Source organism: Aeromicrobium sp. SORGH_AS_0981, from assembly GCF_031453195.1.
Classification (GTDB): Bacteria; Actinomycetota; Actinomycetes; order Propionibacteriales; family Nocardioidaceae; genus Aeromicrobium.
The window spans coordinates 1,176,845-1,233,910 of the sequence record NZ_JAVIZD010000001.1; the positions used below are offsets into that span (position 1 = coordinate 1,176,845).

53 protein-coding genes, 1 tRNA gene, 1 pseudogene and 1 riboswitch (2 of these 56 only partly in view) are annotated in these 57,066 nt (G+C 73.6%); of the genes and pseudogenes, 39 read left to right on the forward strand and 16 right to left on the reverse strand.

Translation table 11 applies throughout. The features are described 5' to 3' along the window. From QE370_RS06020 to QE370_RS06030, 3 genes are all read left to right on the forward strand, one after another. Nucleotides 1-1,109: the 3' portion of an ammonium transporter gene (locus QE370_RS06020; RefSeq protein WP_309633786.1), read on the forward strand. The gene continues 133 nt to the left of window position 1, outside the view; the window shows 1,109 of its 1,242 coding nt (coding positions 134-1,242); its start codon lies beyond the left edge, outside the window; its stop codon occupies nt 1,107-1,109. A gap of 1 nt (nt 1,110) precedes the next feature. Then, on the forward strand, nt 1,111-1,449 hold the full coding sequence (locus QE370_RS06025; RefSeq protein WP_309633787.1) for a P-II family nitrogen regulator: 339 nt from the start codon (nt 1,111-1,113) through the stop codon (nt 1,447-1,449). Between the two features lie 108 nt (nt 1,450-1,557). Continuing rightward, nucleotides 1,558-1,631, forward strand: a tRNA-Gly gene (locus QE370_RS06030). A gap of 215 nt (nt 1,632-1,846) precedes the next feature. Here the strand turns inward: QE370_RS06030 and QE370_RS06035 are convergent. Both QE370_RS06035 and QE370_RS06040 read right to left on the reverse strand, forming a co-directional pair. Then, nucleotides 1,847-2,380 carry an N-acetyltransferase family protein gene (locus QE370_RS06035; protein WP_309633788.1) on the reverse strand — a complete coding sequence of 178 codons (534 nt, stop codon included), beginning with the start codon at nt 2,378-2,380 and terminating at the stop codon, nt 1,847-1,849. A gap of 134 nt (nt 2,381-2,514) precedes the next feature. Then, complete coding sequence (locus QE370_RS06040) at nt 2,515-2,910, reverse strand: MerR family transcriptional regulator (RefSeq protein WP_309633789.1); 396 nt, start codon at nt 2,908-2,910, stop codon at nt 2,515-2,517. A gap of 173 nt (nt 2,911-3,083) precedes the next feature. On the opposite strand from QE370_RS06040, the gene QE370_RS06045 reads away from it, so the two are divergent. Then, entirely contained in the window at nt 3,084-4,589 is a 1,506-nt protein-coding gene (locus QE370_RS06045) for a SulP family inorganic anion transporter (RefSeq protein WP_309633790.1), read from the forward strand. Between the two features lie 3 nt (nt 4,590-4,592). Here the strand turns inward: QE370_RS06045 and QE370_RS06050 are convergent, their stop codons facing one another. Beyond that, entirely contained in the window at nt 4,593-4,958 is a 366-nt protein-coding gene (locus tag QE370_RS06050) for an ArsR/SmtB family transcription factor (RefSeq protein ID WP_396127806.1), read from the reverse strand. 79 nt (nt 4,959-5,037) lie between these two features. Between QE370_RS06050 and arsB the strand changes: the two genes are divergently transcribed. The 4 genes from arsB to QE370_RS06070 are packed head-to-tail and all read left to right on the forward strand — an operon-like array spanning nt 5,038 to nt 8,432. Continuing rightward, entirely contained in the window at nt 5,038-6,126 is a 1,089-nt protein-coding gene (arsB, locus tag QE370_RS06055; RefSeq protein WP_309633791.1) for an ACR3 family arsenite efflux transporter, read from the forward strand. Further along, nucleotides 6,123-6,524, forward strand: a complete 402-nt coding sequence (locus QE370_RS06060; protein ID WP_309633792.1) for an arsenate reductase ArsC — start codon at nt 6,123-6,125, stop codon at nt 6,522-6,524. The genes arsB and QE370_RS06060 overlap by 4 nt, the downstream gene beginning before the upstream one ends. 49 nt (nt 6,525-6,573) lie before the next feature. Continuing rightward, on the forward strand, nt 6,574-7,380 hold the full coding sequence (locus QE370_RS06065; RefSeq protein WP_309633793.1) for an S-methyl-5'-thioadenosine phosphorylase: 807 nt from the start codon (nt 6,574-6,576) through the stop codon (nt 7,378-7,380). Then, a complete protein-coding gene (locus QE370_RS06070) occupies nt 7,377-8,432 on the forward strand; it encodes an NAD-dependent epimerase/dehydratase family protein (protein WP_309633794.1) in 1,056 nt (351 codons plus the stop codon). Before QE370_RS06065 ends, QE370_RS06070 begins: the two co-directional genes overlap by 4 nt. A 7-nt stretch (nt 8,433-8,439) precedes the next feature. Here QE370_RS06070 and QE370_RS06075 read toward each other — a convergent pair whose 3' ends face one another. Further along, nucleotides 8,440-9,783, reverse strand: a complete 1,344-nt coding sequence (locus QE370_RS06075) for a hypothetical protein (RefSeq protein ID WP_309633795.1) — start codon at nt 9,781-9,783, stop codon at nt 8,440-8,442. Nucleotides 9,784-9,867: 84 nt separating this feature from the next. Between QE370_RS06075 and QE370_RS06080 the strand changes: the two genes are divergently transcribed. The 11 genes from QE370_RS06080 (at nt 9,868) to QE370_RS06130 (ending at nt 17,956) form a co-directional block, all read left to right on the forward strand. Beyond that, nucleotides 9,868-10,536, forward strand: a complete 669-nt coding sequence (locus QE370_RS06080; RefSeq protein ID WP_253027038.1) for a glycosyltransferase family 2 protein — start codon at nt 9,868-9,870, stop codon at nt 10,534-10,536. Further along, nucleotides 10,533-11,228 (forward strand): DUF2064 domain-containing protein, encoded by a 696-nt coding sequence (locus tag QE370_RS06085; protein WP_309633796.1) that lies wholly within the window; start codon nt 10,533-10,535, stop codon nt 11,226-11,228. The genes QE370_RS06080 and QE370_RS06085 overlap by 4 nt, the downstream gene beginning before the upstream one ends. Then, entirely contained in the window at nt 11,225-11,860 is a 636-nt protein-coding gene (locus QE370_RS06090) for a class I SAM-dependent methyltransferase (RefSeq protein ID WP_286691153.1), read from the forward strand. The genes QE370_RS06085 and QE370_RS06090 overlap by 4 nt, the downstream gene beginning before the upstream one ends. Before the next feature lie 5 nt (nt 11,861-11,865). Beyond that, on the forward strand, nt 11,866-12,999 hold the full coding sequence (locus tag QE370_RS06095; protein ID WP_309633797.1) for a molybdopterin-dependent oxidoreductase: 1,134 nt from the start codon (nt 11,866-11,868) through the stop codon (nt 12,997-12,999). Then, the gene (locus QE370_RS06100; protein WP_309633798.1) at nt 12,996-13,418 is read left to right on the forward strand and encodes a hypothetical protein; all 423 of its coding nucleotides are present in this window, start codon (nt 12,996-12,998) and stop codon (nt 13,416-13,418) included. Before QE370_RS06095 ends, QE370_RS06100 begins: the two co-directional genes overlap by 4 nt. A gap of 17 nt (nt 13,419-13,435) precedes the next feature. Then, nucleotides 13,436-14,011 carry a dCTP deaminase gene (gene dcd, locus QE370_RS06105; protein WP_253025638.1) on the forward strand — a complete coding sequence of 192 codons (576 nt, stop codon included), beginning with the start codon at nt 13,436-13,438 and terminating at the stop codon, nt 14,009-14,011. A gap of 19 nt (nt 14,012-14,030) precedes the next feature. After that, nucleotides 14,031-14,939, forward strand: coding sequence for a pseudouridine-5'-phosphate glycosidase (locus QE370_RS06110; protein WP_309633799.1), 909 nt, complete (start codon nt 14,031-14,033; stop codon nt 14,937-14,939). Nucleotides 14,940-14,942: 3 nt separating this feature from the next. After that, entirely contained in the window at nt 14,943-15,839 is an 897-nt protein-coding gene (locus QE370_RS06115) for a sugar kinase (RefSeq protein WP_309633800.1), read from the forward strand. Nucleotides 15,840-15,983: 144 nt separating this feature from the next. Next, on the forward strand, nt 15,984-16,316 hold the full coding sequence (locus QE370_RS06120) for a hypothetical protein (protein ID WP_253025632.1): 333 nt from the start codon (nt 15,984-15,986) through the stop codon (nt 16,314-16,316). 31 nt (nt 16,317-16,347) lie between these two features. Beyond that, a complete protein-coding gene (locus QE370_RS06125) occupies nt 16,348-17,100 on the forward strand; it encodes a hypothetical protein (protein ID WP_309633801.1) in 753 nt (250 codons plus the stop codon). Nucleotides 17,101-17,212: 112 nt separating this feature from the next. Continuing rightward, entirely contained in the window at nt 17,213-17,956 is a 744-nt protein-coding gene (locus QE370_RS06130; protein WP_309633802.1) for an MBL fold metallo-hydrolase, read from the forward strand. Nucleotides 17,957-18,019: 63 nt separating this feature from the next. Here the strand turns inward: QE370_RS06130 and QE370_RS06135 are convergent, their stop codons facing one another. From QE370_RS06135 to QE370_RS06150, 4 genes are all read right to left on the reverse strand, one after another. Next, the gene (locus tag QE370_RS06135; RefSeq protein ID WP_309633803.1) at nt 18,020-21,325 is read right to left on the reverse strand and encodes a heterodisulfide reductase-related iron-sulfur binding cluster; all 3,306 of its coding nucleotides are present in this window, start codon (nt 21,323-21,325) and stop codon (nt 18,020-18,022) included. A 705-nt stretch (nt 21,326-22,030) separates the two neighbouring features. Next, entirely contained in the window at nt 22,031-23,236 is a 1,206-nt protein-coding gene (locus tag QE370_RS06140) for an MFS transporter (RefSeq protein WP_309633804.1), read from the reverse strand. Nucleotides 23,237-23,285: 49 nt separating this feature from the next. Next, a complete protein-coding gene (locus QE370_RS06145) occupies nt 23,286-23,831 on the reverse strand; it encodes an NUDIX hydrolase family protein (protein WP_253025624.1) in 546 nt (181 codons plus the stop codon). Between the two features lie 70 nt (nt 23,832-23,901). Beyond that, nucleotides 23,902-24,555 (reverse strand): GPP34 family phosphoprotein, encoded by a 654-nt coding sequence (locus QE370_RS06150; RefSeq protein ID WP_309633805.1) that lies wholly within the window; start codon nt 24,553-24,555, stop codon nt 23,902-23,904. A 123-nt stretch (nt 24,556-24,678) separates the two neighbouring features. On the opposite strand from QE370_RS06150, the gene QE370_RS06155 reads away from it, so the two are divergent. The 10 genes from QE370_RS06155 (at nt 24,679) to QE370_RS06200 (ending at nt 35,886) form a co-directional block, all read left to right on the forward strand. Then, nucleotides 24,679-25,332: a GAF and ANTAR domain-containing protein gene (locus tag QE370_RS06155; protein ID WP_309633806.1), complete on the forward strand. Its 654-nt coding sequence runs from the start codon at nt 24,679-24,681 to the stop codon at nt 25,330-25,332. A gap of 124 nt (nt 25,333-25,456) precedes the next feature. Beyond that, nucleotides 25,457-25,855 (forward strand): ankyrin repeat domain-containing protein, encoded by a 399-nt coding sequence (locus QE370_RS06160; RefSeq protein ID WP_309633807.1) that lies wholly within the window; start codon nt 25,457-25,459, stop codon nt 25,853-25,855. A gap of 232 nt (nt 25,856-26,087) precedes the next feature. After that, a complete protein-coding gene (locus QE370_RS06165) occupies nt 26,088-29,759 on the forward strand; it encodes an Ig-like domain repeat protein (RefSeq protein WP_309633808.1) in 3,672 nt (1,223 codons plus the stop codon). A 137-nt stretch (nt 29,760-29,896) separates the two neighbouring features. Beyond that, nucleotides 29,897-30,008, forward strand: a riboswitch (TPP riboswitch). Beyond that, nucleotides 29,998-30,636 carry an ECF transporter S component gene (locus QE370_RS06170; protein WP_253025617.1) on the forward strand — a complete coding sequence of 213 codons (639 nt, stop codon included), beginning with the start codon at nt 29,998-30,000 and terminating at the stop codon, nt 30,634-30,636. (Overlaps the previous riboswitch by 11 nt.) 86 nt (nt 30,637-30,722) lie before the next feature. Further along, a complete protein-coding gene (locus tag QE370_RS06175) occupies nt 30,723-32,045 on the forward strand; it encodes an ATP-binding cassette domain-containing protein (RefSeq protein WP_253025615.1) in 1,323 nt (440 codons plus the stop codon). Further along, complete coding sequence (locus tag QE370_RS06180; RefSeq protein WP_309633809.1) at nt 32,042-32,731, forward strand: energy-coupling factor transporter transmembrane component T; 690 nt, start codon at nt 32,042-32,044, stop codon at nt 32,729-32,731. The genes QE370_RS06175 and QE370_RS06180 overlap by 4 nt, the downstream gene beginning before the upstream one ends. Before the next feature lie 97 nt (nt 32,732-32,828). After that, on the forward strand, nt 32,829-33,287 hold the full coding sequence (locus tag QE370_RS06185) for a MaoC family dehydratase (protein WP_067853399.1): 459 nt from the start codon (nt 32,829-32,831) through the stop codon (nt 33,285-33,287). Nucleotide 33,288: 1 nt separating this feature from the next. Beyond that, the gene (locus tag QE370_RS06190) at nt 33,289-34,515 is read left to right on the forward strand and encodes an acyl-CoA dehydrogenase family protein (RefSeq protein ID WP_286690601.1); all 1,227 of its coding nucleotides are present in this window, start codon (nt 33,289-33,291) and stop codon (nt 34,513-34,515) included. Between the two features lie 13 nt (nt 34,516-34,528). Next, entirely contained in the window at nt 34,529-35,350 is an 822-nt protein-coding gene (locus QE370_RS06195) for an SDR family oxidoreductase (protein WP_309633810.1), read from the forward strand. Nucleotides 35,351-35,502: 152 nt separating this feature from the next. Continuing rightward, a complete protein-coding gene (locus QE370_RS06200; protein ID WP_253027212.1) occupies nt 35,503-35,886 on the forward strand; it encodes a hypothetical protein in 384 nt (127 codons plus the stop codon). A gap of 91 nt (nt 35,887-35,977) precedes the next feature. Here QE370_RS06200 and QE370_RS06205 read toward each other — a convergent pair whose 3' ends face one another. Continuing rightward, on the reverse strand, nt 35,978-38,095 hold the full coding sequence (locus QE370_RS06205; RefSeq protein WP_309633811.1) for a PhoX family phosphatase: 2,118 nt from the start codon (nt 38,093-38,095) through the stop codon (nt 35,978-35,980). 154 nt (nt 38,096-38,249) lie between these two features. On the opposite strand from QE370_RS06205, the gene map reads away from it, so the two are divergent. Continuing rightward, nucleotides 38,250-39,020 (forward strand): type I methionyl aminopeptidase, encoded by a 771-nt coding sequence (gene map, locus QE370_RS06210; protein ID WP_067853414.1) that lies wholly within the window; start codon nt 38,250-38,252, stop codon nt 39,018-39,020. 129 nt (nt 39,021-39,149) lie between these two features. Next, on the forward strand, nt 39,150-42,158 hold the full coding sequence (locus QE370_RS06215; RefSeq protein ID WP_309633812.1) for a zinc-dependent metalloprotease family protein: 3,009 nt from the start codon (nt 39,150-39,152) through the stop codon (nt 42,156-42,158). Between the two features lie 110 nt (nt 42,159-42,268). On the opposite strand, the gene QE370_RS06220 is transcribed toward QE370_RS06215, so the two are convergent. Beyond that, nucleotides 42,269-43,684 (reverse strand): amidase, encoded by a 1,416-nt coding sequence (locus tag QE370_RS06220; protein WP_309633813.1) that lies wholly within the window; start codon nt 43,682-43,684, stop codon nt 42,269-42,271. Nucleotides 43,685-43,709: 25 nt separating this feature from the next. Here QE370_RS06220 and QE370_RS06225 point away from each other — a divergent pair, with 25 nt between their 5' ends. Together QE370_RS06225 and QE370_RS06230 are read left to right on the forward strand one after the other, a co-directional pair. Then, on the forward strand, nt 43,710-44,231 hold the full coding sequence (locus tag QE370_RS06225; RefSeq protein WP_309633814.1) for a 2'-5' RNA ligase family protein: 522 nt from the start codon (nt 43,710-43,712) through the stop codon (nt 44,229-44,231). A 31-nt stretch (nt 44,232-44,262) separates the two neighbouring features. Next, nucleotides 44,263-45,144: a rhodanese-related sulfurtransferase gene (locus QE370_RS06230; protein ID WP_309633815.1), complete on the forward strand. Its 882-nt coding sequence runs from the start codon at nt 44,263-44,265 to the stop codon at nt 45,142-45,144. 3 nt (nt 45,145-45,147) lie between these two features. On the opposite strand, the gene QE370_RS06235 is transcribed toward QE370_RS06230, so the two are convergent. Both QE370_RS06235 and QE370_RS06240 read right to left on the reverse strand, forming a co-directional pair. After that, nucleotides 45,148-45,774 (reverse strand): hypothetical protein, encoded by a 627-nt coding sequence (locus QE370_RS06235; protein WP_253026912.1) that lies wholly within the window; start codon nt 45,772-45,774, stop codon nt 45,148-45,150. A 46-nt stretch (nt 45,775-45,820) separates the two neighbouring features. Continuing rightward, complete coding sequence (locus QE370_RS06240) at nt 45,821-46,351, reverse strand: hypothetical protein (RefSeq protein WP_253026910.1); 531 nt, start codon at nt 46,349-46,351, stop codon at nt 45,821-45,823. 393 nt (nt 46,352-46,744) lie between these two features. On the opposite strand from QE370_RS06240, the gene QE370_RS06245 reads away from it, so the two are divergent. From QE370_RS06245 to QE370_RS06265, 5 genes are read left to right on the forward strand one after another with little or no spacing between them, the layout of a single operon-like run. Further along, nucleotides 46,745-46,960: a hypothetical protein gene (locus tag QE370_RS06245; RefSeq protein WP_309633816.1), complete on the forward strand. Its 216-nt coding sequence runs from the start codon at nt 46,745-46,747 to the stop codon at nt 46,958-46,960. 31 nt (nt 46,961-46,991) lie between these two features. Then, nucleotides 46,992-47,408: a DUF6157 family protein gene (locus tag QE370_RS06250; protein ID WP_309633817.1), complete on the forward strand. Its 417-nt coding sequence runs from the start codon at nt 46,992-46,994 to the stop codon at nt 47,406-47,408. Nucleotides 47,409-47,468: 60 nt separating this feature from the next. Further along, nucleotides 47,469-48,485: an aldo/keto reductase gene (locus QE370_RS06255; RefSeq protein ID WP_067853436.1), complete on the forward strand. Its 1,017-nt coding sequence runs from the start codon at nt 47,469-47,471 to the stop codon at nt 48,483-48,485. Beyond that, nucleotides 48,478-49,905, forward strand: coding sequence for a sigma 54-interacting transcriptional regulator (locus tag QE370_RS06260; protein WP_309633818.1), 1,428 nt, complete (start codon nt 48,478-48,480; stop codon nt 49,903-49,905). Before QE370_RS06255 ends, QE370_RS06260 begins: the two co-directional genes overlap by 8 nt. A 4-nt stretch (nt 49,906-49,909) precedes the next feature. Beyond that, complete coding sequence (locus QE370_RS06265; RefSeq protein ID WP_309633819.1) at nt 49,910-51,964, forward strand: VWA domain-containing protein; 2,055 nt, start codon at nt 49,910-49,912, stop codon at nt 51,962-51,964. Nucleotides 51,965-52,264: 300 nt separating this feature from the next. On the opposite strand, the pseudogene QE370_RS18170 reads toward QE370_RS06265, so the two are convergent. After that, nucleotides 52,265-53,809: pseudogene (locus QE370_RS18170) on the reverse strand (FtsX-like permease family protein); the annotation flags it as partial. On the opposite strand from QE370_RS18170, the gene QE370_RS06275 reads away from it, so the two are divergent. Further along, nucleotides 53,721-53,981, forward strand: a complete 261-nt coding sequence (locus QE370_RS06275) for a hypothetical protein (RefSeq protein WP_309633821.1) — start codon at nt 53,721-53,723, stop codon at nt 53,979-53,981. The pseudogene QE370_RS18170 and the gene QE370_RS06275 overlap by 89 nt on opposite strands. A 511-nt stretch (nt 53,982-54,492) precedes the next feature. Here QE370_RS06275 and QE370_RS06280 read toward each other — a convergent pair. From QE370_RS06280 to QE370_RS06290, 3 genes are all read right to left on the reverse strand, one after another. After that, nucleotides 54,493-55,263, reverse strand: a complete 771-nt coding sequence (locus tag QE370_RS06280; protein ID WP_253026465.1) for an ABC transporter ATP-binding protein — start codon at nt 55,261-55,263, stop codon at nt 54,493-54,495. A gap of 103 nt (nt 55,264-55,366) precedes the next feature. Continuing rightward, nucleotides 55,367-56,032, reverse strand: a complete 666-nt coding sequence (locus QE370_RS06285) for a response regulator transcription factor (protein ID WP_309633822.1) — start codon at nt 56,030-56,032, stop codon at nt 55,367-55,369. Further along, nucleotides 56,029-57,066 carry the 3' portion of a sensor histidine kinase gene (locus tag QE370_RS06290; RefSeq protein WP_309633823.1) on the reverse strand. It continues 156 nt past the right edge of the window, so only the last 1,038 of its 1,194 coding nucleotides appear in the window; the start codon falls outside the window, past its right edge; the stop codon is at nt 56,029-56,031. The genes QE370_RS06285 and QE370_RS06290 overlap by 4 nt, the downstream gene beginning before the upstream one ends.

Sequence of the window (57,066 nt, forward strand, 5' to 3'; positions counted from 1 at the left end):
GCACGCTCGCCGTCGTGTCCGTCCTGTACGTGCTCTACGGCCACGGCGTGGTCGTCGGCGACAGCCTCGGTGGCTGGCGCGTGATCGGCGACCCGCTGCAGCACCTGGGCTGGACGGGCATCTACGACGACCCCGGTGACGGGTCGATCGTCGACCCCTACTGGTTCTCCTTCTACGTGCTGTTCGCCGCGATCACGGTCGCGATCGTCGCGTCGGCGGCGGTCGGGCGCATGAAGTTCTCCGCGTGGCTCGTGTTCTCGGGCGTGTGGCTCACGCTCGTCTACCTGCCGCTCGGCCACCAGGTGTTCGCGTTCGACGGCGACGACACGAAGGGCGGCTGGCTGCGCAACGTCGTGCAGCTGCACGACTACGCGGGTGGCACGGCCGTGCACATGTCGGCCGGGTTCGGGGCGCTCGCGCTGGCGCTCGTGCTCGGCAAGCGTCGCACCGTGCAGATGCGGCCCCACAACCTGCCGATCGTCCTCGTCGGCGTCGGCATGCTGTGGATGGGCTGGATCGGCTTCAACGGCGGCACGGCCGGCGGCGCGAACTTCCTCGCCCAGTTCGCGATCATGTCGACGTTGCTCGCCGGCTGCACCGGCATGATCGGGTTCTGCCTCGTCGAGCGGGTGCGCGACGGGCACGCCACCACCCTCGGCATGTGCTCCGGCGTGATCGCCGGGCTCGTCGGCATCACCCCGTCGGCGGACGCCGTCGACGCGCTCGGTGCGCTGTTCGTCGGGTTCGCGTCGGGCGCGGTCGTCGCGTGGGCGGTCACGTGGAAGTCGCGGCTGGGGATCGACGAGTCGCTCGACGCGTTCGCGGTGCACGGGATCGGCGGCATCGTCGGCTCGCTGTGCGTGGTGCTCATCGGCTTCGAGGGCTCACCGGCCGGCATCCGCGGCATCCTCCTCGGCGGCAGCTGGGACATCGTCTGGCGCGAGGTCGTGGGGATCGTCGTCGTGTCGGGCTACGCGTTCGTCGCGACCTACGTCATCGCGCGGGTGCTCGACCGGGTGATGGGCCTGCGGGCGCCGGAGGAGCACGAGCTGGAGGGCATGGACCTCACGCAGCACGCCGAGTCGGCCTACGACCTCGAGAGGACCTGACGTGAAGCTCGTGACCGCCGTCGTCCAGCCGCACCGGCTCGACGACGTCAAGGAGGCGCTGACCGGTCTCGGCATGGCGGGGCTGACCGTCACGGAGGTGTCGGGCCACGGTGCGCAGAAGGGCCACGCAGAGGTGTACCGGGGTGCGGAGTACCGCGTGGAGTTCCGTCCGAAGGTGCGCGTCGACGTGGTGGTCTCCGACGCCGACCTGGAGACGGTGCTCGACGCGGTGACCGAGGCCGCCCGCACCGGGCGGATCGGCGACGGGAAGATCTGGGCGACCGACCTGGTGGAGGTCGTCCGGGTGCGGACGGGGGAGCGGGGCGAGTCGGCCGTCTGACGGTCGCCCCACCCGTCGGGGGTGAGGAGCGCGGCGTCGCCCGGGGGTCGACGCCGCGCTCCCCTCGTCGCCCGCAGCGCTCAGGGTCGGGTACCTTGGGCGTCACCGGCCGATGTAGCTCAATGGCAGAGCGCTTGCTTCCCAAGCAAGACACGCGGGTTCGATTCCCGTCATCGGCTCCACGTCGCGGAGCGACCGTTCGCCGATGCGTCATCGAGTCGGGCCCCCAGTGCGGCGGAGCCGCCGGGCTTGGGATCCCGTCATCGGCTCCATCGCGCCGAAGGCGCTCTACTGCCGATGCGTCATCGAGTCGGGCCGCCAGTGCGGCGGAGCCGCCGGGCTTGGGATCCCGTCATCGGCTCCGAGCGCAGCTGTCCCGGACCGACGGCGTCGCGGTCTAGGTGCCGACGACGTCGCTGCGCCGCTCGACGAGGAGGGTGTCGCGCCACCGCCCTGCGGCGGGGCCGGCGGCGGCGCGGCCGATCCGCTCGCGGTGGCCGACGACGCGGAACCCGTGGCGCAGGTGGAGCCGCAGGCTGGCCTCGTTCTCGGGGAAGACGCTCGACTGCACGGTCCAGATGCCAGCGGCCTCGGTCGACGCGACCAGCGCGTCGAGGAGCAGACTGCCGACCCCGCGTCCCTGCGCGTCGGGCGCGACGTAGACCGAGTGCTCGACCACCCCGGCGTACACGGCGCGGCTCGACGTGGGCGAGCACGCCACCCAGCCGAGCGCCGTGCCGCCGCCGACCGCGACGTGCCGGTGGCCCGGCGGACGGCCGGCCGCGAACTCGTCCCACGTCGACGTCGCCGACTCGAAGGTCGCGTCGCCGGTGGCGATCCCCGCCGCCCAGATGCGTTCGACGTCGGGCCAGTCCGCCTCGACCATCGGCCGGACGCCGATGTCGGACGAGCTGTCGGTCCGCGTGGTCATGGGCCGAGTATGCGCCCGCGGCGGCAGGGCTCGTCGTCATCACCCCCACCGAAACCGGCTCTCCCCCACGGAACATCGCGTGGGGGAGAGCCGGTTCGCGTGGGCCCCACGCAAACGCGCGTCGGGGGGCGGGGTCAGCCGGCGGACTCGCGCTCGAGGAGGGCGAGGAACTCGTCGGCCATCGCGAGCTGGCGCTCGAGCGTCTCCCGTCGCGCCACGGCGTCGGCCCGGACCTCGGCCAGGTGGGCGCGCGCGTCGTCGGGTGATCCCGTGCCCCGCAGGGCCTCGAGGTCGGCCATCACGGCCTTCATCTCCTCGATCGAGAACCCGAGGGGCTTCATCCGGCGGATCACCAGGATCTTCTCCACGTCGGCCTCGGTGTACAGCCGGAAGCCGCCCTCCGAGCGACCGGAGGGGCGCAGCAGGCCGACCTCCTCCCAGTGGCGCAGGCTGCGCAGCGACAGCTCGGTCCGTGCGGCGACCTCGCCGATCTGCATGAACGCCGACCCGTCGACGTCGTCGTCCGTCATCCGTGACCATCCTCACCTGCTCGGTGCGTCGAACTCTACCCTCACGTAAGGGTAGAGTCGGGCGCAGACCCTCGACGGCGCGAGCCGTCGCGCCCATGGTGCCGCACGCCGCGCCCGGGCCCCGTCCACCACCTCCAAGACCAGGCGCCGACCGTGGCGCGCCCAGGAGCCCCATGTCGTCCACCGCCGTCCCGGTCCACGAGCCGACCACCGTCCGCGCCGCCCTGCGCAGCCCCCGGATCCTGCGCACCGAGGTGCTGGCCGGTCTCGTGGTCGCGCTGGCGCTCATCCCCGAGGCGATCTCGTTCTCGATCATCGCCGGCGTCGACCCCCGCGTCGGCCTGTTCGCGTCGTTCACGATGGCCGTCGCGATCTCCTTCCTCGGCGGCCGTCCCGCGATGATCTCCGCCGCCACCGGCGCGATCGCCCTCGTGATCGCACCGGTGATGCGGGAGCACGGCTACGACTACCTGATCGCCACCGTGCTCCTGGGCGGCGCGATCCAGGTGGTGCTGGCGCTCGTCGGCGTCGCCCGACTGATGCGGTTCGTCCCGCGATCGGTCATGGTCGGGTTCGTCAACGCCCTCGCCATCCTCATCTTCCAGGCCCAGATCACGCATCTCGTCGACGTCCCCTGGCAGGTCTACCCGATGGTGGCCGTGGGCATCGCCGTGATCGTCGCCTTCCCCCGGGTGAATGCCGTGGTCCCGGCGCCGCTGGTCGCGATCGTCGCGCTGACCGCCTTCACGCTGGCGGCGTCGCTCACCGTGCCCGACGTCGGTGACCAGGGGACCCTGCCCGACAGCCTGCCGTCGTGGTTCGTCCCCGACGTCCCCCTCACGCTCGACACGCTGAGGATCATCGCGCCCTACGCCCTCGCGATGGCCGTCGTCGGACTGCTCGAGTCGCTGCTCACCGCCAAGCTCGTCGACGACATCACCGACACACCCTCGGACAAGACGCGCGAGGCGGCCGGCCAGGGAGCCGCCAACGTCATCACCGGGTTCTTCGGCGGCATGGGCGGCTGCGCCATGATCGGCCAGACGATGATCAACGTGAAGGTCTCGGGTGCGCGCACCCGGATCTCGACCTTCCTCGCGGGCGTGTTCCTGCTGGTGCTGGTCGTCGGGTTCGGTGACGTCGTCGCCCTCATCCCCATGGCCGCGCTCGTCGCCGTCATGGTGATGGTGTCGGTCGGCACCTTCGACTGGCACTCCGTGCGCCCGGCCACGCTGCGACGCATGCCGCGCAGCGAGACGGCGGTCATGGTCGTCACCGTGCTCGGCACCGTGCTCACCCACAACCTGGCGATCGGCGTCGTCGTGGGCGTCCTGACGGCCATGACGCTCTTCGCGCGCCGCGTCGCGCACCTGACCGACGTCGAGCGCACCGTCGCCCGTGACGCCGACGGCGCCGCGACCGCCACCTACCGTGTCACCGGGCAGCTGTTCTTCGCCTCCAGCAACGAGCTGTACACGCGGTTCGACTACGCCGACGACCCGGAGCGCGTCGTCGTCGACCTCTCGGACGCGCGGGTCTGGGACGCCTCGACGGTGGCCGCGCTCGACGCGATCACGACGAAGTACGCCCGGCGTGGCACGTGCGTCGACATCGTCGGGCTCGACGCGGCGAGCGCGGAGCGGCACCAGCGACTCACCGGTCGGCTCGGTGGCCACTGAGCATCAGGGCCGTACGTCAGGCCCCTCGACCCCGTCGAGCAGCCGCGCGACGCGCCCCAGCGCGCCGGGGACGACGGAGTAGAACGCCCACGTCCCGCGCTGCTCGCGGGACAGCAGCCCCGCCTCGACGAGGACCTTCAGGTGGTGGGAGACGGTCGCCTGGCTGAGGCCGACCGGGCCGGTGATGTCGCAGACGCAGGCCTCGCCGCCCTCGTGCGCCGCCACCAGCGACAGCAGCCGGACGCGGCTGGGGTCGGCGAGCGCCTTGAAGGTGCGGGCCAGGTCGACCGCCTCCTCGCGCTCGAGCGGCGTCGAGGCCAGCGTCCCGCCACAGGCCGAGGCCGTCGTCGGGAGCGGCGAGGAGGTCACCCGGCGAGTATGCCCCAGGACCCGCTACGCTCCCTCCATCGACATCCGTCGATCTATCCGTCCCGACGAAGGAGCGGCCGTGCAGCAGCGCCTCGGCACCACGTCGTCCAACCCGGCACCCCCGGTGGAGCGGCTGTCGCGGCTCGACCGGCTGCTGCCCGTCTGGATCCTGCTGGCGATGGCGCTCGGGCTGCTCCTCGGCCGCACCGTCGAGGGGCTCGACTCCGCGCTCGAGGCGGTGTCGGTGGGCTCGGTCTCGCTGCCGATCGCGGTCGGGCTGCTCGTGATGATGTACCCGGTGCTCGCGAAGGTCCGCTACGACGAGACGTCGCGGGTCACCGGCGACCGCCGGCTCCTCGCCGCCTCCCTCGTCCTGAACTGGGTCGTCGGCCCGGCCCTCATGTTCGCGCTCGCGTGGCTGTTCCTGCCCGACCTGCCGGAGCTGCGCACCGGGCTCGTGATCGTCGGCCTCGCGCGCTGCATCGCGATGGTCCTCATCTGGAACGACCTCGCCTGCGGCGACCGCGAGGCGGCCGCCGTGCTCGTCGCCGTCAACTCCGTCTTCCAGGTCGTCGCGTTCGGGGCGCTCGGCTGGTTCTACCTGCAGGTGCTGCCGGGCTGGCTCGGGCTCGAGACCACGTCGGCGGAGTTCTCGTTCGCGGCGATCACCCTCAGCGTCGTGGTGTTCCTCGGCGTCCCGCTCCTCGCGGGCTGGGCCACCCGGACGCTCGGCGAGCGGGCGCGGGGCCGCGACTGGTACGAGGAGACGTTCCTCCCGCGGCTCGGCCCCTGGGCGCTCTACGGACTGCTGTTCACGATCGTCGTGCTGTTCGCGCTCCAGGGCGACGCCATCGCGAGCCGGCCGCTCGACGTCGCACGCGTCGCGCTGCCCCTGCTCGTCTACTTCGCCCTGACGTTCGCGCTCGGGATGCTGCTCGGCCGCGCGCTGCGCCTCGGCTACGCCAAGAGCACGACGGTGGCCTTCACCGCCGCGGGCAACAACTTCGAGCTCGCCATCGCGGTCGCCGTGGGCACCTTCGGGGTGACCTCCGGCCAGGCGCTCGCCGGCGTCGTCGGCCCGCTCGTCGAGGTCCCCGTCCTGGTGGGTCTCGTCCACGTCGCGCTCTGGGCGCGTCGCTTCTACCCCCTCGAGGAGTCCCCCCGATGAGCCGTTCCCGTCCCACCGTCCTGTTCGTCTGCGTGCACAACGCCGGACGCTCCCAGATGGCCGCCGGCTTCCTGCGCGAGCTGGGCGGCGACGAGGTGGAGGTGCTCTCGGCCGGCTCCACGCCCGCCGACCAGGTGAACCCGGTGGCCGTCGAGGCCATGGCCGAGCTCGGCGTCGACATCGCCGGCCAGCAGCCGAAGGTCCTCACCGACGACGCCGTCGTCGCGGCCGACGTCGTCGTGACCATGGGGTGCGGCGACGAGTGCCCCTTCTACGTCGGCAAGCGGTACGAGGACTGGGTGCTCGACGATCCCGCGGGACAGGGTCTCGACACCGTGCGCCCGATCCGCGACGAGATCCGCACCCGCGTCGAGCAGCTCCTCGCCTCGCTGCGCTGAGCGGGGCCGCAGGGATGCGCCCGACCCCCGGCGCTGCCAGGGTGAGGGGATGAGCACCCCCGACGTCGCCGTGATCGGCGGATCCGGCTTCTACACGTTCCTGGAGGACCCCGAGCAGGTCGACGTGGACACGCCCTACGGCCCGCCGTCGGCGCCCGTCTCGGTCGGCCAGGTCGGGGACCGCACGGTCGCGTTCCTGCCGCGGCACGGCGCCGACCACCGCTACCCCGCGCACCGGGTGCCGTACCGCGCCAACCTGTGGGCACTGCGCTCGCTCGGCGTCCGTCAGGTCCTCGCCCCGTGCGCCGTCGGCGGCCTGCGACCCGAGCTCGGTCCCGGCAGCTTCGTCGTCCCCGACCAGCTCGTCGACCGCACGAGCGGGCGCATGCAGACCTACTACGACACCGGCGCCGTGCACGTCTCGTTCGCCGACCCCTACTGCGAGCGTCTGCGCGGCCACCTCCTCGACGGCCTCGCCGACCAGCAGCCCACCGACGGCGGCGCCATGGTCGTCATCGAGGGTCCGCGCTTCTCCACGCGCGCCGAGTCGCGCTGGTACGCCGACCAGGGCTGGGCCGTCGTCAACATGACCGGCCACCCCGAGGCGGTCCTGGCCCGGGAGCTGGCGCTCTGCTACGCCACCGTCGCGCTCGTCACCGACCACGACGCCGGCGTCGACGACGGCGCTGGGGGTCACGGCGAGGCCGTCAGCATGGACGCGGTCTTCCAGGTGTTCCGCGAGCACACCGACACCCTCAAGTCGACCCTCGCGACGGTCGTCGGCACCCTCGGCGAGCGCGACTGCGCCTGCGGCTCGGCCGTCGACGGCATGACGCTGCCGTTCGAGCTGCCGTGAGGGTCCTGCTCACCGGCGCGGCCGGGTTCATCGGCTCGCGCATCGACCTGCGGCTCACCGAGCGGGGACACGACGTGGTCCGTCTCGACGCCTACCTGCCGATGGCGCACGGGCCGGGTGCCCGCGACACGGCACCGGACGACGTGCACCTGCTCGACCTGCGCGACGCCACCGAGGCGCAGCTCGACGCCGTGCTCGACGGGATCGACGTCGTGTGCCACCAGGCCGCGATGGTCGGCAACGGCGTCGACGCGCAGGACCTGCCCGACTACGCGGCGCACAACGACCTCGGCACCGCCCGCCTCCTCGCGGCGATGGCCCGCGTGGGGGTCGATCGGATGGTGCTCGCGTCGTCGATGGTCGTCTACGGCGACGGCCGCTACGACTGTCCCCAGCACGGTGACGTGCCGCCCGCGGTACGCCGTGAGGACGACCTGGCGGCCGGCCGCTTCGACCCGCGGTGCCCCGTCTGCGGTGGCGACGTCACCTGGCGCCGGGTCACCGAGGACGCGCCGATCCGTCCGCGCACGTCGTACGCCGCCTCGAAGATCGCGCAGGAGTACTTCGCCGACGCCTGGTGCACGCTGCAGTCGGGCCGGGCCGTCGCCTTGAGGTACCACAACGTGTACGGCCCGGGCATGCCCGCGGACACGCCCTACTCGGGCGTGGCGGCGATCTTCCGGTCCGCCCTGGAGCGCGGCGAGGCGCCACGCGTCTTCGAGGACGGGCAGCAGGTGCGCGACTTCGTGCACGTCGACGACGTGGCGCTCGCGAACGCGCTTGCCGTCGAGACGGTGGCCGAGCACCCCGTGGGCGTGACGCCCTACAACGTCGCGTCGGGACGACCGTTCACGATCGGCGACATGGCGCGGGTGCTGTCGCGTGCGGTCGACGGCCCGGAGCCCGTGGTCACCGGCGACGCGCGCGTGTTCGACGTGCGGCACGTCCTCGCCTCGCCCGACAGGGCGGCCGAGGGGCTCGGGTTCCGCGCCGAGATCGCGCCCGAGGACGGGATCGCCCGCCTGGCCACCGACCCGCTGCGCCGACGCTGACCCGTCGTCACCAGCGGGTGACGAGCAGCGTCTGGGCGAGGAGCGCGAGCACGACCTGCGACGCCAGCAGGGGACGCTGCCAGCGATCGGGCAGCAGCGCCGGCACCGCGACGACCCAGATCGTGAACGGCAGCCAGATCCGCTCGACCTCCGCCTTGCTCATGCCCGACAACGTCGCGAGCGCGATGGTGGTGAGGCCGCCGGCGGCGAGCACCGCGAGCGGCACGCGCCGTCGCGCGGCGTCGGCGGTGGCGGGGAACGCGGCCCACACGGCCACGCCCGCCGTGAACGTCCACGCCGCGAGGTTGGCCCACACCCAGTAGCCGTAGGAGCGCTCCGACGCGATGCCGTCGTAGTAGCGCTCGCGCAGCACCGGGTAGGCCTCCCACCAGTGGAAGCCGAAGGCCGAGAAGGCCGCCGTCACCACGAGCGCGCCGCCCAGTGCCCACGGCAGGGCCCGCCAGCCGAGCGCCCGAGGCGATGCGACCTGCCCGCCCGCGCGGGACGTCCTCGTGGCCAGCCACAGCACCGTGAGCGCGAGGACGCCGAGCAGCACGAGGCCGTAGGAGAGGTAGACGCACCAGCCCAGCAGCAGACCGGCCGCGACGCCCTGCGCCCAGGCCCGCGGACCACGCGACGTCGCCGCACGGGCCAGCAGGTACAGGCCCCAGGCGGCCACGGCGGCGAAGTACCAGTCGGCGCTGACCCCCGCCCACACCACGAGGGGCGCGAGGGCGAGCCACGGCGCCGCCCGTCGCGCGAGGTCGCGACTGCCGAGCAGGTCGAGCGTCAGCAGCACGGCGGCCACGGAGGTCGCGCCCACGGTCACCACGACCATCGCGATCCAGAACGGGTCCTGGACGCCCAGCCGGTCGAGCAGCACGAACGAGAGCAGCGCGCCCGGCGGGTGCCCGGCCACGTGCGTGTGCCAGTTGTCGGGCGCCGACGACGGGATCCGCTCGACGAACTCCCGCAGCATGGCGGGCACGTCGCGCACGGTCTGCGCGTCGTGCGGGTACTCGCTCGTGCGGCCGTACACGCGGGCGAACCCGTAGCGGCCGTCGCTCAGCCCGAGCGCGCAGGTCCAGAGCCATCCCGCGAAGGTCGTCAGCACGACTACCACCCGCCAGGGCAGCTCGAGGCACAGACGCGGCAGCGCCGACCACAGCAGCACCCCGGCCGCGACCGCCACGAGCACGAGCGGGTCGAGGCGCGGACCCCACCACGCGTGCAGCGGCGGGAAGTGCACGCGCACGTCCTCATCGAGCAGCAGCGGCACGACCATGGCCGCGACGACGAGCACGAGTCCGACGAGCGCCGACACGACGGCCGGGCGGGGGCGGGCCTGCATGCCGCCACGCTAGCCGGGACCGGTGCGTCCCGCACCGCCGTAAGTTGACGTGCGGGGAGGGGCCGGTACCCGTAGTTTCGGGGGATGGTCGATGCCGGTGTGACGTGCGACGTGGTGGTGCCGTGTCGCGACGAGGCGGCGGCCCTGCCGCTCGTCCTCGCCGACGTCCCCGCCGGCCTCCGCATCGTCGTGGTCGACAACGGCTCCACCGACGGCACCGCCGACGTCGCCCGCTCGCTCGGCGCGGTCGTCGTGCACGAGTCCCGTCCCGGGTACGGCGCAGCGGTCCACGCCGGCGTGGAGGCGGCCGAGGCCGAGTACGTGGCCGTGATCGACGGCGACGACTCGATGCGGCTCGCCGACCTCCTGCCGATGCTCGACGCCGTGCGCACCGAGGGCGTCACCATGGCCGTGGGTCGACGCCGGCCGGTCGCCCGCGGCGTCTGGCCCTGGCACGCCCGCGCCGGCACGCTCGCCCTCGCCACCTGGATCCGCCGTTCGAGCGGCTTCGGCATCCACGACCTCGCGCCCATGCGGGTCTGTCGTCGCCAGGACCTCCTCGACCTCGACGTGCGCGACCGTCGCTTCGGCTACCCGCTGGAGCTCATGGTCAAGGCGTCCCGCGCGGGCTGGACGGTCCGTGAGGTCGACGTCGACTACCGACCGCGCGCGGCCGGCACGCGGTCGAAGGTGTCGGGGTCGGTCAAGGGCACCGCCCGGGTCGTCCAGGACTTCGCGAAGGTGCTCCGATGACGCCCGCGCCGCTCGAGCCGCCGTCGACCGGCCCGGTGCTGCTCGTCGTCGCCAAGGCCCCCGTGCCCGGACTCGCCAAGACGCGCCTCGGCCGGGTCGTCGGGCCCGACGCCGCCGCCGACGTGGCCGCCGCCGCCCTGCTCGACACCCTCGACGCCGTGCAGGCCGCCCGCGCGGTCACGGGCTGGCCGGTGGTGGTCGCGATGACCGGCGAGGTCGCCAGCGCCGCCCGCGCGGACGACGTCCGGGCCGCCCTCGAGCGCACCATCGTCGTGCCCCAGCGCGGCGACGACTTCGGCGAGCGCCTCGCCCACGCGCACGCCGACGCCGGCGTGCACGGTCGCGGCACGGTGCAGATCGGCATGGACACCCCCCAGGTGGCCCCGGACGACCTCGTGACCGCGGGGAACGCCGTCGTCGAGGGACGGCAGGTGCTCGGACCGGCCGACGACGGAGGCTGGTGGCTGCTCGGTCTGCCCGACCCGCGCCGCGCCGACGCCCTGCGCGACGTGCCGATGTCGCGCGACGACACCGGCGAGCTGACCCGCGCCGCGCTCGGCGACGTCGAGCTGCTGCGCGCGCTGTGCGACGTCGACGAGTGGCCCGACGCGCAAACGGTCGCCAGCGGCCTCCCGGGGTCGCGGTTCGCCGGAGCGGTGGACCGGTCCACGACGGCAGGAGCAGGGGCATGAGCCTGGACGACGCCACGTTCGACGCGGTCTTCACCTCCGACGACTCGCGGTTCGTCGACGACGCCGGGGTGGAGGAGCACCTCGCGGTGCACCGCTGGGCGGCCGACGCGGACGACGCCGACCACGCCCTGTTCGTCGACCCCTGCTCGGGACCGACGCTCGACCTCGGCTGCGGACCCGGCCGTCTCGTGCACGCCCTCCTGCTGCGCGGGGTCGACGCGCTGGGCGTCGACACGTCTCGTGCGGCGCTCGGCCTGGCGAAGGCGCGTGGTTCCGTCGTGCTCCGGCGCGACGTGTTCGACCGGCTGCCCGGCGAGGGCCGCTGGCAGCACGCGCTGCTCGCCGACGGCAACATCGGCATCGGCGGACGGCCGGCGCGGCTGCTGCGCCGGGTCGGCGAGCTCGTCGCGCCCGGCGGCTCGGTGCTCGTCGAGGTGCGCGAGAACGGCGGCATCCTGCAGGAGAGCCGACGACTGCTGGTCGACGGTCGCCTCGGTGCGCCGTTCGAGTGGGCCGTCGTCGGCCTCGACGCCGTCAGCTACCTGGCCGACCGCGCCCATCTCGTCCACACCCGCACGCTGCAGGCCGACGGCCGCTGGGTGGCCGAGCTGCACCGACCGGTCCGGGGCTGAGGACCGTGCGGCTGCCCCGGGTCGAGGACTTCGAGGCCCGTGCGCGGGGACCACGGCTCACGGCCCGCGTCGGTACCTGGCTCGGCGTGGCGTTCGGCGTCTGCTTCCTCACCGGGATGTGGAGCCACCTGCAGTACGACCCGCCGTCCTGGGCCCCGATCGGACCCCGGCCCGCGTCGCTCTACCGGTGGACGCAGGGCCTGCACGTCGCCACGGGGATCGCCTGCGTGCCGCTGCTGCTGGTGAAGCTGTGGTCGGTGTTCCCGCGGCTGTTCGCTCGACCGCCGGCCGGCGTCCGCCGCCTCGCGCTGCACGCCCTCGAGCGCGGCTCGATCGCCGTCCTCGTGGCCTCGGCGCTGTTCCAGCTGGTCAGCGGGCTGCTCAACGTCGTGCAGTGGTACCCGTGGTCGTTCTCGTTCCGCCCGGCGCACGAGGCCGTGGCCTGGATCGCGATCGGCAGCATCCTCGTGCACGTGGCGGTCAAGCTGCCGGTCGTCCGCCAGGCGTTCGGGCCTGAGGAGGAGGACGACATCGAGCGCTCCGGTGCCCCCGGACGTCGCGCCGTGCTGGCGACCGCCCTCGGCGCGTCGGCGGTGGCGACCGTGCTCACCCTCGGGCAGAGCGTGCCGTGGCTGCGCCGCGTGTCGGTGCTCGCCGTGCGCGACGGGACCGGCCCGCAGGGGCTGCCGATCAACCGCACGGCCCGCGCAGCCGGCGCCGTCGAGGCCGCCACCGACGCCGACTTCCGGCTCGAGGTCGTGCACGGCGACCGCAGCGTCACGCTGACCCGGTCCGAGCTCGCCGCCCTGCCGCAGCGCACGCACCGCCTGCCCATCGCCTGCGTCGAGGGCTGGAGCCGCAGCGCCACCTGGACGGGCGTGGCCGTGCGTGACCTGCTCGAGCTGGTCGGGGCGCCGGCGGCGTCCACGGTCCTCGTCACCTCGATGCAGACCCGTGGCGCGTTCGCGCGCAGCGAGCTGCCCGCCGTGTTCGTCGAGGACCACCGCACGCTGCTCGCGCTCGAGCTCGAGGGCGAGCCGCTCGACCTCGACCACGGCTTCCCGTGCCGCATCATCGCGCCCAACCGGCCCGGCGTGCTGCAGACCAAGTGGGTACGGACGCTGGAGGTCCGCGCATGAGGGCCGCTCGTCTGCTCCTCGCGCTCCCCGGGGTCGCCGCGATCGTGTGGGGCGTCCTCCTGCTGCTCGACCGGCCCGACGGCCTGGTCTCGGTGCTCGTCTGGGCCGCGGGTGCCGTGCTCGTGCACGACCTCGTCGTGGCGCCGCTGACCGTCGTCGCGGGCCTGGTGCTCGGCCGCCTCCTTCCGCCGGCCACCCGCACCCCGGCCCTGCTGCTGCTCGCCGGCTGGGCCCTCGTGACCGTGGCGGTCGCCAACGTGCTGTCGGGGCGGGGCGGCAAGCCCGACAACCCCACCCTGCTGACCGGCGACTACGGGCTCGCGTGGGGCGTCGCGACCCTCGTCGTCGCGCTCGCCGTCGGCGCCCTCGTGGTCGTCGGCGTCCGGCGGGAGCGTCGCCGTACGTCCGCGCCCTCCTGATGGGTTAGGTTGCTGCCGTGCTGCTGAGCGACCGCGACATCCTGGCCGAGATCGACGCCGGACGGGTGAGCCTGGACCCGTTCGAGCGCACCATGATCCAGCCGTCGAGCATCGACGTGCGGCTCGACAAGTTCTTCCGCGTCTTCGACAACCACAAGTACCCGCACATCGACCCCGCGGCCGACCAGTCCGACCTGACGCGCCCGGTCGAGGTGGCCGGCGACGAGACCTTCGTGCTGCACCCCGGCGAGTTCGTCCTGGGGTCCACGTTCGAGCTCGTCACCCTGCCCGACGACGTCGCGGCGCGCCTGGAGGGCAAGTCGTCCCTCGGTCGCCTCGGACTCCTCACGCACTCGACGGCCGGCTTCATCGACCCCGGCTTCTCCGGGCACGTGACGCTGGAGCTGGCCAACGTCGCCACGCTGCCGATCAAGCTCTACCCGGGCATGAAGATCGGCCAGCTCTGCTTCTTCCGGCTGACGTCCGCCGCCGAGCACCCCTACGGGTCCGCCGCGTACGGCTCCCGGTACCAGGGCCAGCGCGGCCCGACGGCGTCGCGGTCGCACGCCAACTTCCACCAGACGAGCATCTAGACCCGAAGCACGAGCCAGCATGTCGCTACCCCTGTCCATCAGTCCCGAGGTCTCCGACGCCCTCGCCGCCGGCCGGCCGGTCGTGGCGCTGGAGTCGACGATCATCTCGCACGGCCTGCCCCGGCCGGACAACCTCGCCGCCGCGCGGCGCTTCGAGCAGCAGCTGCGCGACGCGGGCGTCGTGCCGGCGACGATCGCCGTGCTCGACGGTCAGCTCAAGGCCGGCCTCACCGACGCCGAGCTCGAGCGGATCGCCGCCGAGGACGTGCCGAAGCTGAGCATGCGCGACCTCCCGGTGGTGCTCGCGCGGGGCGGCAGCGGTGCGACGACGGTCGCGGCCACGTCGTTCATCGCCGACCACGCGGGGGTCCGCGTCTTCGCGACCGGCGGCCTCGGCGGGGTGCACCGCGGTGCAGACACCTCCTTCGACGAGTCCAACGACCTCAAGGCCCTGTCGGAGGTGCCGATCACGGTCGTGTCCGCGGGCGTCAAGTCGGTGCTCGACATCGGCGCCACGCTGGAGCGGCTCGAGACCCTCGGCGTCACGGTGCTCGGCTACGGCACCGACGAGTTCCCGAGCTTCTGGCTGCGCTCGTCGGGCGAGCCGCTCGACTGGACGGTGCCCGACGGTCAGGCCGTCGCCGGGGTCATGGAGGCACGCGAGCAGCTCGAGCTGTGCTCGGCGATCGTCGTGGCGAACCCGCTGCCGTTCGACCAGCAGCTCGACCCCGACCTGCACGACCGCGCCCTCGCCGAGGCCCTCCGCCGCTGCGAGGAGAAGGGCATCGAGGGCAAGGAGGTGACGCCGTTCCTGCTCTCGACGATCGTCGAGCTCACCGAGGGCGACAGCCTCGCCGTCAACCTGCGCATCGTCGAGAACAACATCCGCGTCGCGGCCGAGATCGCCACCGCCTGGGCGGAGCTCTAGCCCGTGACGGTCCTCGTCGTCGGCGACGTGGTCGACGACATCAGCGTGCGACCGCTGACGGAGGTCACCCCCGCGAGCGACACCCCCGCCACCATCCGCATGGCGCCCGGCGGCTCGGCGGCCAACGTCGCGGCCTGGCTGGGCGAGCTGGGCGTGCCCACCCGCTTCGTCGGCCGGGTGGGGGCCGACGCCGTCGATCGGCACACGGCGGCCCTCGCGGCGCACGGCGTCGACGCCCGCCTGGTGGGCGACCCGGACCTGCCGACGGCGACCATCCTGCTGCAGCTCGACGACGTCGGCGAGCGGACCATGTTCGTCGACCGTGGCGCGAACGGGCGGCTCTCGCCCGACGACGTCGGAGCCGACGTCTGGGACGGCGTCACCTGGCTGCACCTGACCGGCTACTCGTTCTTCGACGAGGGCACCCGGTCGACGGCGCTCGGGCTCGTCGCGCAGGCCCGGGCGCGCGGTGCCGGGGTCAGCGTCGACCCGAGCACCGTCTCCTTCCTGCGGGCGTGCGGCGGCCCGACCTTCCTCGACTGGGTCGACGGGGCCGACCTCGCGTTCCCGAACCTCGACGAGGCGCGGGTGCTCGTCGACGCGCGCGGGCCCCAGATCGACCTCGACCACCTCGCCACCCGCTTCGGCGGCGTCGTGGTGACGCTCGGGTCGATGGGCGCGGCCTTCCTCGGCGACGTCGACGGGGTGGAGCGTCGGGAGCAGGTGACGGCGCCGCGGACCTCCGTGGTCGACACGACCGGCGCGGGGGACGCCTTCGCGGCCGGCTTCCTCGCGTGCTGGCTGCGTCCTGGCCCCCGCGACGTGCGGGGTGCGCTCGAGTCGGGCCGCGCGGTGGCCGAGCGGTGCATCGCGGTGCGCGGCGCGCGTCCCCGCGTCTAGCACCTGGCGACTGATTCCGTAGCCCGATCGAGTCATTTCGGGACCTTCCGCGATGTTTTATCGGCGACCGGCTTCGGTTCCCGTGATTGGTGCGGTTGTATCGACGTGGGGCCGTCCAGGGGTGGGCCCCAGAGGGAGGACACCGTGTCGATCGTGCCGACGCCACGACGTGGCGACCGTGCCACCCGTCGTGAGCGCCACGCTCGCCCGGCCGGTGTCCTCGACGGCAGTGTCCACGTCGCCGCCGCGGAGCACCGGGTCTACGTCCTGGCCTACTACCGCTCGCCCGAGGCTGCGCGGGACGCCCGCGGCGGCGTCGTGACCACGTGGGCCGACCACGAGAGCGCACCCGACCGGGTCACGCTCACGGCGCCGGGTCCCGGCACCTGGTACGTCAGCGTCCTCGAGCGTCACGAGGGTCCCGACGGCTTCACCTTCTCGGCGGGGGCCGAGGCGCTCCCGCTGCTGCCCGCCTGAACGGCGGGCCCGCGGCTGCCATGCTGGGCCCGTGAGCGGATCGGTGGGGTGGCGGCACGACCCGCGTCGACGGGCCGTCCTCGCCGTCGGCGTGCTCGTCGCGCTCCTGGCTGGGCTGATGGGCTGGATCGTGGTGGCCCCGGAGAGCACCGGGGTGACGTTCCCGGACGGTCGGGTGGCGTCGGAGGGCGAGACCCGCACCGTGCCGGGCGGTGGGTCGTACGCCTTCCTGCAGACGCAGGCGGACGGCGAGACCCCGGTCGCCTACGACCCGTGCACGCCCGTGCGGCTGGTGGTCAACGAGCGGCTCGCGCCCGACGACGCCGACGCGGTGCTCGAGCGGGCCGTCGCCGAGGTGCGCGAGGCCTCGGGGCTCGACGTCAGGGTCGTGGGCCGGACCGACGACCCGCCGCAGTCGCACCTGGACGACCCCGAGGACGGCGACGGCTGGCGTCCGGTGCAGGTCAGCTGGACCGACGCCGACGAGGTCGAGGAGCTGGAGGGTCGGGTGGCCGGCCTCGGCGGCAGCACCTGGATCGAGCGCGACGGGGTGCGCCGGTACGTGACCGGCGAGGTCATGCTCGACGCGCCCGACCTCGTCGACGGCGGCAGCGGCGGCGAGGTCGCCACCGGGGTGCTGATGCACGAGCTCGCCCACGTGCTCGGGCTCGACCACGTCGACGACCTCGGGGAGCTCATGCACCCCAGCAGCCCCCGCTCCTCCTGGGGCCCGGGCGACCGCGCCGGCCTCGCCGCCCTCGGCGACGTCGCCTGCGCCACCTGACCCCGCCTCCTCGCGCCCCTTCCCCGCCCCCTTCCCCGCTGAGCGTGACGTTCGCGGGGGCGGACCGGCGTTTCTGGCCCGCGAACGTCACACTCAGCGGGAGCATCGATCCATGACGAGTCCGACCCAGATCGCCGACGGCGTGCACCTCGCCACCGGAACCGACGTGAACTGGCTGCTCCTGCAGGACGGCGACGCGCTGACGGTGATCGACACCGGCTACCCCGGCGACGCCGACCGGCTCGACGCGTCGGTGCGGGCGCTCGGCCGCGAGCCCGGCGACGTCGCCGCCGTGCTCGTGACCCACGCCCACGTCGACCACGTGGGCAGCATCGAGCGGTGGTGGCGGGACCACGGCGTGCCCGTGCTGGTCCACGAGGAGGAGCTGGCGAACGTGCGCGGGGAGCGGCACGAGTCGGCCACCCCGCTCGACGTCGCCCGCCGGGCGTGGCGACCCCGCACGGCGCTGTGGGCCGCGCGCATCACACGGGCCGGCGGCACGGCGCACGTGACTGCCCCGCACGCGCGGACGTGGACGGGCGACGGTCCGCTCGACCTGCCCGGCCGCCCCGTCCCCGTCCACACCCCGGGGCACACGAGCGGGCACACGGCGTTCCTGCTGGCCGACGCGGGCGTGCTCGTGACGGGCGACGCGATCGTGACCGCCCACGCCACCACGTCGCGTCGTGGTCCGCAGCAGCTGCCCGGCTTCTTCGCCGCCGACCCCACGCTCGCCGCCCGCTCCCTCGAGCGGTTCCGCGACCTCGACGCCGACACGATCGCCCCCGGTCACGGACCGGTCTGGCAGGGCTGCCCCACCGACGCCGTCGACCACGCCCTCGCCCCCCGGCGGTAGCCGAGACGACGAGAGGGCGCCCGCAGCGTGCGGGCGCCCTCTCGGCTCAGGTGGCTCCGGCCGTCAGGCCTTCGGCTCCTCGTCGTCCTTCGCCACCTCGGTCGCCGCCTCGGTGACGCCGGGGCCCGACGGGTTCGCGTCGCTCAGCGGCGCCACGTCGTCGGACTCCGGGTCGGGGTTCGGCGCATCCTCCACCGCCACGACCTCCGACGGAGCGGCCGACGGTGCCGTCTCCTCGGGCGTCGACGCCTGCGCGGTCGGCTCGGTGGCGTCGTCGACGCCGGCCGCCTCGGCCTCCTCCTCGCGGGCGTCGCCGTCGACGGGCTCGTCCTCGGCGGGCGCGGGGGTGTCGGCCTCGGCGGGCGACTCCTCGCCGCCCTCGGGCACCGACTCGACCTCGGGGTCGACCGCGTCGCCCGGCTCGGGCTCCGGGTCCGGCGCCGGGGCGCCGGCCTCGTCCGTCGCAGGCTTGGCGGGCTCGGGGCTCGCCTCGACGGCCGCCGGCTCGTCAGCGGGCTCCTCGGGCGCCGATGCCTGAGCCGTCGGCTCGGTGGCGGCGTCGACGGCACCGGCCGCCTCGGCCTCCTCCTCGCGGGCGTCGCCGTCGACGGGCTCGTCCTCGGCGGGCGCGGGGGTGTCGGCCTCGGCGGGCGACTCCTCGCCGCCCTCGGGCACCGACTCGACCTCCGGGTCGACCGCGTCGCCCGGCTCGGGCTCGGCGTCCGGGGTCGGCTCGTCGTCGGACGCGCTGGCGGTGGAGGCCTCGACCTCGCCCGCACTCTGTGCATCGACGTGCTCCGCACTCTGTGCATCGACGTGCTCCGCACTCTGTGCATCGACATGCTCCGCACTCTGCGCATCGACGTGCTCCGCACCGGGCGCCTCGCCGGCGTCGCCACCGGAGCCGGCGGCGTCGCCCTTCTCGTCGACCTCGATGTTGTGCTGCGCGGCCACCTCGACGTCCGCCTCGGCGGAGGCCGGGGCAGGGTCGTCCTTCGGCGCCTCGGCCGACTCGTCGGTGCCCTGCGGGTCCTCGTGGGCGTCGGCAGCGGGCGCGGCGTCCTCGGTCGCGCTGATCGACGCCGGGTCGGCCTCGTCCGTCGCGTCGGGCTCGGCCTCGGTGGCAGCGGCCGCAGCCGTCGCCTTCTCGGCCTCCTCGACCACCGCGGCGTCGTCCTCGGCCGTCGGCTCCTCCGGACGCTTGACGGCTGCGAGCAGCATCTGCGCCACGTCGAGGACCTCGACCTCCTCACGCGCCTCGCCGGCCGCCTGCTGGGCCGTCAGGCCGTCGGACAGCATGACCCGGCAGAACGGGCAGCCCACGGCGATCTGGTCGGCGCCGGTGGCCACGGCCTCCTGGGTGCGGTTCACGTTGATCCGCGAGCCGAGGTTCTCCTCCATCCACATGCGCGCGCCGCCGGCGCCGCAGCAGAAGGAGCGCTCGGAGTTGCGCGGCATCTCGGCGAACTTCGCACCGGGGATGACGCTCAGCAGCTCGCGCGGCGCCTCGTACACCTGGTTGTGGCGGCCGAGGAAGCACGGGTCGTGGTAGGTGATCGTCTTCTCCGGCTCGGCCGAGGCCGCAGCGCCCGCCTTCGGCGCGACCGGCTTCAGCCTGCCCTCGCGCACGAGACGGTTGAGCAGCTGCGTGTGGTGCACGACCTCCAGCTCGACGCCGAACTCGGCGTACTCGTTCTTGAGGGAGTTGAAGCAGTGCGCGCAGGTCGAGACGACCTTCTTGGCCTTCGTCTCCTTCAGCACCTCGGAGTTCTCCATGGCCAGCTGCATGAAGACGATCTCGTTGCCGGCGCGACGGGCCGGGTCGCCGGTGCAGGTCTCGCCGTCACCGAGGATCGCGAACTCGACGCCCGCGGTGTGCAGCAGCTCGGCCACGGCCTGCGTGGTCTTCTTCGCACGGTCCTCGAAGGCACCGGCACAGCCCACCCAGAACAGCCACTCGACCTCGTCGAGGCTCTCGACGTCGACGCCGACCTGCTTGACCTCGAAGTCGAGGCCCTTGGTCCAGTCGAGGCGGTTCTTGGGGTTCATGCCCCACGGGTTCCCCTTGCGCTCCAGGCCCTTGAAGATGTTGTTCAGCTCGGCCGGGAAGTTGCTCTCGACGAGCACCTGGAAGCGGCGCATGTCGTCGATGTGGTCGACGTGCTCGATGTCGACGGGGCACTGCTGGACGCAGGCGCCGCAGTTCGTGCACGACCACAGGACGTCGGGGTCGATGACGCCGTACATCTCCTCGTCGCCGATGAGCGGACGCTCGACCTCCTTCTGCTGCTCCTCGGTGCGCTCGTCCTCCGGCACCGACAGCGCGGGGATCTTCGCGTAGGCGTGCTCACGCAGGCCCATCATCAGCAGCTTGGGGCTGAGCGGCTTCTCGGTGTTCCAGGCGGGGCACTGGCTCTGGCAGCGGCCGCACTCGGTGCAGGTGGTGAAGTCGAGCAGACCCTTCCACGAGAAGTCCTCGACCTTGCCGACGCCGAGCTTCTCGAAGTCCTCCTCCTCGAGGTCCTCCATCTTCTCCAGGTCGAGCGGCTGACCGTTGACGAGGATCGGCTTGAGGCCACCGAGGGCCGTGCCGCCGTCGGACTCGCGCTTGAACCAGATGTTCGGCCACGCGAGGAAGCGGTGCCAGGCGACGCCCATCGTCAGGTTGGTGGAGATGACGAGCAGCCAGATCATGGCCGAGACGACCTTGATCATCGCGATGGTGACGATGATCGTCTCCAGCGTCTCGATGTTCTCCTCGCCCGTCGGGTAGAGGTTGCCGAAGAACTGGGCGATCGGGAAGTGGAACCCGCTCGCGTACTTGCTGCCCTGGGCCTCGAGCAGGTTGTACTCGGCGCCGCGGATGAACAGGATCGCGATGCTCTCCAGGAACACCATGAACTCGACGAAGTAGGCCTGGCCCTGACGGGAGCCGAAGAAGCGGCTCTGCCGGCCGAGCTTGCGCGGGTGCTTGACCTGGCGGTAGATCGCGAGCGGGATGATCGCCAGCGCGCCGAGCAGGCCGATGAACTCGCTGATCCACTCGTAGAGGAAGAAGTGGCCGATGAGCGGCCACACGAACTCGGGGTCGAACAGCTGGACGAAGCCCTGGGCGACGGCCGAGCTGAGCACCAGGAAGGCCGCGTAGGCGAACCAGTGGAGGATGCCGACCCAGGTCCACTGGAGCATCCGGGTGTGGACGAACGTCTCCTTCAGCATGTTCACCGTGCGCGCCGCCGGGTCGTTGGTGCGACCGGGCGCGGGTCCACCGGCGCGCACGACCGCGGTCATGCGGCGCACGGCGATGACCGTGACGGGGATCGTGATGGCCGTGACGGCCAGCGAGACGATGATCGCGACGAGCTGCATGGAGCCTCAATCCTTGGTGCGACGACCGTGACAGTGGGGGTGACACTAGCCCCTCGCGTTCTCGTCCGCGGGGTAAGGCCACCCTGATCCTGCAGGTCAGCGGTCGGTTACCGGTGGGTAGGTACAGCCTAACCCCCGAGGCGGACCTCTGTCCGCCGGTGTGAGCCGTTCGAGTAGCGCTGGCGGTGAGGGACAAGCGTGCTCCGGGCGTATCGAGACCCCACCTCGGGCGTCCGCTGGGGCTCGGCCCGCGCTGGGCCGTTGCCGGATGGTCTCGATACGCACCGACGAGCTCGCTGGCGCTCGCCGTCGCCGCTACTCGACCGGCGGAACGTCTCGCTGGTCGAGTAGGCCGAGCGGCGACGAAGGAGCCCGGTCGGACGTATCGAGACCACTCCACGCTCACGCTGAGGGCTGGCTCGCGCTGAGCCGTGCCGGGTGGTCTCGATACGCAGGGACCTCGCAAGCTCGTCCCTGCTACTCGACCAGCGGAACGTTCCACTGGTCGAGTAGTCGACGTCGCGACGAAGGAGCAGACGGAGACGTATCGAGACCATTCCAAGCGGTCGCTGGGGGCTGGCCCGCGCTGGGCCGTTGCCGGGTGGTCTCGATACGTCGCGGCTACGCCCCTCGTGCGACGGCTCCATCGCATCCACGGCGCTCGTTCCGCCCCCGCAAGCGGGAGGTGCCCCCAGCGCGTGGCCGCTACTCGACCAACGGAGGGGGGCGGACCTCGGACGCCCGGTCCGGCTGGCGGCGCTCGGTGGGGACGAGGGGGAGGGCCAGCAGGGGGAGGACGGCGACGAGTCCGAACGCCCACCCGTAGCCGGCACCGGCGATGAGCACGCCGACCACCGGCGGCACCGCGGCGCTGACGAGGTACTGGCCGGTGTTCTGCACGCCCAGCGCCTTGCCCGACCACCACGGACCGGCTCGTTCCGCGACGGCCGTGAACGCGAGCCCGTTGTCGGCGACGGTGACGACGCTGGCGACGACGACGAGCACCACGGCGAGCGGTGTCGGCTCCAGCAGGCCGAGCGCCAGCATCGCCAGGGCGGCGCCGAGCGCGACGACGCGCATCGGGCCCATGCGGCTGCCGACCCGGTCGGACCACCACCCCACGCCGACGCGTCCCGCCGACCCGAGCAGCTGCGTGACGGCCACGAGCGCGCCCGCGGCCGGCGCGGACCAGCCGCGTTCGGCGATCAGCCAGGTCAGCATGAACGTCCACACGGTGAACTGGGGCACGACGAGCAGGGCTGACGCTGCGTGGATGCGCAGGAGCGACGCGTCGCCGGCGTACGGGCTGGCGGTCTCGCCGTCGCGCAGGGCCTCGGCGCGGGCCCGGCGGGGCGGGTCGACGACCAGCACCGCGCAGGCCACGAGGGTGGCGGCGTTGATCGCGGCGATGGTGAGCAGCGTGATGCGCAGGTCGGTGGCCTCGACGAGGGTCGGCACGAGGACGGCGGCGAGCCCGACCCCGAGGGGCAGCGCGGCCTGCCGGATGCCCATGGCCGTCCCGCGACGTTCCGGCGGGAACCAACCCACGACGAGCCGACCACTGGCGGCGTTGGAGCTGGCGACGCCCACGCCCGCGACGAACCAGCACGCGGCGAGCGGGAGGTAGCCGTCCGCGAACGCCGCCGCGGCGCTGCCCACGGTGGTGACGACGAGACCGAGGGTGAGGGTGAGCCGTTCACCCCACCGGTCGACGACGACGCCCCACCCGACGAGCGAGACGGTGGTGCCGAGCAGCGACGCCGACGCGAGCGCGCCGGCGTGCCCGAGGGTCAGGCCGCGGTCGCGGGTGAGGAACGGGATGAGGGCGACGGCCGCGTTGGCGGCGACCGTGCCGGAGACCTGCGCCAGCATGCCGATCGCGAGCATCAGCCATCGGTTCGGGGACGCCACCGCTCCATGGTGGGCCCCGACCGACGAGGCCGCGCGACCGGGTCGGGTGTCAGTCGAGCGCGCCGAGGTACGCCAGCGCCTGGCGCACGAGGGTGCCGCGGCCGCCCTCCATCTCGTCGAGCACGAGGGGGCTGAGCACCTCCTGCGGCGTCATCCAGGTGAGCTCGAGGGCGTCCTGGCGCGGGTTGCACTCGCCGGTGACGGGCACGACGTAGACCAGCGCGACGGCGTGCTGACGCGCGTCGTGCAAGGGGGCGACGCCCGGCAGCGGGAAGTACTCGGCGACCGTGAAGGGGACGATGGAGGCCGGCAGCTGCGGGAAGGCGGTGGGTCCGAGGTCCTTCTCGAGGTTGCGCAGCAGCGCGTCACGCACGGACTCGCCGTGCGTCACGCGGCCCGAGACGAACGTGCGGCTCATCGCGCCCGTGGTGGCGGAGCCGCGGAGCAGCAGCCCGACGTGCTCGACGCGACCGTGGGAGTCGACCCGGACGGGGATGCCCTCCACGTAGAGGATCGGCACCCGGGAGCGGGTCTCCTCGAGGGCGATCTCGGAGAGCCAGCCGGGGTTCGGGTCGGGGGTGCGGACGGACGCCATGGCCACATCCTCCCTCATGGACCCGACCGCCCTGGCGGGTGCGGGCCGACGACGGGTCGCGCGGTCGCGGTCAGGGGTTGATCGCGCTGAGCACGGCCCCGGTCGTCAGCACGGCGGTCATCGCGTTCTGCGCGTCCTGGAGGACCCCGCGGACGCCCTCGCTCGCCCAGTCGCCCTCGGCGACGACCTTGGCCCGCTCCTTCGCGACCTTCAGCTCGCGCCGGTCGGTCACGGCGATGCCGAGGTGGCCGGTGGCCAGGAGCAGTCCCACCAGCGGTCCGGTGGTCTCGTCGGCCGGCTGCTCCTGCAGCAGCACGGCGCGCAACCGGCCCACGAGGTCGTCGCGCTGCACCACGTCGGCGACGTCGTACCGCTCGAGGACCAGGCGTCGCTGCCGCCGGACCGTCCCCGCGGCCTCCATGTCGCGCAGCACGACGGCGCGCTGGCGTCGCCCCAGGCGGGCGATCGTCGACTTCGGCGTCTGGCGTCCCTGCTCGCGCACCCGCTCGAAGGCCGTCTGCAGGGCCGGGTCGGAGACGGGGGTGCGGTCGACGACCTCGACGCGAGCCTTGCGCCCGCTGCCCTCCAGCCGGAGCCGGCCGAGGAGGACGAGGTCGATGAGGGCCGCGCCCCCGAGCGCCGCCTCGACCGTCCGCGTCACGACGCGGACCCGGCCGGTGCGGGGATCGATCGCCACCAGGAACAGGTTCTTCGCGACGGTCATGCCGCCAGCCTAGGCGCGTTCGTCCCCCGCGGGGAGCGGCGCTTGTCAGACCGTGTCCTGGCTGGAAGAGTCCCCAGGATGGCCGTCGAGGACTGGGAACAATTCGCTGACCTCGCTCGCTCGATGAGCGCGAAGTCAGGGTTCAGGGACACCGTCCTCACCGCGGTCCGGTCAGCACCGCGGCTCGTGGGCGGGTGCGACGAGGCCGGAATCTCGGTCGTCCACGCGGGGGGTCGGGTGACGACGGAGGCGTCCACGGGGGAGCGGGTCGAGCAGGCCGACGCGCTGCAGGTCGAGCTGCAGGACGGTCCGTGCGTGCAGTCCATCCAGGAGTCCGAGACGGTCCGCAGCGCCGACCTGCGCGACGAGCCCCGTTGGCCGCGGTGGTCGCCCAGCGCGGCCGAGCGGCTGGGCTTCCGCTCGATGCTGTGCGTCCAGCTGTTCACCTCGGGGCGCACGTTCGGGTGCCTCAACATGTACTCCGACACCGTCGACGGGTTCGACCACGACGACGTCCAGGCAGGTCTCGCCCTGGCGGCGCACGTCGCGGTCGCGCTACGGGGTGCCGACCTGGTCGACAACCTCGAGTCCGCCCTCGCGAGCCGCGACGTCATCGGCCAGGCCAAGGGGCGGCTGGTCGAGCGGTTCGGGCTGAGCTCCGAGCAGGCCTTCGACGTGCTCGTCCGCTACTCCCAGGACCGCAACGTCAAGCTGCGCGAGGTGGCCGAGCAGGTCGCGCGGGAGGGGTTCGGGGCGCTCGACGACGGCCGGTCATGAACCTGCGGCAGACGGGTATCCCCTGGACGGACGACCCCGGCGGTTTGGCCAGAAGCCGCCGGGGCCGTCCCCGAGACGACGCGAGCGGGATGCGCGGACGTCGCGTCCGTCCTACGGTCGCGCCATGAGCGCCACCTCCGACGAGTCCCCCCTCGACCCTCGTGCGGTCGAGCTCGCGCAGTCCCTGCTCGACGACGCACGGGAGGGCCGCACGGAGCGGCTCGCGGCGCACGTGGACGCCGGCGTCCCCGTCGACCTGACCGACGCGTCGGGCAACACCGCGCTCATGCTCGCCGCCTACCACGGCCACGCCGGCACCGTCGCCGCGCTGGTGGAGCGCGGCGCGAGCGTCGACGCCCTGAACGACCGGGGGCAGAGCCCGCTGGCCGGTGCCGTGTTCAAGGGCGAGGACGACGTCGTGCGGACGCTCCTCGACGCGGGCGCCGACCCCGACGCTGGGCACCCCACGGCTCGCCAGACCGCCGAGATGTTCGGCCGCACCGACCTGGTCGGGCCCGCCTGAGGCCACCGACCCGGCCACGCCCGCTCCTCACGGGTAGCAGCCGATCGGCGGGTCCGGGGCGTTTTCCTCACATCGTCACGAAATTGTTCGCTCCGGCAACAAACGTAACGTCGAGGGGTCGCCGGACGCTTCGTGCGCGAAACGCGACCCCCGGAGGCTGGGCGCGCGAGCCGTGCCACCCCCCTGCGCACGGTCGCCGACCACGAGGGAGACACCACCTGTGCACGCATCCATGCGACGGGTCGCCGGCGGTCTGCTGACCGCCACCTTGACCGCGACCTTCCTGGGAGCCCTGGGCACCACGAGCGCCATCGGCGCCACCGTGGCGTCGGGCTCCGACTTCAGCGTCGAACGCGCTCCGGGCGGCTACGCCGTCACGCTCGAGCTCGACAGCCCCCTGCCCGTCAAGGACGACGCCCCGACGCTCGTCGTCGACGGCAAGGACATCGGCATCGCCACCGAGTCGCCGAAGGGCGACACGCTCACGGTGCTGACCAGCGACCCCGCCGTCGCCGACGCGTCCAGCGTCGAGGCCGGCTGGGCGAGCCGCGGCGCCTCCGCGAAGTCCGAGCGCACCGGCGAGGTGGCGCAGCCCGAGGACCTCGCCGACCCGGCGACCCTGGAGACGCTCGACGCGAACCCCGCGTCGACGGGCACCTACGAGTACACGCAGGCCGACTACGACTTCGGCACCCAGTCGGTCGCGCTCGCCAACATCGGCGGCGTGCGCGGTGAGATGCAGGGGCGTCTCTACCTGCCCAAGACGGGCGGGAAGCGTCCGGTCGTCCTGCTGCTGCACGGGCGCCACGTCACCTGCTACGCCGAGGGCAGCTCCGGCGCGTCGCTCGCGTGGCCGTGCTCCGGCACGCGTCCGCTGTCGATCCCGAGCTACGCCGGGTACGACGGCACGGGCCAGGCGCTCGCGAGCCACGGCTACGCCGTCATCTCGATCTCGGCGAACGCCGTGAACGCCAACGACAACCCGCGCTCGCCCGACCAGGGTGCACAGGCGCGCGGCCAGCTCGTCCTCGACACGCTGTCGATGCTGCGCAAGGCCGACGCCGGCCAGCCGGTCACGCTGCACGACGACGCCCGCGACCTCGACGTCACCCTCGACGACGCGCTGCAGGACCCGCTCACCGCGGCCGACCTGCAGGGCCGGTTCGACCTGTCCGACGTGGGTCTCATGGGTCACTCGCGCGGTGGTGAGGGCATCACCTCGGCGGCCACGCTGAACGCGGCGCTCGACGAGCCGTTCGGCATCAAGAGCCTCCTGCCGCTCGCACCTGTCGACTTCGGCCGCATGACGGTGCCGAACGTGCCGCTCAACGTCGTCCTGCCGTACTGCGACGGCGACGTGTCGAACCAGCAGGGTCAGCACATGCTCGACGACTCGCGCTACGCGTTCGACGACGACGCGTTGCGGGCCGCCACGTGGGTCATGGGAGCGAACCACAACTTCTTCAACACCGTCTGGACGCCCGGGAAGTTCCCGGCCGGCGTCAGCGACGACTGGGGCGCCACGTCGACCAACCAGACCTGTGGTCCGGTCCCGGCCGTCGCCGCCACGTCGATCCGCCTGTCGGCCGACGCCCAGTACGACCTGGGCACGGCGTACATGGCCGGCTGGTTCCGGCTGACGCTCGGTGGCGAGAAGCAGTTCCTGCCGATGTTCGACGGCTCGGGCACGCGCCCGGAGGTCGTCGGCAACGCCGACGTCCGCACCGTCACGACCGCGCCCTCGTCGGCGCGCTCGACGCTGACGTCGTTCGAGTCGACCAGCTCCCTCGTGCGCACGTCGGGCCTGGCCACGGCGCAGCCGTGCGCGAGCCTGACCGGTCGCACGATCCCGGCCGCGGCCCCCGCCTGCTCGACGCTCGCGTCGTCGCAGGTGCCGCACTGGACGCCCGCCAGCAACGGCGGCAACGTGCCCGCGACGCCCGTCACCCGGTTCACCTGGACCGGTGACACGGGAGCCGTGCTGGTGACGGTGCCGAAGGCCAAGCGCGACGCGTCGGGCTTCGACCGGCTGTCGCTCAAGGTGGCCGCCGACGAGACCGTCGTGACCGGCACCGACCTGACCCTCGCGGTCAAGGACGGCTCGGGTGCCACGTGGTCGTCGAAGGTCTCGGCGCTCAACCCGTACGCGCTCGTGCGCCTGCCGGCGCCGTCGGACTCGACGACGACGGTGCTCAAGAAGATCGTGCTGCAGCAGGTGAACGTGCCGACCTCGACGCTGAAGGACGCCGGGCTCGACGTGTCCGACGTGCGCGAGGTGCGGCTGACCGCGGCCACGGGCGCCGATGCGACGACCACGGGGGCGGCGTACCTGTCCGACCTCGCGTGGGAGTCGTCCTCGCTCGGGACGCCGACGGTGAAGAAGGAGAACACCGTCAACGTGTTCGCGACCGCGGTCGAGGAGGGCGCCTCGGCCGGTACCGCCGACGTCGGCGTCTACCTCGCCCAGCCGGCGACCAAGCCGGTCGTCGCGTACGTCAGCGTCCTGGGCTCCGCCTCGGGCCGTGCCGGCATCGCGATGGAGAAGGTCACCTTCGCGCCCGGCGAGACGTGCAAGGTCGTCACCGGGTCGATCCTCGGCGACAGCCTGGCGTCGACGTCGGCGAGCACCGCGGTGAAGGTCTCGGCGATCAACACCTCCGGTGCGGTCATGGGCGCCAAGGCGTTCGGCTACCTCACGGTCCGTGAGGACGACGGCGTCACGGGCTCGGCCACGGCGCTGCCGCCGGTCGGCGCGCAGGGCGACCCGTGCGAGGAGCTGGCTCGCTCGACCGAGGTCGGCGCCGTCACGGTCGACGACCCCACGCCCGCCCCGGGTGGTGCGGTCACGCTGACCGCGTCGGGCTACCGGTCCGGCGAGGGCGTCACGTTCTCGCTCGGCTCGAGCACGCTCGGCACCGCGATCGCCGACCCCTCCGGCACGGCCGTGCTCAGCGCGACCGTCCCGGCCGACGCCGCCATCGGCGAGGCGACCGTCAAGGCGGTCGGCGCGGGCTACGCCCTCACGTCGACCGGCTCGCTCGAGGTGCTGACCGAGACGTCCACGGAGCTGTCGATCGACCCGGAGCTCCCGGCGATCAACCAGCCCGTGACGCTCACGGCCACGGTCACGGGCGGCGACGGCGGCACCGTCACCTTCGCCGACGGCGACACGGTGCTCGGCACGTCGGTGGTCGAGGCCGGTACGGCCAGCCTCGCGGTGCCCGGCTTCAAGGCCGGCTCGCACGAGCTGGTCGCGTCGCTCGCGAAGACGGCGACCGCGCAGGCGTCGCAGTCGGGTGCGGTGTCGTTCACCCTCACCAAGGGTGCCTCGACGATCGCGCTGGTCATGGCGTCGGCCGAGAGCACCTTCGGTGATCCGCTGAAGGGTGCCGTGGCGGTCGCCGGGGCCGACGAGGGCACGGTGACGGTCACCGTCGCCGGGACGCCCGTGACGGTCGCGCTCGACGCCCAGGGCACGGGACGCTTCGAGCTCCCGGCCACCCTGAAGGTCGGCTCGCACACGGTGAGCGCGGTCTTCGACGGCACCGACGAGGTCGAGGCGAGCGGCACGGCCACGGCCGACGTCACCGTCGTGAAGCGCGCGACGACGACGGCCACGAATGCGACGTCGTCGGTCAGGCGGAGCGCGACGTACCGGGTGCGCGCGACGGTCTCGCCGACCGTGGCGGGCGTCGCCCCGTCGGGCTCGGTGCGGGTGTACGTCAAGGCGCCCGGCGCCAAGTCGTTCACCTGGGCCAAGACGGTGCGGCTGTCCGGCGGCACGGTCGTGACCACGCTCAAGGCGCCGAGGACGAAGGGCACGCTGTCGGTCCGCACGGTCTACGTGGGCGACGGCTCCTTCACCGGAAGCACCAGCGCGACCAAGGGGGTGCGCATCCGCTGACGCGCTGAGCACGCCGACGGGCGTCCGGTCCACCACGGACCGGGCGCCCGTCGTCCGTCCGGCGGCTCCGCCGGACGGGACCGTCCACCCCCTGGCGCGGCGCGCCGCCCGAGACGCGAGGACGCTAGGGTGGACCTCACCAACGACAGGGGAGCGCCACCCGCAGAGGGCGCTGAGAGTGCGGAACAGCCGCAGACCCTTGAACCTGCTCCGGTTAGCACCGGCGAAGGGAGTCACGATGAGTAGTTCTGCATCCACGCGTCCGTCCACCGACCTGGGGTCGTCGTTCCGGTACCGCACCGTCGACCTCGTCACGATCGCGACGCTCGCCGTCGCCCTCGGCGTCACCTTCTGGATCTGGGGGAAGGCCTACGGCGGCATCAGTGCCCTGGCGGTCTTCTCCTTCCCGCCGTCCGTCGGCGCGCTGGCCGGGCCCTGGCTCCTCGCCGGCGTCGTCGGGGGCCTGATCGTCCGCCGCCCGGGTGCGGCGCTCGTGACCGAGCTCGCCGCCGCCGCGGTGTCGGCGCTCGTCCCCGGCGGCACCGAGTGGGGTCTGGGCGTCCTCGCCTCGGGCCTGGTGCAGGGCCTGGGCGCCGAGCTCGTGCTCGCGCTGTTCCTGTACCGACGGTTCTCCCTCGGCGTCGCCGTCCTGGCCGGGGCTGGAGCCGGTGCCTTCGGCTCGGTCTACGAGTGGTTCGCCTACTGGGAGGGCGTGTTCTCCGGGACGGACCGCCTGATCCACCTCGGCCTCTTCGCCCTCTCCGGCGCGGTCGTCGCCGGTGCCGGAGGGTGGCTGCTGGTGCGCGCGCTGGCCCGCGCCGGGGTGCTCGACGCCTTCGGACCCGGTCGCGAGCTGCACGAGCGGACCGCGGTCTGAGCGACCTCCAGCCAGGTCAGGTCCGCGTCGAGGGCCTGACCTGGCGCCCGCTCGGGCGTCGCGAGCCGGTGGTCACCGGCCTCGACGTGCGCGTCGAGCCCGGGGAGCGGGTGATGCTCCTCGGGCCGAGCGGCGCGGGGAAGTCCACGCTGCTCCACGCGCTGGTCGGCGCCCTCGGCACCACGCTGTCGGGCGACCTTGGCGGCACGGTGCAGGTCGGTGGGGTCGTCGGCTTCGTGCCCCAGGCGCCCGGCGACGCGGTGGTGGCCGAGCGGATCGGTCGCGACGTCGCGTTCGGCCCGGAGAACCGCGCCCTGCCCCGCCCGGAGATCTGGAGCCGTGTCGACCGTGCGCTGGCCGACGTCGGGCTGACCTACGGCCGGGACCACCCGACGGCGGCGCTCTCCGGCGGTGAGCTGCAACGCCTGGCGCTCGCCGGCGCGCTGGCCGTCGCGCCCGACGTGCTGCTGCTCGACGAGCCGACGTCGATGCTCGACCCCGACCACGCCGCCTCCGTGCGCGAGGCGGTGCGCGCGACCGTCGGTGCCCGCGGCGCCACGCTGCTCGTCGTCGAGCACCGCATGGGTCCGTGGCTCGACCTCGTCGACCGGGTGCTGGTGCTCGGGCGCGACGGCACGCTGCTGGCCGACGTCGCTCCCGACGTGCTCGTGCGCGACCACGTCGAGGCCATGGGTCGGCTCGGGCTCTGGATGCCCGGCCTGCCCGCCCCCACGCCCCTGGAGGTCGACCCGCGTCTGGTGACCCCCGCGAACCCGGCGACCCCCGTCGTGGCCCAGGACCTCGTGGTCGACCTGACCAGTCGGTCGATGCGCGGCGTCACGCGGACCCGTGCGCTCGACGGCGTGCACGCCCGGCTGGACCCGGGTCGGCTCACGGCCGTCACCGGGCCGAGCGGTGCCGGCAAGTCGACGTTGCTCGCCGCCCTCGGCGGGCTCCTCGAGCCGACGTCGGGGCGGGTGTCCCCGTCGCGTCACCGGCTCCGTAGCCGCGAGCTCGCCGCGCAGGTCGGCTGGTCGTCCCAGGTCCCCGAGCACGGGTTCGTCGCCGCGACCGTGCGCGAGGAGGTCGCGCTGACCGCCGGGCGGACCGGGCGGACCGTCGACGTCGACGCCCTGCTCGACGTCGTCGGGCTGGGTGCGCTGGCCTCGACCCACCCCTTCCGGCTCTCCGGCGGCGAGCAGCGACGGGTCTCGATGCTGACGGCCGTCGCGCACCGGCCCGAGGTCGTGCTGCTCGACGAGCCGACCGTGGGCCAGGACCGCGACACCTGGGCGGCCGTGGTGGGGCTCGCGCTCGCCGCGGCGGGGGAGGGTGCCGTCGTCGCGACGGCCACCCACGACACCGACGTCGTCGACCTGGCGCCCGACCGGGTGGAGGTGGCCCGATGAGACGCACCCTGGCGCAGACGAACCCGCTGGCGCTGCTGTGGATCGGGCTGGCCGCGCTGCTCGGCTCCTTCGCCGTCCGCGACCTGCCCTCCGCCGTCGCCGCGGCCAGCGCCTGGGCGCTGGCGGGTCTGCTCGTCCTGCCGTCGTGGCGCTACCCGCTGGCCTGCCTCGCGCTGTGCGGCGTGTCGGCCGGGCTGGTGGCGTACTCCGCCTGGCGGCTCGGCAACCCCGACCACGCCCCGGTGGCGGCGCTGCGGATCCTGGTGCTCGCGTGGCCGGGGGCCGTGGTCGTCGCGTTCGTCGACCTCTCGGACCTCGGCGACGAGCTCGCGCAGCGGCTCCACCTGCCCAACCGGCCCGTGGCCGCCTTCGTCGCCTCGCTGCAGCGGGTGTCGGACTTCGGCGCGACCCTGCAGCAGGTGCTCCGCGCCCGCCGCGTGCGCGGCACGGGTCCGCACGGCCCGGCGTCGGCGGTGCGGCACGCCGGGTCGGTCACCTTCGCCATGCTGGCCGCCGCGCTGCGCGACGCCGGACGGACGTCCATCGCGATGGACGCCCGTGGCTTCGCGACCGCGACCCGGCGCACCTGGGCGCAGGGCGTGCCGTGGACCCCGCGCGACACGACGGTCGTGGTGGTCGCGTCCCTGCTGGCGCTCGTGCCCGTCGTCGCCCGCGTCCTGACGTAGGTCGCAGGGGTGCACAAAGCGGACGAGGTCGTCTAGGCTGCGAACTAAGCAAGCGCTTAGTCGTCGCCCGAGGGCGACCTGTCCCGGAGGTAGTCCCATGGCCCGCGTGTTCGACAGTCTCGACGACTTCAAGGCAGCTGCCGGGCAGGAGCTCGGCACCAGCGACTGGGTGACCGTGACCCAGGAGCAGATCAACACCTTCGCCGACGCCACCGGCGACCACCAGTGGATCCACGTCGACCCCGAGCGCGCCGCGTCGGGGCCGTTCGGCGGCACGATCGCGCACGGCTACCTGACGCTGTCGCTCCTGCCGGTCTTCTCCGAGAACATCTACGCGGTCAACGGCCTGGCGATGGGCGTGAACTACGGCGCCAACAAGGTGCGCTTCCCGAACCCGGTCCCGGTCGACTCGCGGCTGCGCGCGACGGCGACGCTCAAGGAGACCAGCGACATCCCGATCGGCACCCAGGCCGTCATCACGTTCGTCGTCGAGCGCGAGGGCGCCGAGAAGCCGGTCTGCATCGCCGAGGTCGTCTACGTGATGGCGGCGGCCTGACATGCACTTCGCCTTCGACGAGACCACCACGGAGCTGATCGCCAAGCTCGAGGCCTTCATGGACGAGGCCGTCTACCCGGCCGAGGCCGAGGCCGCCGAGCAGATCGAGGCCCTCTACGCCGAGGACCGCTGGGACCCGCCGGCCGTGCTCGACGGCCTCAAGGAGCAGGCGCGCGAGCGCGGCCTGTGGAACTTCTTCCTGGCCGGCCACCCGGAGGAGGGCGGCCTGACGAACCTGCAGTACGCGCCGCTCGCCGAGATCACCGGCCGCTCCATCCAGCTCGCGCCCGCCGCGCTCAACTGCGCCGCGCCCGACACGGGCAACATGGAGGTGCTGACCATGTTCGGCACCCCCGAGCAGAAGGAGCAGTGGCTGCGTCCGCTGCTCGACGGCCAGATCCGCTCGGCGTTCGCGATGACCGAGCCCGACGTCGCCTCCTCCGACGCGACCAACATCGGGCTCTCGATCGTCCGCGACGGCGACGAGTACGTCATCAACGGTCGCAAGTGGTGGATCACCGGCGCGATGAACCCCAACTGCCGGGTCTTCATCGTCATGGGCAAGACCGACCCGTCGGCCGAGCGGCACCGCCAGCAGTCGATGATCCTCGTGCCGCGCGACACCCCGGGCCTCGAGGTCGTGCGCGGCATGCACGTCTTCGGCTACCACGACCGCGACCACGGCGGGCACGCCGAGCTGCGCTTCACCGACGTCCGCGTGCCTGCGTCGAACCTCATCGGAGGCGAGGGCGAGGGCTTCGCGATCGCCCAGGCGCGCCTCGGACCCGGCCGCATCCACCACTGCATGCGCTCCATCGGCATCGCCGAGCGCGCGGTCGAGTACATGTGCGAGCGGGCGCTGAGCCGCACCACGTTCGGCAAGCCGATCGCCCAGCAGGGCGTCGTGCAGGACTGGATCGCCGAGTCGCGCGTGCGGCTCGAGCAGCTGCGCCTGCTGACGCTGAAGACCGCCTGGCTCATGGACACCGTCGGCAACCGTGGCGCCCACAAGGAGATCCAGGCGATCAAGATCGCCACGCCCCAGACGGTCGAGTGGATCCTCGACAAGGCCATCCAGGTGCACGGTGCCGGCGGCCTGAGCCAGGACTTCCCGCTCGCGGAGATGTTCGCCGGCATCCGCACCCTGCGCTTCGCCGACGGGCCGGACGAGGTGCACAAGGCCTCCCTCGCCCGTGCCGAGCTGAAGAAGTACGCGGCTCGCGGATGAGGGTGGTACGACGATGAAGGTGCAGGGCGCGGCTGCCGTCGTCACGGGTGCGGCCGGCGGCATCGGCCTCGCGGTGGCGCGGGCGCTGCTCGAGCGCGGTGCCGCCTCGGTCGTGCTGGCCGACCTCGACGGCGACCGGCTCTCCGACGCGGCCTCCGCGCTGGGCGAGGAGTTCGGCGAGCGGGTGCTGCACCGGGCGGCCGACGTGACGGCGGAGATCGGCGTCGACGCCGTGCTGCAGACGTCGCCGATTCCCGTCGACCTCTACGTCGCGAACGCCGGCGTGTTCCAGGGGTTCGGGCTCGACGCGTCGCCGCAGGACTGGGCGGCGTCGTGGGAGGTCAACGTGATGGCGCACGTGGCGGCGGCGCGGGCGCTCGTGCCGCAGTGGCTGGAGCGAGGCGCGACGGACGGCCCGGCGGGCTGCTTCGTGAGCGTGGCGTCGGCGGCGGGACTGCTGACCCAGCTGGGCTCGCCCACCTACTCGGTGACCAAGCACGCCGCCGTCGGGTTCGCGGAGTGGCTGGCGGCCACCTACGGCGACCGCGGCGTCCAGGTGACGACGGCCTGCCCGATGGGCGTGCGCACGGCGATGCTCGAGGAGGGCGAGACCTCGACCGACGCCGACGCGCGCCTCGGCATGCGGGCGGTCACGTCGGCGGGCGAGGCGCTCGACGCGTCCGAGGTCGCCGCCACGATCCTCGACGCGGTCGAGGCCGGCCGCTTCCAGGCCCTGCCCCACCCCGAGGTCGCCACGATGTGGGCCCAGAAGGCGTCCGACCCCGACCGCTGGGTCGCCGGCATGCAGCGCTACCGCCGCACCCTCGAGTCCTGAACCCCACCCCGCCCCCGCCCCCACCATCCCCGATCCCCGCGTTTTGCGGACTTGGTGACGGTTTGTCCGGCGGAAACCGTCACCAAGTCCGCACAACGCGGGGAGGGGCCGAGGGTGTGGGGTGGGCGGGCGGGGTCGGTAGGGTCGCGGCCATGAAGATCGGACCCGGCCTCGTGGTGCCCGCCCTCGCCGAGCTCGTCGTGCTGGCGCTCTACGTCACCGACGTGCTGGGCGACGTCCCGTGGCCCGACGGCTTCGTCCTGCCGGGGCGTGTCCTGCTCGTCGTGGCGGCCCTCGTCGTCGCCGGCATCTGCTACCAGGCGTGGGCGACGGTCACCTCCGAGCAGCGCACCCCGCTGGTGCACGCCGCGGCCGCTGCGTCGCTGGTCGGCGGGGCCGCGCTGACGTCGGCCGTCTTCTCCGCGCCCGAGGGCGCGCTGCTCGGCGCGCACGCCCTCGCGACGCTCGGCACGGCCGCGCTCGTCGCCGCCGTCGTCTGCCACCAGATGACGACCGCCCGCCGCAGCCTCGGCTGAGTCGCCGCCGCACGACGCAGACCTCGCCTCTGACGCGACGACGCCCCGCCCGTGACCCGGGCGGGGCGTCGTGCTCGGCGCCGGTGGGAGATCAGGCGCCGATGTCGCCGCCGTCCTTGCGTCGCACGAGGGCGATCGCCGGACGGGGCAGGGAGGTGCCGCCGTCGGGCCAGTGGGACGCCGGCGCGTCGGCGGTGGCGCCGTCCTTCTCGCCCGGGTGCTGGACGCAGACCAGGACGCGCTTGCGCTGCACGACGGGACCGCAGGTCTCCGCACCGAACGGCACCGTGAGGAACTGACGGGTCAGGCCGCGGTCACGACCCTCCACCGCCACGCCGAACAGGCCGTCGTTCGAGCCGAGCGCGTTGCCGTCCGTGGAGATCCACAGGTTCCCGTGCCGGTCGAACGCGACGTTGTCGGGGCAGGAGATCGGCGAGACCTGCGACGTGTCGTAGCCGCCGAAGTACGTCGACGCGTCGTTCGGGTCGCCGCACACGAGCAGCAGGTTCCACTCGAAGCGGGTCGACGCGCTGTCGTTGCGACGCTCCGTCAGCTCCAGCACGTGGCCGTTCTTGTTGGCCTTGCGCGGGTTGGCCTCGTCGGGGCCGGCCTTGCCGGACGCGCCGCGGTTGGAGTTGTTCGTGAGGGCGACGTAGACCTTGCCGCTCACGGGGCTCGGCTCGACGTCCTCCGGACGGTCCATCTTGGTGGCGCCGACCTGGTCCGCGGCCAGGCGCGTGAACAGGAGCACCTCCTCGGCGGTGAAGCCCTGCACGAACGAGCGGTCGCCGCTCACGAGCGGGATCCAGGCGCCCGAGCCGTCGAACTCGCCGTCCTTCGGCAGCGTGCCCGAGCCGTCGATCTGCGCCGACGGGGAGTCACCGGTCAGCCGGGCGACGTAGAGCGTGCCGTGGTCGAGCAGGGTGTCGTTGTGACGCTTCGCCGCACGCGAGGTGCCCTTCTTGACCTTGTCGCGCGACACGAACTTGTAGAGGTAGTCGAAGCGCTCGTCGTCGCCCATGTACACCGCGACGCGACCGTCCTTCGTGATGCGCGGCTGCGCCGCCTCGTGCTTGAAGCGGCCGAGGGCGGTGCGCTTGCGCGGCGTCGACGTCGGGTCGTAGGGGTCGATCTCGACGATCCAGCCGAAGCGGTTGACCTCGTTCGGCTCGACGGTCAGGTCGAAGCGCTCGTCGAACTTCTCCCACTGACGGGTCGTGGCGTTGCCGGACACGCCGTAGCGGGCGAGGCGCTGCGCCGTCGTCGGGTCGCTGACCTGCGCGGCGTTGGCGAAGTACTGGTTGAAGTTCTCCTCCGCCGTCAGCCAGGTGCCCCACGGGGTGGTGCCGCCGGAGCAGTTGTTCAGCGTGCCCAGCACCGTGCGGCCCTTCGGGTCGGCCTTCGTGCGCACGAGCGCGTGACCGGCGACGGGGCCGGTCAGCACGAACCGCGACTGCGTGTGGAAGCGACGGTTGAGGCGGTGCCCGACGACCGGCTTCAGCGAGCCCGAGCGGGTCTCCTGCACGGTGACGACGGTCAGGCCGTGCGCGGCCCACGACGTCTCGACCTGCTCCTTGGTCGGGTTGGCCGGGTCGTAGCCGGGGTACATCATCTCCTCGGTGGTGTACTCGTGGTTGGCCACGAGCAGCTGCGTGCCGCGCGCGAGCGGCAGCAGTGCGAGGAAGTCGTTGTTGAAGCCGAACTGACGACGCTGCGCGGCACCGCTCTGCGTGGTCGGCGACCAGCGCGGCGAGTCCTTGAACAGCGGGTCGCCCCAGCGGATCACGACGTCCTGCGTGTAGCCCTCGGGCACGGTGACGGCGTCGGCGGTGTTGGGGGCGACGGGCCGGAAGCGCAGGCCGAACGGGCCCTTCTTCACGGTCGTCGACGCGGGGCCGCCCTGGGCGGTGGGCAGGCTGACCGGGGCGGCGGCCACCGGGCCGGCGAACGCGGCGGTCGCGGCGGTCGCAGCGCCGATGACGGCACCGGCGCGCAGCACGCCGCGGCGGCTGGCGACCTGCGCCATGACGTCGGCGAAGGTCTCGTTCGACGACGTGTTGGGCGCGTCGTGCGAGCAGGCGTCGCCGCAGCGGTAGAGGCACGTCATGGCCGCGCGGCCGGACGCACAGGGGGCGGTGGGGGAGCAGCCCTCGACGTCGCCGGTGAGCGGGACGACGGGGAGCAGCGGGCGTTCGGGCGAGATCGTCACGAGAAGAGTTCCTCCAGAGCCGGGGGACATCGGGCCGTCCCCCTCGACGTGCTGACGCTAGGGAAGACGGCCCACGCCGACGTGGACCTGCGGTGAACACGAGGTGACGGCCTGCTCGGCGGGCGGGTGGGCCCGGCGGACTACCCTCGGCGACATGGCCATCGAGCTCCGCACCCCCGCCCAGGTCGACGAGATGCGTGCCGCCGGACAGTTCGTCGGCGAGGTCCTGACCGCCCTCGTCGACGCCGCCGACGTCGGGGTCGACCTGCTCGACCTCGACGCGCTCGCGCACCGCATGATCCGCGAGCGCGGTGCCGAGTCCTGCTACATCGACTACGCTCCCTCCTTCGGGCGCGGGCCGTTCGGCAAGGTGCTGTGCACGTCGGTCAACGACGCCGTCCTGCACGGTCTGCCGCACCGGTACCGGCTGAAGGACGGCGACCTCGTCAGCTTCGACTTCGCCTGCTCGGTCGACGGCTGGGTCGGTGACTCCGCCGTCAGCATCGTGGTGGGCACGCCGCGCGAGGAGGACCTCGCCCTCATCGCGGCCACCGAGGAGGCGCTCGCGGCCGGGATCGACGCGGCGCGCGCCGGCAACCGGCTCGGCGACATCAGCGCCGCGATCGGCGGCGTCGCGCGGTCGCACGGCCTGCTCGTCAACACCCAGTTCGGCGGCCACAGCGTCGGGCGCACGATGCACGGCGACCTGCACCTGCCGAACGACGGCCGGCCCGGCCGCGGCGTCCGGCTCGACCCGGGCCTCGTCGTGGCCATCGAGCCGTGGTTCCTGCAGTCGACCGACGAGATCGTCATGGATCCCGACGGCTGGACGATCCGCAGCGCCGACGGCTCGCGCGGCGCGCACAGCGAGCACACCATCGCCGTCACCGACGGCGACCCCGTGATCCTCACCGCTCGCGCCTGACCCGCGCGCGCCTCCCAGGGCGAGGCCCGGCCACCCTGACCAAAACCCCCTCGGTCCCGGGACTTTCGGCCTACGGTGGGTCCCGGGAGCGCCGACCGGTGGCGGTCGGTGAGGGAGTGGAGGTCGGCGATGCGTCGTCGTGCATCGGTGGTCGTCGGCGCGCTCGTGGGCGCGGTCCTCGTGACGGTGCCGACGTCGGCGCGGGCGGCCGAGCCGACGGTGCGCACGTCGGGGGACGACGTCACCTACACCGACCCGACGCTCGCGGGCGCCGAGACCACCCGGGTCCGCGGCGTGCTGCGCGAGGTCGTCAGCGAGCCCGCGGCTCCGGTCGCGCCCGGCGGCGACCCGCACGCCGGCCACGACCACACCGGCGGTCAGCCGCTCATCGTCCTCGCCGACGGCACGCACGTGCCGGTCGACCTCGACCTCGACGCCCCCGACGTCGTCGGGGCGACCGTGGTGGCCGAGCTCGTCGACGGACCGGTGCTCGACGCCGCCCTCGACGGCACCCCGACCGAGCCCGTGCCGGTGCGTACCGCGCAGGTGGACACCGCCGAGGCAGCGGTCGCGCTGGCACCGCACCGGGTCTACGTGGCCGTGGTCGGCAACAGCGGCGCCTCCGTCGACTCCGACGCGACCATCCAGGCCCGCGTCGACGGCGGCACGCGCTGGTGGAGCGAGGAGTCCGGCACCAGCTTCGGCACGGCCTCGACGGTCCGCTACGACAGCGCGCTCGACGCGACGCAGCGTTGCGGCTTCGCCAACCCGTGGACGCTCTGGAGCGAGGCCGGGCGCCAGTTCCCCGACGGCACGTTCGACCAGCCCGGCAACCACCTTCTGGTCGTCGTCGACGACACGTGCAACGGCGTCGGCGTCGGCACGGTGGGGCGCGGCATGGACGACGGCGGGTCGTCGACGCAGAAGGAGTCGGCGTCGATCTTCACGGCCACGTTCGCGCACGAGGTCGGGCACAACCTCGGCCTCAACCACGCGAACCTCGACAGCCAGGACGGCCAGGGCGGCGAGTACTGGGACCTCTACAGCCCGATGGGCCTCGCGATCAGCTCCAGCCAGAGCCTCGACCCACCGGCGCTCGACACCGAGTACCGCGCGCAGCTCGGCATCCTCGACACCGGCGAGGTCGAGGTCGTCGGGTCCGGGACGTCCGTCACCCGCACCCTGGCGGCGCGCGGCAGCAGCACGGGCTTGCGGGGCGTGGAGGTGCGGTCCCCTGACGGCACGAGCCACTGGGTCGAGTACCGGTCGGGGGGCGGCCGCGACGCCCGCAGCTACTACCGGCTCGAGCCGAACGCGTCCGTGAGCGGCACCCGCAAGTACCCCCGGGGCGTCACGGTGAGCACCCGCGCGACGGGCTCGACGGGCAGCACCCTGCTGCGTCCGCTCGCCGACGGCTCCGTGGCGCACGGGTCGCGGCAGGCGGGCCAGACCTACACCGCAGGCGACGTGTCGGTGCGCGTCGACTCCGTGGGCGCCGACAGCGCCACCGTCACCGTCACCAACGGCCCCGTGCTCGCCGACCTCGCGACGTCGACGCCGGTGGTCGAGGGCACCCCGCGGGTGGGCGCCACGCTCACCGCGCAGCCCGGCTCGTGGACGACGGGCACGACGTTCGCCTACCAGTGGCTGGCGGGCGGGACCGTGGTCCAGGGCGCGACCGCGTCGACGTTCGTGCCGACGAAGGACCAGCTGGGGCGGACGATCACCGTGCGCGTCACCGGCTCGCGCAGCGGCTACCGCTCGGCGACCAGGGAGTCGGCCCCCACCTCGGCGGTGGCCGCCGGCGTGCTCGACGCGTCGACGCCCACGGTGGAGGGGGCGGCCCGCGTCGGCTCCCCGCTCACGGGACGCGCAGGCTCCTGGACGGCCGGCACCACCCTCGCCTACCAGTGGTCCGCCGACGGTGTCGAGGTGCCGGGTGCCACCACGAGCACCTTCACCCCCACCGCGGCGCAGCTGGACGACGCGATCACGCTCACCGTGACCGGCACGAAGGACGGCTACGCCACGACGTCGCGCAGCTCCCAGCCGACGGAGCGGGTCGCCGCGGGTGCCACGACCGCCGGCACCCCGGCGGTCACGGGCACGCCGAGGGTCGGGGAGCCGCTGGGCGTCGACGTCGGCTCGTGGGCGTCGGGCACGACGTTCACCTACCAGTGGCTGGCGGACGGCTCACCCGTCGCGGGCGCCACGGGCGACACGTTCACGCCCGGCCCCGTGCAGCAGGGCGCGCGGGTCACGGTCACCGTCACGGGCGCGCGGCCGGGCTACGACACGTCCTCGGCGACCTCGGCCCCGACGGACCGGGTGGCCGCCGGCACCCAGGTGGCCGGGACGCCGACGGTCTCGGGCGACCCGACCGTCGGACGCTCGCTGCAGGCAGACCCGGGCACGTGGGCCTCCGGCACGATGCTCACGTACCAGTGGCTGGCCGACGGCTCGCCCGTCGCCGGTGCCACCACCGACACGTTCACGCCGGGTCCGGCGCAGCGGGGTGCGCGGGTCACGGTCACGGTCACCGGTGAGCGGAGCGGCTACGACACCGCGTCGGCGACGTCGGAGCCGACGGCTGCGGTGGCTGCGGGCGCCACCGTCGCGGGGCGCCCGAGGGTCACCGGCACCGCCAAGGTGGGGGTGGCCCTCGGTGTCGACGTCGGCTCGTGGGCGCCGGGCACGACGTTGACCTACCAGTGGTTCGCGGACGACGCCCCCGTGGCGGGTGCGACCACCAGGGCGTTCACGCCGGGCGCAGCGACGCTCGGCGACCGGATCACGGTGCGGGTCACCGGCACGCGCGACGGCTACGAGACGGCGTCGGCGACCTCCGCCCCGACCAGCGCGGTCGCGGCAGGCACGCTGACCGCGTCGACGCCCAAGGTGTCGGGCACGGCGGTCGTCGGGCGCCGTCTGTCGGTGGTGCGCGGCACGTGGACCTCGGGGACGACGTTCTCCTACCGCTGGCTCGCCAACGGCACGGCCGTGAGAGGTGCCACCGCGGCGACGTTCGTCGTGCCGCGCAGCCTGCGCGGCAAGCGGATCACGGTGCAGGTGACGGGCCGCAGGAGCGGCTACACCACCGTCACGCGCACGTCGGCGCGGACGAGCGTCGTGCGCTAGCCCCCTGGGCGGTAGGTGACGCGCGGAACCTCCGCCAGCGGTCGCTGGCGCGCGTCATCGACGGTCGATGACGCGCGAGACCTACCGCCCACCCGGGTTCCGCGGGCCACCTACCGCCGTGGGGGGAGCCGGTCGTGCCACGGGTCCGCCTGCTCGACCTGGGCGCACAGGGAGAGCAGCGGACCGTCCTCACCGGGACGCCCGGCGAGCATGACGCCGACCGGCAGCCCGTCGACCACCGACAGCGGCAGGCTGGCGGCGGGGACGCCCGCCATGTTGTAGACGGCGGTGTAGGGCGTGAAGTCGAGCTCGCGTCGGTGGTCCTCGGCGGGGTCGCCGGACTCGGTGAACCACGCCACCGGCTGCGGCGGCAGCGCGAGGGTCGGGGTGAGCCACGCGTCGAACCCGGCCATGGACGTCACGACGTCGCGGGTCGTCGCCTCGAGGAACTGGATCGCCCGCGCGAGCTCGGCTGCGCTGTAGGTGCGCCCCCGCTCCCGCCAGTAGCGGGTCGTCGGACGCAGCAGGTCGAGGGCGGCGTCGGGGATCGGGGCCGCCGCCATGCCGCTGGACCAGACGACGTTGAACTGTGGCTCCAACGCGGGTGGGAACGGGTTCTCCACGTCGACGACCTCGTGACCGAGGGAGCGCAGCACGTCGGTCGCGTGCTCCCACGCCTGCACCGACGACGCCGACGCCGTCACACCGGGCAGGTAGGGGTCGACCCAGCGCGCGATCCGCAGGCGCTCCGGTCGGCGCGCGGCCCAGGCGGCGAACGGCTCGGCGGGCTCCGGCAGCGGACGCAGGTCGCCGGGCATGGGGTGCGCCATCGCGTCGAGCAGGGCGGCCGCGTCGCGCACCGTGCGCGCGATCGGTCCGTCCCCGGACAGGCCGCTCCAGTCCGACCCCGTCGGCCCGGCGCTCACCCGCCCGCGGCTCGGCTTGAAGCCGAACACGCCGCAGCAGCTCGACGGGATGCGGATCGACCCGCCGCCGTCGCTGCCCTGCGCGAGCGGCACGAGCCCCGCGGCCACGGCGGCAGCGGCGCCACCGGACGACCCGCCCGCCGTCCGGGACGGGTCCCAGGGCGTGCGGGCCGGGCCCACGACGTCGTTGTCGGTGTACGACGACAGCCCCATCTCGGGCGTGTTGGTCTTGCCCAGGCTCACGAACCCCGCCAGCTGCACGAGCGTCACGACGTGCGCGTCGACGTCGGGCACGTGGTCGGCCATGAGCCGCGACCCCAGCGTGGTGCGCACGCCCGCGGTCGGGGTCAGGTCCTTGAACGCCGTGGGCACGCCGAGGAACGGCGGCAGGTCGCGGGCCGACGTCGAGCGTCGGCGGGCGTCGGCGGCGTGCGCGGCCTCCAGCGCGGCGTCCGCGGTGACCGTCACGAACGCGCCGAGCGTCGCGTCGTGCTGCTCGACGCGGGCGAGGTGGTGCTCGACCAGCTCGACCGAGGTGGTCTCCCCGGTCGCCATCGCCTCGGCCATCGCGTGGGCGTCGAGCTCGTGCAGCACGGTCACCGCTCCAGCGTGCCACGCTGGGCCCGTGCTGCAGTCCGTGGAGGCCCTGCTCGACCCGGTGCTCGACGCGAGCGTCCGGGAGGAGTGGGCGCGGCTCGTCGAGGCGGGGCTCCCCAGCCAGGCCCGGCACACGGGGGCCTCGAACGCCCCGCACGTCACGCTCGCCGTCGCCGAGCGGATCGGTGCCGACGCCGACGCCCGGCTCGCCGGCGCGGTGCCGGCCGACCTCCCGACCCTGCGGCTCGGCGGTGTGCTCGTCCTCCCCGGACGCCCCGGCCGGTGCGTCCTGGCCCGTTCGGTCGTGGTGTCCGCCGGGCTGCTCGACCTGCACGCGCGGGTGCTCGACGTGGTCGGCGACGAGCCCGGCGTGCTCGGGCACGTGCGCCCCGACGCCTGGACGCCGCACGTCACGCTCGCGCAGCGGCTCGACGTCGGCCTGCTGCCCGCGGCGCTGTCCGCGCTGGCCGACGTCGAGCGCGAGCGCGAGGGTCGCGTCGCCGGCGTGCGTCGCTGGGACCCCGAGGCGCAGGAGACCTGGCTGCTCTGAGCCGCGTGGCCCGTCAGGGACAATCGTCGACGTGGCCGTGCCGAAGGTGATCCTGTTCTACGTCTTCACCCCCGTGCCCGACCCCGACGCGATCCGCGTGTGGCAGCTGAGCCTCGCCGGGTCGCTGGGGCTGCGCGGTCGGGTCATCGTGTCGTCCCACGGCATCAACGCGACCCTCGGTGGCGACCTCGACGCCCTCAAGCGCTACGTCCGGGGCCTGCGCGAGTACGCGCCGTACCGCGGCGCCGACGTGAAGTGGTCGGCGGGGCGCGCGCTCGACGACGGCGTCACGACGGCGCTGTTCCCGCGACTCTCGGTCAAGGTGCGCGAGGAGGTCGTCACGTTCGGCGCCCCCGACGAGCTGGCCGTCGACCCGCACGGCGTGGTCGGCGGCGGCGAGCACCTCAGCCCCGAGGCGCTGCACGCGCTGGTCGAGGCGGAGGACGTCGTCTTCTTCGACGGTCGCAACCGCATCGAGTCCGAGGTCGGCCGCTTCGCCGGCGCGGTGCGTCCCGACGTCGAGACCACGCGCGAGTTCGTCGAGCTGCTCGACTCCGGCGCCTACGACGACCTGAAGGACCGGCCCGTGGTCACGTACTGCACGGGCGGCATCCGCTGCGAGGTGCTCACCCCGCTCATGCGCAGCCGCGGGTTCCGGCGCGTGTACCAGCTCGACGGCGGCATCCACCGCTACGGCGAGGCCTTCGGCGACACCGGGCTCTGGGAGGGGTCGATGTACGTCTTCGACGCCCGCACCACGGTCGAGTTCAGCCCCGACGCGAAGGTCGTGGGTCGCTGCGACACGTGCGGCACGCCGAGCCGCGACGTCGTCGACTGCGCCGACCCGGCGTGCGTGCGGCAGATGGTGCGCTGCCCCGCGTGCACGGCCGGGTCGGCCGTCTGCGGTCGCTGAGCGTCAGGCCCAGGACCAGCTGGCGAGGATCGACTGGTCGACCGCGTCGCGGTCGGCCTCCGACAGGTCCTTGTTGTGGGAGAACGTGATCACGTAGCCCTTGCCGTCGACGGCGAGCGTGTACTGCTCGACGCGGTACTCGTTGCCGTTGAGGTTGAACACCGCGGTGGAGTGCACGGCCTCCTGGCCGTCGATGGTGAGCGGGTCGCGCACCTCGACGTCCTGGGCGTCCGCGTTCTCCAGCACCTTGACGAGCGCGTCCTCGAGCTGCTTGCCCTTGACGTTGACGATCGTCGGGTCGGAGACGACGTTGACGTTGTCGGCGAAGCCGTCCTTGTCGGTCACGTCGATGGCGAGGCTCAGGGCGGCACCCGCCCCGCCCTTGTTCTCCTTCCAGCCCTCGGGCACGGAGTAGCTGAACCCGTCGGCCTCGATGCGCTCGCCGTCGGCCGGCTTCGCGGTGGGAGCGGGGGCGGACGACTCGCTGCCGTCGGCCGAGGAGCTGGCCGAGGAGGACGAGGAGCCCGAGGAGTCGGAGTCGGAGTCGTTGCCGCCGCAGGCGGTCAGGACGACGGTGGCGGTGGCGGCGACGAGGAGGGCGCGCACGGGGGCGCGGTCGAGGAGGCGCATGACGGCCAACCTAGTCGTCCGTCCAGGACCATGCTCGGTGAGGTGGTCAGCCGAGCTCGCCGCCGTCCCAGTCGGGGTTCGCGAGGTTGCGCTGCATCGCGATGTTGAGGTCGCTCACGACGAGTGCGACCTGGCGGGCCACGACGTCGCTCACCCGTCGCTGCAGGCTCTCGGTCGGCTCCGGGTGCACCTCGTCGACCCGCACCTCGAGCAGGTGACCGTCGGGCGCGGCGGCACCCTCGCGCACCACCAGCAGGTCGACGACGTCGGCCCCGCCGAGCGCCGGCCACACGGTGACCCGCAGCCCGAGCCGCGCCGCGCTCGACGTCCGCGACTGCACGACCACGCGCACCGACACGGCACCGGCCGCCGGTCGGCGGTACCCGGCAGGCGGGCTGAGCCGCAGGACCGGGTCGGTGTCGACGTCGATGGCGAACTCGTGCAGCAGGGGCCTGCCGATCTGTCGCTCCGCCGTGGTGACCAGGAGGTCGCGCAGCCGGCGCGCGCAGTCGTCCAGCTCGGCGTAGCCCAGCCCGGCGCGCCCGGCCAGCAACGGGTCGACGTCGTCGGGGCTCATGGCCGCAGTATGGCCACGACCCCGGCCGCGGTCTAGCGTGGGCCGCCATGAGCACACCGGCCACCGACCACCGGCACGTCGCCGCCGGGTTCACCGCCGTCGCCGACGGGGTGGCCGACTGGGACGCGCCCGCACCGGTCGAGGGCTGGACCGCGCGCGACGTCGTCGAGCACCTGGTCACCTGGCTGCCGGCGTTCCTGTCCGCCGGCGGCGTCGCGCTCGGCACGGCCGACCCGCGGCCGGCCGACCCGGCCGAGGCCTGGCGCGACCACGCCGACGCGGTGCAGGCACTCCTCGACGCCCCCGACGCCGACCGACCCTTCACACCACCCCCACGTCGGAACGCACCCGCTCGACCAGGCCGTCGCGCAGTTCTACACGGCCGACGTCTTCATGCACACGTGGGACCTCGCCCGCGCCAGCGGCCAGGACGTCGAGCTCGACCCCGACCGCTGCGCCGCGATGCTCGCCGGCATGCAGCCGATCGAGGACCTGCTGCGTGGCTCCGGCCAGTACGGCCCGGCCGTTTCCGTCCCCGACGACGCGTCCGTGCAGGACCGGTTCGTCGGTTTCATCGGACGCGACCCCGCCTGGGCCCCTCGCGCCTGAGGGTGGATTCCCGTCGGTGGGCGGGTGCACGATGAGTGCAGCGAGCCCCCGGGAGGACGCCGTGCACACCACGAACAACCACGACACCTTCACGTCGGTGGCGCCCGACTGCCCCGCGACGTCGGCGGAGGTGCCGCCCGAGCGGCCCACGCCGAGCGTCGCGCGGCTGCAGTACGACCTCCTGGCCGACGCGCCCTACCGGTACACGTCCGACGACGTCGTCTACCTCTCCCAGGGCGAGCGTCGCGGCATCGACCGCGACACCTTCTTCGCCAAGGGCCAGCCGTGCCTGCGCGCCTCGCCCCTCGTCAAGCGGTACGGCTGGGGCGTCCACCACGACGCCCAGGGCCGGGTCGCCCTCGTGCCCGTGGAGTCGGCGGAGTACGCCGCGCTGCGCGCCGACCCCGCCCTCCAGCAGCGCGAGGGCATGCGGTCGTCGCGGGCCTGACGTGCCGCCCGCCGGTCGTCCCGACGTGCAACCTTGCCGCGCAGGAGTTGACTGGTACCCATGACCACGACGCACACCACGCTCGGCACCACCGCGCCGCTCGACGTCTCGCCGCTGGGGCTCGGCTGCATGGGCATGAGCGAGTTCTACGGCACCCGCGACGAGTCCGAGGCCACGCGCACCATCCACCGCGCGCTCGACCTCGGCGTCACCTTCCTCGACACGGCCGACATGTACGGCCCCTTCACCAACGAGCAGCTCGTCGGCTCGGCGATCGCCTCCAGCAGCCAGGGTCGCGACGCCGTGCAGCTGGCCACCAAGTTCGGCAACGAGCGGCTGCCCGACGGCACCCGCCTCGGCGTCAACGGCAAGCCCGAGTACGTGCGCTCCGCGTGCGACGCGTCGCTGCAGCGTCTCGGTGTCGACCACATCGACCTCTACTACCAGCACCGCGTCGACAAGACCGTCCCCATCGAGGAGACCGTCGGCGCGATGGCCGAGCTCGTGCAGGCTGGCAAGGTGCGTCACCTCGGCCTCTCGGAGGCCTCGGCCGAGACCATCCGGCGCGCGCACGCGGTCCACCCGATCACCGCGCTGCAGACCGAGTACTCCCTCTTCACGCGTCACCTCGAGGACGAGATCTGGGGCGTCCTCAGCGAGCTCGGCATCGGTCTCGTGCCCTACTCGCCGCTCGGTCGAGGTCTGCTGACCGGCGCCATCACCGCCGAGACCGACCTCGAGGAGTCCGACTCCCGGACCACCGCCTACTTCCCGCGCTTCCAGGGCGAGGCGCTGCAGTCGAACCTGCAGCTCGTCGCCAAGGTGCGCGAGATCGCGGAACGGCTCGGCTGCACGCCCGGCCAGCTCGCGCTCGCCTGGGTGCTCAGCCGCTCCGGCCGCGACGGCGTCGGCGTCGCGCCCATCCCCGGCACCAAGCGGGTGGCCTACCTCGAGGAGAACCACGGCGCCCTGGAGGTCGAGCTGACGTCCGACGTCGTCGAGGACCTCGAGACGGCCGTGCCCCGCGACGCCGTCCGCGGCGACCGCTACGGCGACCTGTCGAGCATCGATGCCTGAGGACACCATGTCTGGACCGACGCCACGCCCGACCATCGACACCGTCGGCGCCCTGCGCGCCAGCGGCCACGTGCACAAACCGTTGCGCACCGAGATCCGCGACAACCTGCTCGCCGCGCTCGCGGAAGGCCGCGACCCGTGGCCCGGGCTGCACGGCTTCGAGGACACCGTGGTCCCGCAGCTCGAGCGCGCGCTCATCGCCGGCCACGACGTCGTGCTCCTCGGCGAGCGCGGCCAGGGCAAGACCCGCCTGCTGCGCACCATGGTGGGACTGCTCGACGAGTGGACCCCGGTCATCGACGGCTCCGAGCTCGGCGAGCACCCGTACGCTCCGATCACCGTGGCCAGCATCCGGCGCGCCGAGGAGCTCGGCGACGACCTGCCGGTCCGGTGGCGCCACCGCGACGAGCGCTACGCCGAGAAGCTGGCCACGCCCGACACGAGCGTCGCCGACCTCATCGGCGACGTCGACCCGATGAAGGTGGCCGAGGGACGCAGCCTCGGCGACCCCGAGACGATCCACTTCGGGCTCATCCCGCGCAGCCACGGCGGCATCGTCGCCATCAACGAGCTGCCCGACCTCGCCGAGCGCATCCAGGTCGCGATGCTCAACGTGATGGAGGAGCGCGACATCCAGATCCGCGGGTACGTGCTGCGGCTCCCGCTCGACGTGCTCGTCGTCGCCAGCGCCAACCCCGAGGACTACACCAACCGCGGACGCATCATCACGCCGCTGAAGGACCGGTTCGGCGCCGAGATCCGCACCCACTACCCGACGCAGCTCGTCGACGAGATCGCCGTCATCCGCCAGGAGGCCGACCTCGTCGCGACGGTGCCCGACCAGCTGATCGAGGTCCTCGCCCGCTTCACCCGTGCGCTGCGCGAGTCGTCGGCGGTCGACCAGCGGTCGGGCGTCAGCGCGCGCTTCGCGATCGCCGGTGCCGAGACCATCGCCGCCGCCGCGCTGCACCGGGCCACCCGCCAGGGCGAGCCCCACGCCGTCGCGCGGCCGGTCGACCTCGAGACCGCCGTCGACGTGCTGGGCGGCAAGATCGAGTTCGAGTCCGGCGAGGAGGGCCGCGAGGACCTCGTCCTCGACCACCTGCTGCGCACCGCCACCGCCGAGACGGTGCGCGGGCTGTTCACGGGCATCGACTTCGGGGTGCTGGTGGAGGCGCTCGAGGGCGGGTCCCTCGTGGCCACCGGCGAGCAGGTCAGCGCGCGCGACTTCCTCGCTGGGCTCCCCCAGCTCGGCGAGTCCGACGTCTACGACCAGGTGTGCGAGCGGGTCGGCGCGGGCATCGAGGGCGGGGTCGACGACGGCGAGCGGGCCAGTGCCATCGAGCTGGCCCTCGAGGGCCTGTTCCTGGCCCGGCGGATCAGCAAGGACTCCGCCGGCGGCGAGACGGTCTACGGGTGAGCTCGTGAGTCGTCAGAACCGTCGCCTGAGCCGTGCCTCCCGGTACGGCGCGTACGTCGACGGGCCGGACCCGCTGGCCCCGCCCGTCGACGTGCGGGAGGCGCTCGACGCCATCGGCGAGGACGTCATGGCCGGCTACTCGCCCGACCACGCGCTGCAGGAGTTCCTGCGGCGTGGCGGTGCCGACCAGCGCGGTCTCGACGACCTCGCCCGACGGGTGGCCGAGAGGCGTCGCGAGCTGGTCGGTCAGCACGCCCTCGACGGCACGCTGCGCGAGGTGCGCGAGCTGCTCGACCGCGCGCTCCTCGAGGAGCGCAAGCAGCTCGCCCGCGACGTCGAGCTCGACGACGGCGACCGCGCGCTCGCCGAGCTGACCCTCGACAACGTGTCCCCGTCGCCCGCCGCCGCCGTGCGCGACCTGAACGGCTACGACTGGCAGTCCTCGCAGGCACGCGAGGACTTCGAGCGCATCAAGGACCTGCTCGGTCGCGAGATGCTCGACCAACGCTTCGCGGGCATGAAGGACGCGCTCGAGAACGCCACCGACGCCGACCGCGCGGCCGTCAACGAGATGCTCGACGACCTCAACGGGCTGCTCGAGAAGCGGCAGCAGGGCGTCGACACGCAGACCGACTTCGACGACTTCATGGCCAAGCACGGCCAGCACTTCCCCGAGCGTCCGGAGAACCTCGACGAGCTGCTCGACGCCCTGGCGCAGCGGTCGGCCGCAGCGCAGCGGATGATGAACTCGATGACGCCCGAGCAGCGTCGCGAGCTGATGCAGCTGTCGAACCAGGCGTTCGGCTCGCCGCAGCTCACCGAGGCGCTCGACCGGCTCGACGGCCACCTGCAGGCGCTGCGGCCCGGCGAGGACTGGGGCGGCTCGACGCCCATGGACGGCGACCAGGGCCTCGGGCTCGGCGACGGCACGGGCGTGTTCCAGGACCTCGCCGACCTCGACGCGCTCGCCGAGCAGCTCGCCCAGTCGCACCGGGGTTCCACGCTCGACGACGTCGACCTCGAGGCGTTGTCGCGCCAGCTCGGCGACGAGGCCGGCGTCGACCTGCGCACCCTGAAGGAGCTCGAGAAGGCCCTGCGCGACTCCGGCGTCATGGAGCGCGGTACCGACGGTCGGCTGCGCCTGACGCCCAAGGCGATGCGACAGCTCGGCAAGGCGCTGCTGCGCGACGTGGCCAGCGCCATCTCCGGCCGTCGCGGCCAGCGCGAGACGCGCGCGTCGGGCGCCGCGGGGGAGCGGTCCGGCGGCACCCGCGCCTGGGAGTTCGGCGACACGGAGCCGTGGGACGTCACCCGCACGGTCACCAACGCCGTCGTCCGCACGGTCGGCGAGGGCGGGTCGCCCGCGTCGATGGCCCGCGACGGCCTGCGGCTGCAGATCGGCGACGTCGAGGTGCAGGAGACGGAGGAGCGCACCCAGGCGTGCGTGGCGCTGCTCGTCGACACGTCGTTCTCCATGGCGATGGACGGCCGGTGGGTGCCGATGAAGCGCACCGCCCTCGCGCTGCACACGCTCGTCAGCACCCGCTTCCGCGGCGACGCGCTCGAGCTGATCGCCTTCGGCCGGCACGCCGAGACGATGGAGATCGAACAGCTCACCGCGCTCGACGCCCAGTACGCCAAGGGCACCAACCTGCACCATGCGCTGCTGCTCGCCAACCGGCACTTCCGCAAGCACCCCAACGCCCAGCCGGTGCTGCTCATCGTCACCGACGGCGAGCCGACGTCGCACCTGGAGTCCTCGGGCGAGGTGTACTTCAGCTACCCGCCCCACCCCGTGACCATCGCGCTGTCGGTGCGCGAGCTGGAGGCGTCGATGCGCCTCGGCGCCCGCACCACGTTCTTCCGCCTGGGCGACGACCCGGGGCTCGCCCGCTTCATCGACCAGATGGCACGCCAGGTCGACGGCTCGGTGGTCGCGCCGGAGCTCGACGACCTCGGCGTCGCCGTCGTCGAGTCGTACCTGGGCACCCGCCGCGGTGGCGGCAGCGGCCTCGGAGACGACGGCGGCTGGTCCTCCCGCGGCTGGTGGGCCGGCTGACCGGCCCCTGACCGCCCCCTCCCCGCTGAGTGTGACGTTTGCGGCCCGAAAACCCCGGGACAGGGCCCGAAACGTCACGCTCAGCGGGTCGGGGGGCTCACTCAGTCGAGGACGAGACCCTCCGCAGGAGCGATCTTCGCGGCGCGGTGGGCCGGCACGACGCAGGCCAGCAGCCCGGCCAGGGCGGCGATGCCGACCACGGCGGCCAGCTCGCCCCCACGGCGTCACGAGCGGGACGTCCTGCACCGCGGCCGTCACGACCGAGACGGTGCCGACCCACCCGAACGCGACGCCCACCACGGTGCCGAGCACGGCAGCCACCAGCGCGAGCAGCAGTCCCTCGGCCGCGAGCATGCGACGCAGCTCCCCGCGGGTGAGGCCGAGCGCCCGCAGCAGCGCGTGCTCCCGACCGCGCTCGAGCACGGAGAGCCCCACCGTGTTCGCGATGCCGACGAGCGCGATCGCCACCGAGATCCCCAGCAGACCGAGCACCGCCCAGGTGAGCACGTCGAGCTGCTTCTCGATCGACGCGCGGCTGTCCAGCGTGCTCGAGACGCCCAGGTCGAGCTCCCGCGCCACCGCACCGACCTCGCCCGCGAGGCGCACCCTGTCGGCGTCGTCGTCGGCGCGGACCCACACGGCCTGCGGCGTCGCGCCACCCCCGAGGGCCTCGACGACCCCCGGTCCGGCCACCACGGCCGAGCCCCACTCGCTCCCGACGACCCGCGTGGCCACCTCGACGCTGCGTCCGTCGCGGGTGAGCCGCAGCCGCTCGGGGACCCCGTCGGCCATCGTCGTCGCGACGGCGCCAGGGATGAACAGCGTGCGGCGTGGCGCCTCGACGGTGGACGGGTCGCGGGTCAGCTCCCGCGCTGCGCCGCCCGGGACCAGCACCGGCACGACGCCCGCGCCCGGCAGCTCGGCCCGCACCCCAGGCACGAGGCTCGCCTGGTCGACGCCGTCGAGCCGGTCGACCCGGTCGAGCGCGTCGTCGGGCAGGGCCGAGGAGCCGGTGAGCGCGACGTCGACGGGGTACTGCACCTTCAGCTCGTCGTCGAGGGCGCCGCGAGCGCTCGCCATGCCGGTCAGCACGGCCGTCGCGAGCGTGACGCCGACGAGCAGCGACGCCGTGGTCGCGGCACTGCGACGCGGGTTGCGGACGGCGTTCGCGGCCGCCAGCCGGGTGGCCAGGCCGGTCCCGCCGAGCAGGCGTCCGGCCAGCCGCAGGAGCGCCGGGACCAGGACCGGTCCCAGCAGCAGCACCCCCGTGAAGGTCACCATGCCGCCGACCAGCAGCGGCGGCAGCGTCGACGTCCTCACCGCGACGGCCAGGGCCGCGGCCCCGGCGGCGACCACGGCGACGCCGACACCGACGCGGGCGGCGCCGGCGCGGCTGAGCACGTCCGCGTCGTGCGGACGGAGTGCCGCGAGCGGGCTCACGCGGACCACCCGCCGGGTGGGCAGCCAGGCCGCGGCCACGGTCACGACGACCCCTCCGACGAACGCACCCCCGACCCACAGGGGCGACAGTGCGACCGCACCCAGCGTGCTGGCGTCACTGAGGGCACGCACCGCGGCGACGATGCCATAGCCCGCCCCGACTCCCGCGACGACGCCCAGCGCCGACGCGAGCAGGGCCACGGCGACGGACTCGACCCGGACCGAGCGCAGCACCTGCTGGCGGGTCGCGCCCACGCAGCGCAGCAGCGCGAGGTCGCGCGTGCGCTGGGCGAACAGGATGGTGAACGTGTTGGCGATGACGAGCACGGCCACGAAGCCGGCCACCGTCGCGAACAGCAGGAGCAGGATGCCGATGGCGTCGAACCCCTGGTTCAGGGTCACCACGCGCGCGTCGACGTACTCGCCCTGCGTGCGCACCGGCTCCTCGGTGACCTTGCTGAGCGCCGCGCCCACGGCCGTCGGGTCGCCGGAGGTGCCCACGACCACGGCGTCGGGCAGCGCGTCGGGCAGGGCCGACAGCGTCGACCACGGCACGTACACGTCGGCCGACAGGTAGGTCGTCGCCTTCGCGACGCCCACGACGGTCACGGTGCGCCGATCGCCGTCCGTGCCGATGACGAGCCGGTCGCCGACGCGGATGCGGTCCGCCTGCGCGGTCCGCTGGTCGACGAGCGCCTGACCGTCGGCCGCCGGGGCCTGCCCCGACACGACGGTCTGCCGGCGCAGCGCGGGGTCGAGGCTGACGGTCGACACCGACGTGTCCGAGCCGAGTGACGTCCCGTCGCGGGTGACGGTGGTGAACGCGGTGCCGATGACGTCCGCGACAGCCCCCTGGCCCGCCGCGGCGCGCTCCACCGGTGCCACCTGGCTGCGGTCGAGTCCGTAGTCCGCCCCGACGACGAGGTCGGCACCGCGGTACGCGTGCTCCACCTCGGCCGACAGGCCCGACCTCGCGGCCGAGCCGACGGCGTTCGTGGCGATGACGAAGCCGACGGCGACCATGACGGCCACGAACGCGGCGACGTATCGACGGGTGTGGGTGCGCAGCGACGCGCGCAGGACCGTCCTCACGACGCGTCCCGGTGGCTGCTGCCGGCGAGCACGGAGACCAGCTCGGCACGCGACGGGCTCACGAGGTGCGAGCGGATCCGGCCGTCGGCGAGCACGACGACGTCGTCGGCGTAGGCGGCGGCGTCGATCTCGTGCGTGACCATCACGACGGTGCGGCCGAGCTCGCGCACGGAGCGCCGCAGGTAGGCCAGCACCTCCGCCGACGCGGCGCTGTCGAGGTTGCCGGTCGGCTCGTCGGCGAAGACGATCGACGCCTGGCTCACGAGCGCGCGGGCGATGGCCACCCGCTGCTGCTGCCCGCCCGACAGCTCGCTGGGGCGGTGCCCGAGCCGGTCGCCGAGCCCGAGGACGGACACGACGGTGTCGAGGTCGTCGCGCACGTTCGCGTCGACGCGGCGGCCCGCGAGCTCGAGCGGCAGCAGGATGTTCTGGCGGGCGGTGAGCATCGGCAGCAGGTTGAACGCCTGGAACACGAAGCCGAGGTGGTCGCGGCGGAAGCGCGTGAGCCGGTCGTCGTCGAGCCGCGTGAGGTCGACGCCGTCGACCGTGACCGTGCCGCGGGTGGGGCGGTCGAGCCCCGCCAGGCAGTGCATGAGCGTCGACTTGCCGGAGCCCGACGGTCCCATGACGGCCGTGAACCGTCCGGGCGCGAGGTCGACGTCGACGCCGTCGAGGGCGTGCACGGCGGCGGCGCCCGTGCCGTAGGTCTTGGTGAGGTCGCGGGCCGAGGCGGCCGTCGCGATCGGTGCGTGGGTGGTGGTCGTCATGGCGACGACGCTATGGATCCCGACCCCCTCCGGTCGTCGGAGCGCGGGATGGTCCTGACGTCATCCCTGGGTCTGACGCGCGGCCAGCGGGAGGGGCTGTGCGCTAGCCCAGTCCCGCCTCGAGGGCGAGCAGTACGAGCTGGACGCGGTCGCGGGAGTCGGTCTTGGCGAGCAGGCGTCCGACGTGGGTCTTGACCGTCGCCTCCGAGAGGAACAGCGTCGCGGCGATCTCGGGGTTGGTGAGGCCGCGGGCGATGAGCGAGAGCACCTCGCGCTCGCGGTCGGTGACGTCGGCGAGGCGGCGGGCGGTCGCTCCGCTGACCACGGCGCGCGACCCGGACGGCTGCACGAAGTGGTCCAGCAGGCGGCGGGTGGTCGAGGGAGCGACGACGGCGTCGCCGGCCTGCACGGCGCGGATCGCGGCCAGCAGGTCGGGCGGTGCGGCGTCCTTCAGCAGGAACGCCGACGCACCGGCCTGCAGCGCCGCGAACGCGTACTCGTCGAGGTCGAAGGTCGTGAGCACGATGACCCGGGGCGGCGCGTCCCCGTGCAGGATGCGGCGGGTGGCCTCGACGCCGTCGAGCACCGGCATGCGCACGTCCATCAGCACGACGTCGGCCGTCACCTCGGTCAGCAGGTCGAGTGCGGCCTGCCCGTCGCCCGCCTCGCCGACCACCTCGAGGTCCGGCTGGCTGTCGACGAGCATCCGGAAGCCGGCACGCACCATCTGCTGGTCGTCGACGAGCAGCACGCGGATCGGGGTGCTCACCGGGGGATCCTCGCACGCACCTGCCAGCCCCCGCCGGGCGCCGGGCCGACGTCGAGGGTGCCTCCGTGCACGGCCACCCGCTCGCGCATGCCCACCAGGCCGAGACCGCCCGACCCCGCCGGGTGGGCGGCGCCGTGGCCGTCGTCGACCACGTCGACGAGCACGTCGGGACCGTCGAGCCTGACGTCGACGGTCGCGGTGGCGTCGGCCCCGGCGTGCTTGCGCACGTTGGTGAGCGACTCCTGCACGACCCGGAAGACGGTGAGCGCCACGCCGTCCGGCACGGCCGGTGCCGGGTCCGGAAGGGTGGAGCGCACCCGGCCCGCCGCGACGTCGGCGGCCAGGAGGCGGGGCAGGTCGTCGAGCCCCGGCTGGGGGACCAGCTCGGGGTCCGAGGTGCCACGCAGGAGCCCGAGCAGGCGTCGCATCTCCGTGAGCGCCTCCCGTCCGGTCGACGCGACGGTCTCGAGGGTGCGGACGGCGACCTCGGGGTCGTGCTGCGCGGCGTAGCGGGCGCCGTCGGCCTGGACGATCATGCCGGTGATGCCGTGCGCGACGACGTCGTGCATCTCGCGAGCCACCCGGGTGCGCTCCTCGGCTGCCGCCGCTCGGGTCCGCTGCTCGGCCTCCTCGGCCATCCGCTCGCCGCGTTCCATGAGGGCCTGCTCGTAGGCGCGGCGGATCCGGGCCTGTGTGCCCAGGGCCCACGAGGCGATGACGATCGCGCCGATGGTGAGCGTGTAGGGCAGGAAGGTCATGAGGGTCAGGTCGGGCTGGACGACGCCGGGGGGTGGGTCGTCGTAGCGACCGGCCATCACCCACACCCACGCGGCGACACCGGTGGCGACCAGGCTGAGGGCGAGTCCGGCGCGGGCGTCGCGTGGGCGGCCGAAGCGCGCCAGGGAGTACAGCGCGACGGGGTAGGCGAGCTGCCCGATGGCGGGGTAGTCGTAGACGAGCGCCTGCACGCCGCTGAACAGCCAGACGAGGGCGAAGGTCGTGGCAGGTCGGCTGCGTCGCCACGCGAGGGGCGC

Coding starts and splice junctions, on each gene's coding strand:
- QE370_RS06035 (WP_309633788.1), bottom strand. CDS start 2,380: ATGACCACGCGGACCGACAGCTCGTCCGACATCGGCGTCCGGCCGATG.
- QE370_RS06040 (WP_309633789.1), bottom strand. CDS start 2,910: ATGACGGACGACGACGTCGACGGGTCGGCGTTCATGCAGATCGGCGAG.
- QE370_RS06045 (WP_309633790.1), top strand. CDS start 3,084: ATGTCGTCCACCGCCGTCCCGGTCCACGAGCCGACCACCGTCCGCGCC.
- QE370_RS06060 (WP_309633792.1), top strand. CDS start 6,123: ATGAGCCGTTCCCGTCCCACCGTCCTGTTCGTCTGCGTGCACAACGCC.
- QE370_RS06065 (WP_309633793.1), top strand. CDS start 6,574: ATGAGCACCCCCGACGTCGCCGTGATCGGCGGATCCGGCTTCTACACG.
- QE370_RS06075 (WP_309633795.1), bottom strand. CDS start 9,783: ATGCAGGCCCGCCCCCGCCCGGCCGTCGTGTCGGCGCTCGTCGGACTC.
- QE370_RS06080 (WP_253027038.1), top strand. CDS start 9,868: ATGGTCGATGCCGGTGTGACGTGCGACGTGGTGGTGCCGTGTCGCGAC.
- QE370_RS06085 (WP_309633796.1), top strand. CDS start 10,533: ATGACGCCCGCGCCGCTCGAGCCGCCGTCGACCGGCCCGGTGCTGCTC.
- QE370_RS06090 (WP_286691153.1), top strand. CDS start 11,225: ATGAGCCTGGACGACGCCACGTTCGACGCGGTCTTCACCTCCGACGAC.
- QE370_RS06100 (WP_309633798.1), top strand. CDS start 12,996: ATGAGGGCCGCTCGTCTGCTCCTCGCGCTCCCCGGGGTCGCCGCGATC.
- QE370_RS06110 (WP_309633799.1), top strand. CDS start 14,031: ATGTCGCTACCCCTGTCCATCAGTCCCGAGGTCTCCGACGCCCTCGCC.
- QE370_RS06130 (WP_309633802.1), top strand. CDS start 17,213: ATGACGAGTCCGACCCAGATCGCCGACGGCGTGCACCTCGCCACCGGA.
- QE370_RS06135 (WP_309633803.1), bottom strand. CDS start 21,325: ATGCAGCTCGTCGCGATCATCGTCTCGCTGGCCGTCACGGCCATCACG.
- QE370_RS06145 (WP_253025624.1), bottom strand. CDS start 23,831: ATGGCGTCCGTCCGCACCCCCGACCCGAACCCCGGCTGGCTCTCCGAG.
- QE370_RS06150 (WP_309633805.1), bottom strand. CDS start 24,555: ATGACCGTCGCGAAGAACCTGTTCCTGGTGGCGATCGATCCCCGCACC.
- QE370_RS06155 (WP_309633806.1), top strand. CDS start 24,679: ATGAGCGCGAAGTCAGGGTTCAGGGACACCGTCCTCACCGCGGTCCGG.
- QE370_RS06160 (WP_309633807.1), top strand. CDS start 25,457: ATGAGCGCCACCTCCGACGAGTCCCCCCTCGACCCTCGTGCGGTCGAG.
- QE370_RS06165 (WP_309633808.1), top strand. CDS start 26,088: ATGCGACGGGTCGCCGGCGGTCTGCTGACCGCCACCTTGACCGCGACC.
- QE370_RS06170 (WP_253025617.1), top strand. CDS start 29,998: ATGAGTAGTTCTGCATCCACGCGTCCGTCCACCGACCTGGGGTCGTCG.
- QE370_RS06180 (WP_309633809.1), top strand. CDS start 32,042: ATGAGACGCACCCTGGCGCAGACGAACCCGCTGGCGCTGCTGTGGATC.
- QE370_RS06185 (WP_067853399.1), top strand. CDS start 32,829: ATGGCCCGCGTGTTCGACAGTCTCGACGACTTCAAGGCAGCTGCCGGG.
- QE370_RS06190 (WP_286690601.1), top strand. CDS start 33,289: ATGCACTTCGCCTTCGACGAGACCACCACGGAGCTGATCGCCAAGCTC.
- QE370_RS06195 (WP_309633810.1), top strand. CDS start 34,529: ATGAAGGTGCAGGGCGCGGCTGCCGTCGTCACGGGTGCGGCCGGCGGC.
- QE370_RS06200 (WP_253027212.1), top strand. CDS start 35,503: ATGAAGATCGGACCCGGCCTCGTGGTGCCCGCCCTCGCCGAGCTCGTC.
- map (WP_067853414.1), top strand. CDS start 38,250: ATGGCCATCGAGCTCCGCACCCCCGCCCAGGTCGACGAGATGCGTGCC.
- QE370_RS06215 (WP_309633812.1), top strand. CDS start 39,150: ATGCGTCGTCGTGCATCGGTGGTCGTCGGCGCGCTCGTGGGCGCGGTC.
- QE370_RS06235 (WP_253026912.1), bottom strand. CDS start 45,774: ATGCGCCTCCTCGACCGCGCCCCCGTGCGCGCCCTCCTCGTCGCCGCC.
- QE370_RS06240 (WP_253026910.1), bottom strand. CDS start 46,351: ATGAGCCCCGACGACGTCGACCCGTTGCTGGCCGGGCGCGCCGGGCTG.
- QE370_RS06245 (WP_309633816.1), top strand. CDS start 46,745: ATGCACACGTGGGACCTCGCCCGCGCCAGCGGCCAGGACGTCGAGCTC.
- QE370_RS06250 (WP_309633817.1), top strand. CDS start 46,992: ATGAGTGCAGCGAGCCCCCGGGAGGACGCCGTGCACACCACGAACAAC.
- QE370_RS06255 (WP_067853436.1), top strand. CDS start 47,469: ATGACCACGACGCACACCACGCTCGGCACCACCGCGCCGCTCGACGTC.
- QE370_RS06260 (WP_309633818.1), top strand. CDS start 48,478: ATGCCTGAGGACACCATGTCTGGACCGACGCCACGCCCGACCATCGAC.
- QE370_RS06275 (WP_309633821.1), top strand. CDS start 53,721: ATGACGAGCACGGCCACGAAGCCGGCCACCGTCGCGAACAGCAGGAGC.
- QE370_RS06280 (WP_253026465.1), bottom strand. CDS start 55,263: ATGACGACCACCACCCACGCACCGATCGCGACGGCCGCCTCGGCCCGC.